The 57,671-nt window shown below is 58.7% G+C and carries 46 protein-coding genes, 2 tRNA genes and 3 rRNA genes (1 of these 51 running past the window's edge); 31 read left to right on the top strand and 20 right to left on the bottom strand.

All coding sequences use genetic code 11. The features are described 5' to 3' along the window. From WA225_RS04140 to lpxC, 12 genes are all read left to right on the top strand, one after another. Window positions 1-1,015: the 3' portion of a UDP-N-acetylmuramoyl-L-alanyl-D-glutamate--2,6-diaminopimelate ligase gene (locus WA225_RS04140; RefSeq protein WP_422606974.1), read on the top strand. It extends 449 nt beyond the left edge of the window; 1,015 of the gene's 1,464 nt are visible here — the last part of the coding sequence; its start codon lies off the left edge, out of view; it ends in the stop codon at window positions 1,013-1,015. Continuing rightward, window positions 1,008-2,375 (top strand): UDP-N-acetylmuramoyl-tripeptide--D-alanyl-D-alanine ligase, encoded by a 1,368-nt coding sequence (locus WA225_RS04135; RefSeq protein ID WP_422606973.1) that lies wholly within the window; start codon window positions 1,008-1,010, stop codon window positions 2,373-2,375. Before WA225_RS04140 ends, WA225_RS04135 begins: the two co-directional genes overlap by 8 nt. Then, window positions 2,375-3,457, top strand: a complete 1,083-nt coding sequence (gene mraY, locus WA225_RS04130; RefSeq protein WP_007917000.1) for a phospho-N-acetylmuramoyl-pentapeptide-transferase — start codon at window positions 2,375-2,377, stop codon at window positions 3,455-3,457. The genes WA225_RS04135 and mraY overlap by 1 nt, the downstream gene beginning before the upstream one ends. Window positions 3,458-3,462: 5 nt before the next feature. Further along, window positions 3,463-4,809, top strand: a complete 1,347-nt coding sequence (gene murD / locus WA225_RS04125) for a UDP-N-acetylmuramoyl-L-alanine--D-glutamate ligase (protein WP_422606972.1) — start codon at window positions 3,463-3,465, stop codon at window positions 4,807-4,809. Then, on the top strand, window positions 4,806-6,023 hold the full coding sequence (ftsW, locus tag WA225_RS04120) for a putative lipid II flippase FtsW (protein WP_007916996.1): 1,218 nt from the start codon (window positions 4,806-4,808) through the stop codon (window positions 6,021-6,023). The genes murD and ftsW overlap by 4 nt, the downstream gene beginning before the upstream one ends. Beyond that, window positions 6,013-7,083 carry an undecaprenyldiphospho-muramoylpentapeptide beta-N-acetylglucosaminyltransferase gene (gene murG / locus WA225_RS04115; protein ID WP_064392864.1) on the top strand — a complete coding sequence of 357 codons (1,071 nt, stop codon included), beginning with the start codon at window positions 6,013-6,015 and terminating at the stop codon, window positions 7,081-7,083. Before ftsW ends, murG begins: the two co-directional genes overlap by 11 nt. Continuing rightward, window positions 7,076-8,536: a UDP-N-acetylmuramate--L-alanine ligase gene (gene murC / locus WA225_RS04110; protein WP_016987574.1), complete on the top strand. Its 1,461-nt coding sequence runs from the start codon at window positions 7,076-7,078 to the stop codon at window positions 8,534-8,536. Before murG ends, murC begins: the two co-directional genes overlap by 8 nt. After that, a complete protein-coding gene (locus WA225_RS04105) occupies window positions 8,533-9,492 on the top strand; it encodes a D-alanine--D-alanine ligase (RefSeq protein WP_242206793.1) in 960 nt (319 codons plus the stop codon). The genes murC and WA225_RS04105 overlap by 4 nt, the downstream gene beginning before the upstream one ends. A 4-nt stretch (window positions 9,493-9,496) precedes the next feature. Further along, window positions 9,497-10,363 carry a cell division protein FtsQ/DivIB gene (locus tag WA225_RS04100; RefSeq protein ID WP_422606971.1) on the top strand — a complete coding sequence of 289 codons (867 nt, stop codon included), beginning with the start codon at window positions 9,497-9,499 and terminating at the stop codon, window positions 10,361-10,363. Window positions 10,364-10,378: 15 nt separating this feature from the next. Further along, window positions 10,379-11,638: a cell division protein FtsA gene (ftsA, locus tag WA225_RS04095; RefSeq protein ID WP_064120500.1), complete on the top strand. Its 1,260-nt coding sequence runs from the start codon at window positions 10,379-10,381 to the stop codon at window positions 11,636-11,638. 68 nt (window positions 11,639-11,706) lie between these two features. After that, window positions 11,707-12,903 (top strand): cell division protein FtsZ, encoded by a 1,197-nt coding sequence (ftsZ, locus tag WA225_RS04090; protein WP_007916986.1) that lies wholly within the window; start codon window positions 11,707-11,709, stop codon window positions 12,901-12,903. Window positions 12,904-13,015: 112 nt separating this feature from the next. Further along, the gene (lpxC, locus tag WA225_RS04085) at window positions 13,016-13,927 is read left to right on the top strand and encodes a UDP-3-O-acyl-N-acetylglucosamine deacetylase (RefSeq protein ID WP_007916984.1); all 912 of its coding nucleotides are present in this window, start codon (window positions 13,016-13,018) and stop codon (window positions 13,925-13,927) included. 202 nt (window positions 13,928-14,129) lie between these two features. On the opposite strand, the gene WA225_RS04080 is transcribed toward lpxC, so the two are convergent. The 7 genes from WA225_RS04080 to WA225_RS04050 all read right to left on the bottom strand — a co-directional run bounded on the left by WA225_RS04080 (window position 14,130) and on the right by WA225_RS04050 (window position 24,150). Beyond that, window positions 14,130-15,638 carry a sensor domain-containing diguanylate cyclase gene (locus WA225_RS04080; protein WP_422606970.1) on the bottom strand — a complete coding sequence of 503 codons (1,509 nt, stop codon included), beginning with the start codon at window positions 15,636-15,638 and terminating at the stop codon, window positions 14,130-14,132. Between the two features lie 154 nt (window positions 15,639-15,792). After that, window positions 15,793-17,109 (bottom strand): OprD family porin, encoded by a 1,317-nt coding sequence (locus WA225_RS04075; protein WP_422606969.1) that lies wholly within the window; start codon window positions 17,107-17,109, stop codon window positions 15,793-15,795. A 193-nt stretch (window positions 17,110-17,302) separates the two neighbouring features. Continuing rightward, a complete protein-coding gene (locus WA225_RS04070; RefSeq protein WP_422606968.1) occupies window positions 17,303-17,524 on the bottom strand; it encodes a hypothetical protein in 222 nt (73 codons plus the stop codon). Between the two features lie 327 nt (window positions 17,525-17,851). After that, a complete protein-coding gene (locus tag WA225_RS04065; RefSeq protein ID WP_422606967.1) occupies window positions 17,852-19,216 on the bottom strand; it encodes a heavy metal sensor histidine kinase in 1,365 nt (454 codons plus the stop codon). Next, window positions 19,206-19,883 (bottom strand): heavy metal response regulator transcription factor, encoded by a 678-nt coding sequence (locus WA225_RS04060; RefSeq protein ID WP_007916978.1) that lies wholly within the window; start codon window positions 19,881-19,883, stop codon window positions 19,206-19,208. The genes WA225_RS04065 and WA225_RS04060 overlap by 11 nt, the downstream gene beginning before the upstream one ends. Window positions 19,884-19,891: 8 nt before the next feature. Next, entirely contained in the window at window positions 19,892-22,993 is a 3,102-nt protein-coding gene (locus WA225_RS04055) for a multidrug efflux RND transporter permease subunit (protein WP_422606966.1), read from the bottom strand. Continuing rightward, window positions 22,990-24,150: an efflux RND transporter periplasmic adaptor subunit gene (locus WA225_RS04050; RefSeq protein WP_422606965.1), complete on the bottom strand. Its 1,161-nt coding sequence runs from the start codon at window positions 24,148-24,150 to the stop codon at window positions 22,990-22,992. Before WA225_RS04050 ends, WA225_RS04055 begins: the two co-directional genes overlap by 4 nt. 1,229 nt (window positions 24,151-25,379) lie before the next feature. Here WA225_RS04050 and WA225_RS04045 point away from each other — a divergent pair. Continuing rightward, complete coding sequence (locus WA225_RS04045) at window positions 25,380-25,685, top strand: type 1 fimbrial protein (protein WP_242206784.1); 306 nt, start codon at window positions 25,380-25,382, stop codon at window positions 25,683-25,685. Window positions 25,686-25,796: 111 nt separating this feature from the next. Beyond that, window positions 25,797-26,036: a hypothetical protein gene (locus tag WA225_RS04040; protein WP_422606964.1), complete on the top strand. Its 240-nt coding sequence runs from the start codon at window positions 25,797-25,799 to the stop codon at window positions 26,034-26,036. Window positions 26,037-26,211: 175 nt separating this feature from the next. On the opposite strand, the gene WA225_RS04035 is transcribed toward WA225_RS04040, so the two are convergent. The 5 genes from WA225_RS04035 to norR all read right to left on the bottom strand — a co-directional run bounded on the left by WA225_RS04035 (window position 26,212) and on the right by norR (window position 30,792). After that, on the bottom strand, window positions 26,212-26,961 hold the full coding sequence (locus tag WA225_RS04035) for a YkgJ family cysteine cluster protein (protein ID WP_422606963.1): 750 nt from the start codon (window positions 26,959-26,961) through the stop codon (window positions 26,212-26,214). A gap of 83 nt (window positions 26,962-27,044) precedes the next feature. Beyond that, window positions 27,045-27,371 (bottom strand): hypothetical protein, encoded by a 327-nt coding sequence (locus WA225_RS04030; RefSeq protein WP_422606962.1) that lies wholly within the window; start codon window positions 27,369-27,371, stop codon window positions 27,045-27,047. A gap of 140 nt (window positions 27,372-27,511) precedes the next feature. Next, window positions 27,512-27,970 carry a GNAT family N-acetyltransferase gene (locus WA225_RS04025; protein WP_422606961.1) on the bottom strand — a complete coding sequence of 153 codons (459 nt, stop codon included), beginning with the start codon at window positions 27,968-27,970 and terminating at the stop codon, window positions 27,512-27,514. A gap of 27 nt (window positions 27,971-27,997) precedes the next feature. After that, window positions 27,998-28,900, bottom strand: coding sequence for a chemotaxis protein CheV (locus tag WA225_RS04020; protein WP_034156080.1), 903 nt, complete (start codon window positions 28,898-28,900; stop codon window positions 27,998-28,000). Between the two features lie 332 nt (window positions 28,901-29,232). After that, on the bottom strand, window positions 29,233-30,792 hold the full coding sequence (gene norR, locus WA225_RS04015; protein ID WP_422606960.1) for a nitric oxide reductase transcriptional regulator NorR: 1,560 nt from the start codon (window positions 30,790-30,792) through the stop codon (window positions 29,233-29,235). A gap of 164 nt (window positions 30,793-30,956) precedes the next feature. Between norR and hmpA the strand changes: the two genes are divergently transcribed. The 8 genes from hmpA (at window position 30,957) to WA225_RS03975 (ending at window position 39,447) form a co-directional block, all read left to right on the top strand. Continuing rightward, window positions 30,957-32,138 (top strand): NO-inducible flavohemoprotein, encoded by a 1,182-nt coding sequence (gene hmpA / locus WA225_RS04010; RefSeq protein ID WP_422606959.1) that lies wholly within the window; start codon window positions 30,957-30,959, stop codon window positions 32,136-32,138. Window positions 32,139-32,374: 236 nt separating this feature from the next. Then, window positions 32,375-32,884 carry a disulfide bond formation protein B gene (locus WA225_RS04005; protein WP_095123228.1) on the top strand — a complete coding sequence of 170 codons (510 nt, stop codon included), beginning with the start codon at window positions 32,375-32,377 and terminating at the stop codon, window positions 32,882-32,884. Window positions 32,885-33,727: 843 nt separating this feature from the next. Continuing rightward, entirely contained in the window at window positions 33,728-34,669 is a 942-nt protein-coding gene (gene cyoA, locus WA225_RS04000) for a ubiquinol oxidase subunit II (RefSeq protein WP_007916947.1), read from the top strand. A gap of 3 nt (window positions 34,670-34,672) precedes the next feature. Next, on the top strand, window positions 34,673-36,703 hold the full coding sequence (cyoB, locus tag WA225_RS03995; protein WP_422606958.1) for a cytochrome o ubiquinol oxidase subunit I: 2,031 nt from the start codon (window positions 34,673-34,675) through the stop codon (window positions 36,701-36,703). Window positions 36,704-36,706: 3 nt separating this feature from the next. Continuing rightward, entirely contained in the window at window positions 36,707-37,330 is a 624-nt protein-coding gene (cyoC, locus tag WA225_RS03990; protein WP_422606957.1) for a cytochrome o ubiquinol oxidase subunit III, read from the top strand. Next, complete coding sequence (cyoD, locus tag WA225_RS03985; protein ID WP_129395409.1) at window positions 37,330-37,668, top strand: cytochrome o ubiquinol oxidase subunit IV; 339 nt, start codon at window positions 37,330-37,332, stop codon at window positions 37,666-37,668. The genes cyoC and cyoD overlap by 1 nt, the downstream gene beginning before the upstream one ends. Before the next feature lie 11 nt (window positions 37,669-37,679). Continuing rightward, the gene (cyoE, locus tag WA225_RS03980) at window positions 37,680-38,567 is read left to right on the top strand and encodes a heme o synthase (protein ID WP_053123579.1); all 888 of its coding nucleotides are present in this window, start codon (window positions 37,680-37,682) and stop codon (window positions 38,565-38,567) included. A 388-nt stretch (window positions 38,568-38,955) separates the two neighbouring features. Continuing rightward, on the top strand, window positions 38,956-39,447 hold the full coding sequence (locus WA225_RS03975; protein WP_311996532.1) for a RidA family protein: 492 nt from the start codon (window positions 38,956-38,958) through the stop codon (window positions 39,445-39,447). A gap of 285 nt (window positions 39,448-39,732) precedes the next feature. On the opposite strand, the gene WA225_RS03970 is transcribed toward WA225_RS03975, so the two are convergent. The 3 genes from WA225_RS03970 to WA225_RS03960 all read right to left on the bottom strand — a co-directional run bounded on the left by WA225_RS03970 (window position 39,733) and on the right by WA225_RS03960 (window position 42,771). Continuing rightward, window positions 39,733-40,434 carry a hypothetical protein gene (locus WA225_RS03970; RefSeq protein ID WP_422606956.1) on the bottom strand — a complete coding sequence of 234 codons (702 nt, stop codon included), beginning with the start codon at window positions 40,432-40,434 and terminating at the stop codon, window positions 39,733-39,735. A gap of 118 nt (window positions 40,435-40,552) precedes the next feature. Then, window positions 40,553-42,064, bottom strand: a complete 1,512-nt coding sequence (locus tag WA225_RS03965) for an ATP-binding protein (RefSeq protein WP_422606955.1) — start codon at window positions 42,062-42,064, stop codon at window positions 40,553-40,555. Further along, window positions 42,061-42,771, bottom strand: a complete 711-nt coding sequence (locus tag WA225_RS03960) for a response regulator transcription factor (protein ID WP_397484086.1) — start codon at window positions 42,769-42,771, stop codon at window positions 42,061-42,063. Before WA225_RS03960 ends, WA225_RS03965 begins: the two co-directional genes overlap by 4 nt. A gap of 152 nt (window positions 42,772-42,923) precedes the next feature. Here WA225_RS03960 and msrB point away from each other — a divergent pair, with 152 nt between their 5' ends. From msrB to msrA, 3 genes are read left to right on the top strand one after another with little or no spacing between them, the layout of a single operon-like run. After that, window positions 42,924-43,442, top strand: coding sequence for a peptide-methionine (R)-S-oxide reductase MsrB (msrB, locus tag WA225_RS03955; RefSeq protein WP_422606954.1), 519 nt, complete (start codon window positions 42,924-42,926; stop codon window positions 43,440-43,442). A gap of 43 nt (window positions 43,443-43,485) precedes the next feature. Then, a complete protein-coding gene (locus WA225_RS03950) occupies window positions 43,486-45,294 on the top strand; it encodes a cytochrome c biogenesis protein DipZ (protein ID WP_422606953.1) in 1,809 nt (602 codons plus the stop codon). 15 nt (window positions 45,295-45,309) lie between these two features. Beyond that, window positions 45,310-46,008 (top strand): peptide-methionine (S)-S-oxide reductase MsrA, encoded by a 699-nt coding sequence (gene msrA / locus WA225_RS03945; protein ID WP_422606952.1) that lies wholly within the window; start codon window positions 45,310-45,312, stop codon window positions 46,006-46,008. A gap of 10 nt (window positions 46,009-46,018) precedes the next feature. On the opposite strand, the gene WA225_RS03940 is transcribed toward msrA, so the two are convergent. Continuing rightward, window positions 46,019-46,423: a GNAT family N-acetyltransferase gene (locus tag WA225_RS03940; RefSeq protein ID WP_422606951.1), complete on the bottom strand. Its 405-nt coding sequence runs from the start codon at window positions 46,421-46,423 to the stop codon at window positions 46,019-46,021. Window positions 46,424-46,458: 35 nt separating this feature from the next. Then, the gene (locus tag WA225_RS03935; protein ID WP_422606950.1) at window positions 46,459-47,364 is read right to left on the bottom strand and encodes a LysR family transcriptional regulator; all 906 of its coding nucleotides are present in this window, start codon (window positions 47,362-47,364) and stop codon (window positions 46,459-46,461) included. Between the two features lie 102 nt (window positions 47,365-47,466). Here WA225_RS03935 and WA225_RS03930 point away from each other — a divergent pair, with 102 nt between their 5' ends. Further along, window positions 47,467-48,639, top strand: coding sequence for an aspartate aminotransferase family protein (locus WA225_RS03930; protein WP_422606949.1), 1,173 nt, complete (start codon window positions 47,467-47,469; stop codon window positions 48,637-48,639). Between the two features lie 30 nt (window positions 48,640-48,669). Here the strand turns inward: WA225_RS03930 and WA225_RS03925 are convergent, their stop codons facing one another. The 3 genes from WA225_RS03925 to WA225_RS03915 all read right to left on the bottom strand — a co-directional run bounded on the left by WA225_RS03925 (window position 48,670) and on the right by WA225_RS03915 (window position 51,967). Next, window positions 48,670-50,589: an alkaline phosphatase D family protein gene (locus WA225_RS03925; protein ID WP_422606948.1), complete on the bottom strand. Its 1,920-nt coding sequence runs from the start codon at window positions 50,587-50,589 to the stop codon at window positions 48,670-48,672. 72 nt (window positions 50,590-50,661) lie between these two features. Then, entirely contained in the window at window positions 50,662-51,390 is a 729-nt protein-coding gene (locus WA225_RS03920; RefSeq protein WP_422606947.1) for a hypothetical protein, read from the bottom strand. Between the two features lie 247 nt (window positions 51,391-51,637). Beyond that, on the bottom strand, window positions 51,638-51,967 hold the full coding sequence (locus tag WA225_RS03915; RefSeq protein ID WP_422606946.1) for a hypothetical protein: 330 nt from the start codon (window positions 51,965-51,967) through the stop codon (window positions 51,638-51,640). A gap of 491 nt (window positions 51,968-52,458) precedes the next feature. Between WA225_RS03915 and WA225_RS03910 the strand changes: the two genes are divergently transcribed. The 5 genes from WA225_RS03910 to rrf form a co-directional block, all read left to right on the top strand. Continuing rightward, window positions 52,459-53,995, top strand: a 16S ribosomal RNA gene (locus tag WA225_RS03910). A gap of 81 nt (window positions 53,996-54,076) precedes the next feature. Beyond that, window positions 54,077-54,153: transfer RNA gene (locus WA225_RS03905), tRNA-Ile, on the top strand. 31 nt (window positions 54,154-54,184) lie between these two features. Next, window positions 54,185-54,260 (top strand) — tRNA-Ala (locus WA225_RS03900). A 246-nt stretch (window positions 54,261-54,506) separates the two neighbouring features. Beyond that, window positions 54,507-57,400, top strand: a 23S ribosomal RNA gene (locus tag WA225_RS03895). 168 nt (window positions 57,401-57,568) lie between these two features. After that, window positions 57,569-57,671 (top strand): 5S ribosomal RNA (rrf, locus tag WA225_RS03890); the annotation flags it as partial.

Raw genomic sequence — 57,671 nt, 5'->3', positions numbered from 1 at the left:
CACGCCAAACCCGATCGCCGTGCAAGCGACGTTGGGCGACCTGAAAAAGGCCGGGGCCAAAGCCGTGGCCATGGAAGTCTCGTCCCACGGTCTGGATCAGGGCCGCGTGACCGCACTGGCATTCGACGTCGCGGTGATGACCAACCTGTCCCGCGATCATCTGGATTATCACGGCACCATGCAGGCGTACGCCGAGGCCAAGGCCAAGCTGTTCGCCTGGAATGATCTGAAGTGCCGCGTGGTCAACCTCGACGACGATTTCGGCCGGCAACTGGCCGCTGAAAAACGTGAGTCGCGCTTGATTACCTATAGCCTGCTCGACAGCAGCGCCTACCTGTATTGCCGCGAAGCGCAGTTCGACGACCACGGCGTACGCGCCACACTGGTGACGCCGCAAGGCGAACATCATCTGCGCAGCACACTGCTCGGCCGTTTCAACCTGAGCAACGTACTGGCGGCGGTCGGCGCCTTGCTCGGTCTGGATTACGCGCTCGACGAAATTCTCAAAGTACTGCCAAAACTCGAGGGCCCGGCCGGGCGCATGCAGCGTCTTGGCGGTGGCACGCAGCCGTTGGTGGTGGTCGATTACGCCCACACCCCGGACGCGCTGGAAAAAGTCCTGAGCGCGCTGCGCCCGCACGTCAAAGGTCAGCTGCTGTGCCTGTTCGGCTGCGGCGGCGACCGTGATCGCGGCAAGCGTCCACTGATGGCCGAAGTGGTCGAGCGTCTGGCCGATCAGGTAGTGGTCACCGACGACAACCCGCGCACCGAAGATCCAGCGGTGATTTTCGACGACATCCGCGCCGGTTTTACGGCTGTGGATAAAGTCACCTTCGTCGCCGGCCGTGGCCAGGCGATTGCGCAGCTGATCGCCGCTGCCTCGGCGGATGACGTGATTGTTCTGGCCGGTAAAGGTCACGAGGACTATCAGGAAATCAACGGTGAGCGCCACGCTTTCTCCGATCTGGTCGAGGCTGATCATGCCCTGACCGCTTGGGAGGTGGCCCATGCTTAAGGCCCTGAAACTCAGCGAACTGACCAACGCGCTCGACGCCCGTTTGATCGCCGCCGATGCCAGCTTCGACGGCGTCAGCATCGACAGCCGGGCAATCCAGCCCGGCCAACTGTTTATCGCCCTGACCGGCCCGCGTTTCGATGGTCATGACTATCTGAATGATGTCGCTGGCAAAGGCGCGGTGGCTGCGCTGGTCGAGCGTGAAGTCGCCGACAGCACGCTGCCGCAACTGCTGGTCAAGGACACCCGTCAGGCCCTCGGCCAGTTGGGCGCGCTGAACCGTGCCGCCTTCACTCAGCCAGTCGCCGCGATCACCGGTTCCAGCGGCAAGACCACCGTCAAGGAAATGCTCGCGAGCATCCTGCGCACGCGCGGACCGGTGCTGGCGACCCGTGGCAATCTGAACAACGACCTCGGCGCGCCGCTGACCCTGCTCGAACTGGCCCCGGAACACACTTCGGCGGTGATCGAACTGGGCGCCTCGCGTCTGGGCGAAATCGCTTACACCGTTGGTTTGACCAAGCCACACGTGGCGATCCTGAACAATGCCGGCACCGCGCACGTTGGTGAGTTTGGCGGTCCGGAAAAAATCGTCGAAGCCAAAGGCGAAATCATCGACGGGCTGGCGGCGGATGGCGTCGCCGTGCTCAACCTCGATGACAAGGCCTTCGGCATCTGGAAGACCCGTGCCGGCGCGCGCAAAGTGCTGACGTTCGCCCTGAGCAACACTCAGGCGGATTTCCATGCCAGCGACCTGAGCACCGATGCCCGTGGTTGCCCGGCCTTCAATCTGCACACACCTGAAGGTGTCGAGCGCGTTCAACTGAACCTGCTCGGCACGCACAACGTCGCCAATTCCATGGCCGCCGCCGCTGCCGCTCACGCCTTGGGCGTGTCGTTGTTCGGCATCGCCACCGGGCTTGGCGCCGTGCAACCGGTCAAGGGGCGCACCGTCGCGCAACTGGCGAAAAACGGTATGCGCGTGATCGATGACACTTACAACGCAAACCCCACCTCGATGTGCGCAGCCGTTGATATACTCGCCGGCTTTTCCGGCCGCACCGTCCTGGTGCTCGGAGATATCGGCGAGTTGGGCGATTGGGCGGAGCAGGGGCACCGCGACGTGGGTGAGTACGCCCGGGGCAAGGTTTCCGCGCTTTATGCCGTTGGGCCAAACATGGTTCACGCCGTAAACGCTTTCGGTGAACAGGCACATCACTTCGGCAGCCAAGCCGAACTGATTCAGGCCCTCGACGCCGAGCAGGACACAAACACCACCATTTTGATCAAGGGTTCGCGCAGTGCAGCGATGGAAAACATCGTTGCGGCTCTGTGCGGGTCCAGTCTGGAGAAACATTAATGCTGCTGCTGCTAGCGGAGTATCTGCAACAGTTCTACAAAGGCTTCGCGGTCTTTCAGTACCTGACCCTGCGCGGGATTCTCGGTGTACTGACCGCGCTGGTTTTGTCGCTGTGCTATGGCCCGTGGATGATCCGCACCCTGCAGAACCGTCAGATCGGTCAATCCGTGCGAAACGACGGTCCGCAATCGCACCTGTCCAAATCCGGTACGCCGACCATGGGCGGCGCACTGATTCTGTCGTCGATCGGCGTCAGCACGTTGCTCTGGGCTGACCTGAGCAACCGTTACGTCTGGACCGTTTTGCTGGTGACCCTGTTGTTCGGCGCCATTGGCTGGGTCGACGATTACCGCAAGGTCATCGAGAAGAACTCGCGTGGTCTGCCGAGCCGCTGGAAGTATTTCTGGCAATCGGTGTTCGGCCTCGGCGCGGCGATCTTCCTTTATATGACCGCTTCCACCCCGGTGGAAACCACGCTGATTTTGCCGATGCTCAAGGACTACAGCATTCCGCTGGGCCTCGGTTTCATCGTGCTGACCTATTTCGTGATCGTCGGTTCGAGCAACGCGGTTAACCTGACTGACGGCCTCGACGGTCTGGCGATCATGCCTACCGTGATGGTCGGTGGTGGCCTCGGCATTTTCTGCTACCTGTCGGGTAACGTGAAATTCGCGGAATACCTGCTGATCCCTTACGTGCCGGGCGCGGGCGAGCTGATCGTGTTCTGCGGTGCGCTGATCGGCGCCGGTCTGGGCTTCCTCTGGTTCAACACCTATCCGGCGCAAGTGTTCATGGGCGACGTCGGTGCACTGGCACTCGGCGCGGCACTGGGCACCATCGCGGTGATCGTCCGGCAGGAAATCGTCCTGTTCATCATGGGCGGCGTGTTCGTGATGGAAACCCTGTCAGTCGTCATTCAGGTTGCGTCCTTTAAGCTGACCGGTCGCCGTGTGTTCCGCATGGCACCGATCCACCACCATTTTGAACTCAAGGGCTGGCCCGAGCCGCGCGTGATCGTCCGTTTCTGGATCATCACCGTGATTCTCGTGCTGATCGGCCTTGCCACCCTGAAGCTGAGGTAGAACGAGTGTCTCTGATCGCTTCTGACCACTTCCGCATCGTTGTCGGCCTCGGCAAGAGCGGCATGTCCCTGGTTCGCTTCCTGGCGAACCGGGGCACGTCGTTTGCCGTGGCGGACACGCGGGAAAATCCACCGGAACTGGCCACGCTCAAGCGTGACTATCCGCACGTGGAAGTGCGTTGTGGCGAGCTGGACGTCGAATTCCTGTGCCGTGCCGACGAGCTCTACGTGAGCCCCGGCCTGGCGCTGGCGACCCCGGCCCTGCAAGCCGCTGCGGCCCGTGGCGTGAAACTGTCCGGCGACATCGAGCTGTTCGCGCGTAACGCGCAGGCGCCGATCGTGGCCATCAGCGGTTCCAACGCGAAAAGCACCGTCACCACCCTGGTCGGCGAGATGGCGGCTGCGGCGGGCAAACGCGTCGCCGTCGGCGGCAACCTCGGTACTCCGGCGCTGGACCTGCTCAGCGACGACGTCGAGCTGTACGTGATGGAACTGTCGAGTTTCCAGCTGGAAACCACCGACCAGCTCAATGCTGAAGTGGCCACCGTGCTGAACATCAGCGAAGACCACATGGATCGCTACAGCGGTCTGCCGGCGTACCATTTGGCCAAGCACCGGATCTTCCGGGGGGCGAAGCAGTTCGTGGTCAACCGTCAGGATGCGCTGAGTCGTCCGTTGATGGGCGAGGGTCAGCCATGCTGGACCTTCGGCCTGACCAAGCCGGATTTCAAGGCATTCGGTATCCGCGAAGAAGATGGCGAGAAATACCTGGCCTTCGAATTCCAGAACCTGCTGCCGGTGCGTGAGCTGAAGATTCGCGGCGCACACAACCAGTCCAACGCCCTTGCGGCGCTGGCGCTGGGTCATGCCGTGGGCCTGCCGTTCGATGCGATGCTCGCGGCGCTGCGCAACTTCGCCGGTCTCGAACACCGTTGCCAGTGGGTGCGTGATCTCGACGGCGTCGCTTACTACAACGATTCCAAAGCGACCAACGTTGGCGCCGCACTGGCCGCCATCGAAGGCTTGGGCGCGGACATCAACGGCAAGGTCATCCTGATCGCCGGCGGCGATGGCAAGGGTGCCGAATTCAACGATCTGCGTGATCCGGTGGCAGCGAATTGCCGCGCCGTGATCCTGTTGGGCCGCGACTCCGACAAGATCGGCGAAGCCATCGGTGATGCCGTGCCGCTGATTCGCGCGACCTCGCTGGTCGACGCCGTCGCGCAATGCCGCGCCGCCGCCCAACCGGGTGACGTGGTGTTGCTGTCGCCGGCCTGCGCCAGTTTCGACATGTTCAAGAATTACGAAGACCGTGGTCACCAGTTCGTCCGCGCTGTGGAGGAATTGGCATGAGCCTGCGCAATATCATCAAACCGTATCCGTCGCCGATCATCACCGGGCGCGGCATCGACCTCGACTTCCCGATGCTCGCCGGTTGCCTGGCGTTGCTCGGTCTCGGTTTGATCATGATCGCCTCGGCGTCCACTGAAGTGGCAGCCGCGCAGTCGGGCAGCCCGCTGTATTACATGATTCGCCACCTTATTTATGTGGTGCTGGGCCTGGGCGCGTGCATCGTCACCATGATGATTCCGATCGCCACCTGGCAACGTCTTGGCTGGTTGATGCTGATCGGTGCGTTCGGTTTGCTGGTGATGGTGATCATCCCGGGCATCGGGCGCGAAGTGAACGGTTCGATGCGCTGGATCGGTTTCAGCTTCTTCAACGTGCAGCCGTCGGAAATCGCCAAGGTGTTCGTGGTGATCTACCTCGCCGGTTATCTGGTGCGCCGCCAGAAAGAAGTGCGCGAGAGCTGGATGGGCTTCTTCAAGCCGTTCATCGTGCTGCTGCCGATGGCGGGTCTGTTGCTGATGGAGCCGGACTTCGGTGCCACCGTGGTGATGATGGGCGCAGCGGCGGCGATGCTGTTCCTCGGCGGAGTCGGGCTGTTCCGTTTCTCGCTGATGGTGGTGTTGGCGGTTGGGGCCGTGGTCCTGTTGATTCAGATGCAGCCGTATCGCATGGCGCGTCTGACCAACTTCGCTGACCCGTGGGCTGACCAGTTCGGCGCCGGTTATCAATTGTCGCAAGCCTTGATCGCCTTCGGTCGCGGTGAGTGGCTGGGCGTGGGTCTGGGCAACAGCGTGCAGAAGCAGTTCTACCTGCCGGAAGCGCACACCGACTTCGTGTTCTCGGTACTGGCTGAAGAGCTCGGCGCCGTTGGTTCGCTGTGCACCGTCGCACTGTTCGTGTTCGTGTGTATTCGCGGCATGTACATCGGCCTGTGGGCAGAGAAAGCCAAACAGTTCTTCGCCGCTTATGTGGCTTACGGTCTGTCGTTCCTGTGGATTGGTCAGTTCCTGATCAACATCGGGGTGAACGTCGGCCTGCTGCCAACCAAGGGTCTGACCTTGCCGTTCCTCAGTTACGGCGGCAGTTCGTTGGTGATCTGCTGCGCCTGCCTCGGCTTGTTGCTGAGGATCGAGTGGGAGAGTCGAACCCACCTGGGCAGTGAAGAGATGGAATTCCATGAGAGCGACTTCGCCGAGGAGCCGAATCATGGGCGCTAACGTATTGATCATGGCCGGCGGCACCGGCGGCCACGTGTTCCCGGCGCTGGCCTGTGCCCGCGAGTTTCAGGCGCGCGGCTACACCGTGCACTGGCTCGGCACACCACGCGGGATCGAGAACGAACTGGTCCCGGCCGCAGGGCTGGAACTGCACCGGATCAACGCTACCGGCCTGCGCGGCAAGGGCAAGCTCTCGCTGCTCAAGGCGCCGTTCATGCTGCTCAAATCGGTGTGGCAGGCACGGGCGATCATTCGTCGCTTGAAGCCGGTGTGCGTGGTTGGCTTCGGTGGTTATGTGACTGGCCCCGGTGGCCTCGCCGCAAAACTGGCCGGTGTGCCGGTGATCGTTCACGAGCAGAACGCCGTGGCCGGCACCGCCAATCGGTTGCTGGTGCCGTTCGCCGCCCGGGTGTGTGAAGCGTTCCCCGACACCTTTACTCTGTCGGACACCCGCCGTACCACCGGCAACCCGGTGCGCAGCGAGCTGTTCCTCGACACATCGCGACCTGCTCTGGCAGGGCGCAAAGCGCGTTTGCTGATCCTTGGCGGAAGCCTGGGCGCAGAACCGTTGAACAAATTGCTGCCTGAAGCCCTGGCCCAAGTCGCTGCCGACTTGCGTCCGGAAGTGTTTCATCAGGCCGGCAAAAACCACGATGAAGTGACTGCAGAGCGCTACCGCGCCGCCGGCGTCGATGCGCAGGTGCAGCCGTTCATCAAAGACATGGCCCAGGCCTATGGCTGGGCTGACCTGGTGGTGTGCCGTGCAGGTGCGTTGACCATCAGTGAGCTGGCTGCCGCCGGTCTGCCCTCGATGCTGGTGCCTTTGCCCCACGCAATCGACGATCACCAGACCCGCAACGCCGATTATTTGGCCCGCGAAGGCGCTGCCTTCCTGATGCCGCAAAGAACGACTGGTGCCGCGGACCTTGCCGCGCGCCTGACAGAGGTCTTGATGCAACCGCAACGACTCGAAGATATGGCCCAAGCGGCCCGCCGTCTGGCGAAACCCGATGCCACCCGTAGCGTGGTCGATACCTGTCTGGAGGTGGCCCATGGTTGAGAATCAGAAAGCCATGCCACAACCGGAAATGCGCCGCATCCGTCGCATCCACTTCGTCGGTATCGGCGGCGTGGGCATGTGCGGAATTGCCGAAGTGTTGTTGAACCTGGGCTATGAAGTGTCCGGTTCCGACCTGAAAGCTTCGCCGGTCACCGAACGTCTGGAATCGTTCGGCGCGCACATTTTTATCGGCCACCGTGCCGAGAACGCCGCTGCTGCCGATGTGCTGGTGGTGTCGAGCGCTGTAAACACCTCGAACCCGGAAGTGGCGAACGCGCTTGAGCGTCGTATCCCGGTGGTGCCGCGTGCCGAAATGCTCGCCGAGCTGATGCGCTATCGCCACGGCATTGCCGTCGCCGGTACCCACGGCAAAACCACCACCACCAGCCTGATCGCTTCGGTGTTCGCTGCCGGTGGTCTGGACCCGACGTTCGTTATCGGTGGTCGTCTGAATGCCGCGGGCACCAATGCCCAGCTCGGCACCAGCCGTTACCTGATCGCCGAAGCCGATGAAAGCGATGCGAGTTTCCTGCACCTGCAACCGCTGGTGGCCGTGGTCACCAACATCGACGCCGACCACATGGCGACCTACGACGGCGACTTCAACAAACTGAAGAAAACCTTCGTCGAGTTCCTGCACAACCTGCCGTTCTACGGTTTGGCGGTGATGTGCCTGGACGATCCGGTGGTGCGTGAAATTCTGCCGCTGGTGAAACGTCCGACCGTGACCTACGGCTTCAGCGAAGACGCTGACGTGCGCGCGATCAATATTCGCCAGCAGGGCATGCAGACGTTCTTCACCGTGCTGCGCCCGGACCGTGAACCGCTGGACGTGTCGGTGAACATGCCCGGCAATCACAACGTGCTCAATTCGCTGGCGACCATTTGCATCGCCACCGACGAAGGCGTCAGCGATGAAGCCATCGTTCAGGGCCTGTCGGGTTTCCAGGGTGTCGGTCGACGCTTCCAGGTCTACGGGGAACTGCCGGTGGACGGCGGCAATGTGATGCTGGTCGATGACTACGGTCACCACCCGACCGAAGTCGCCGCAGTGATCAAAGCCGTACGCGGTGGCTGGCCGGAGCGTCGTCTGGTGATGGTCTACCAGCCGCATCGCTACAGCCGCACCCGCGATCTGTACGACGACTTCGTCAATGTATTGGCCGATGCCAACGTGCTGCTGCTGATGGAAGTCTATCCGGCCGGCGAAGAGCCGATCCCGGGCGCCGACAGCCGCAAGCTGTGCAACAGCATCCGCCAGCGCGGTCAGCTCGACCCGATCTACATCGAGCGTGGCGTTGATCTGGCACCGCTGGTCAAGCCGCTGTTGCGCGCCGGCGACATCCTGCTGTGCCAGGGCGCCGGTGATATCGGCGGTCTCGCGCCGAAGCTGTTGAAAAGTGAATTGTTCGCTGGCGCCGTGGCGGCGTCGGTCGAGGGGAAGTTGAAATGACTGCTGCCTACGCCAAGCTGTTTTCCACGATCGCGCCGAAAGACTTCGGCCGCGTTGCCGTGCTCTTTGGCGGCCTGAGTGCCGAGCGTGAGGTGTCGCTGAAATCCGGTAACGCCGTGCTCGACGCCCTGCAAAGCGCTGGCGTGGACGCGTTCGGCATCGACGTTGGCGACGACATTCTGCAACGTCTGCTCAGCGAAAAGATCGACCGCGCCTTCATCATTCTTCACGGCCGTGGCGGTGAAGACGGCTCCATGCAGGGCCTGCTCGAAGTGGCGGGTATTCCGTACACCGGCAGCGGCATTCTGGCTTCGGCACTGGCGATGGACAAATTGCGCACCAAGCAGGTCTGGCACAGCCTCGGGATTCCGACGCCGCGTCATGCCGTGCTGTGCAGCGAAGCCGATTGTATTTCGGCAGCGACGGAACTGGGCTTCCCTTTGATCGTCAAACCGGCGCATGAAGGTTCAAGTATCGGGATGGCCAAAGTGAGTTCTGCGTCCGAGTTGATCGACGCATGGAAAGCGGCCAGTACCTACGATTCGCAAGTCTTGGTTGAGCAATGGATTCAAGGTCCGGAGTTCACCATCGCCACCCTGCGTGACCAGGTGTTGCCGCCAATTGCCCTGGGTACACCGCACACGTTCTACGACTACGACGCCAAGTACATCGCCAACGATACCCAGTACCGCATTCCGTGCGGGCTGGATGCCGCCAAGGAACAAGAACTCATGGATCTCACGGCCAAGGCCAGTGAGGCGCTGGGTATTGCCGGTTGGGGCCGGGCGGACGTGATGCAGGACGCCGACGGGCAGTTCTGGTTCCTCGAAGTGAACACCGCACCGGGCATGACCGATCACAGTCTGGTACCGATGGCCGCGCGTGCGGCCGGTCTGGATTTCCAGCAACTGGTTCTGGCCATTCTGGCCGCCAGTGTTGAAGACGCTAGAGGTTAAGACGATGCAAGGCGCTCAGCTCAGACATCAGCCTCCCGCACCCGGCCGCAAGCCGGTGCCGCGGGGTGCCAGCCGCATGGTGGCGAAAGAGCCGATGTCCGCGCGCCTGCCGAAAGCCAATTTCAGCTTTCTGAAAAGTCTGTTCTGGCCAGTGCTGTTGGTCGCGCTGGGCTTTGGTACGTACGAAGGCGCGCAGCGTTTGCTGCCGTACGCCGACCGGCCGATCACCAAGATCGCCGTGCAGGGCGACCTGAGCTACATCAGCCAGCAAGCGGTGCAGCAGCGGATCGCTCCGTACGTGGCGTCGAGCTTCTTCACCATCGACTTGGCCGGCATGCGCACCGAGCTTGAGCAGATGCCGTGGATCGCCCACGCCGAAGTACGTCGGGTGTGGCCGGACCAGGTGGTGATCCGCCTCGAAGAGCAACTGCCGGTGGCGCGTTGGGGTGACGAGTCGTTGCTCAATAACCAGGGCCAGGCGTTTACGCCCAAGGAGCTGGCGAACTACGAACATCTGCCACAGCTGTTCGGCCCACAACGGGCCCAGCAGCAAGTGATGCAGCAGTATCAGGTGCTGAGCCAGATGCTGCGGCCGTTGGGCTTCTCGATTGCACGCCTGGAATTGCGTGAACGCGGGAGTTGGTTCCTGACCACCGGTGCCGGCAGTTCCGGCCCCGGCATCGAGTTGCTGCTGGGACGCGGCAACCTGGTGGAAAAGATGCGCCGCTTTATCGCCATCTATGACAAGACGCTTAAAGACCAGATTACGAACATTGCGCGCATCGATCTGCGCTACGCCAACGGCCTCGCTGTTGGCTGGCGGGAACCAGTAGCGCCGACGACAGCCCAACCCGCTGTCGCAAAGAATTAAGAAGAGGCAGGACCCATGGCAAACGTGCAAAGCGGCAAAATGATCGTCGGTCTCGATATCGGCACCTCCAAAGTGGTGGCGCTGGTCGGCGAGGTCTCCGACGACGGCACGCTGGAAATCGTCGGGATCGGTACCCATCCGTCCCGTGGCCTGAAGAAGGGCGTGGTGGTCAACATCGAGTCCACCGTGCAATCGATCCAGCGCGCGATCGAAGAAGCCCAACTGATGGCGGGCTGCCGCATTCACTCGGCGTTCGTCGGCGTGGCCGGCAATCACATCCGCAGCCTGAACTCCCACGGCATCGTCGCGATCCGCGATCGTGAAGTCAGCTCGGCTGACCTTGAGCGCGTGCTCGACGCTGCTCAGGCTGTGGCGATCCCGGCTGACCAGCGTGTGCTGCACACCCTGCCGCAGGATTACGTGATCGATAACCAGGAAGGCGTTCGCGAGCCACTGGGCATGTCCGGCGTGCGTCTGGAAGCCAAGGTTCACGTGGTCACCTGCGCCGTCAACGCCGCACAGAACATTGAAAAATGCGTGCGTCGCTGCGGTCTGGAAATCGACGACATCATTCTCGAGCAACTGGCTTCGGCCTACTCGGTGCTGACCGACGACGAGAAAGAGCTGGGCGTGTGCCTGGTCGACATCGGCGGCGGCACCACCGACATCGCGATCTTCACCGAAGGCGCGATCCGTCACACCGCAGTGATCCCGATTGCCGGTGACCAGGTGACCAACGACATCGCCATGGCGTTGCGCACCCCGACCCAGTACGCCGAAGAAATCAAGATTCGCTACGCCTGCGCCCTGGCGAAACTGGCCGGCGCCGGTGAAACCATCAAGGTGCCAAGCGTTGGCGACCGTCCACCGCGCGAACTGTCGCGTCAGGCCCTGGCCGAAGTAGTCGAGCCGCGTTACGACGAGCTGTTCACGCTGATTCAGGCCGAGCTGCGTCGCAGCGGCTACGAAGACCTGATCCCGGCCGGCATCGTCCTCACCGGTGGTACTTCGAAGATGGAAGGCGCCACTGAACTGGCCGAAGAAATCTTCCACATGCCGGTACGCCTCGGTGTGCCGCACGGTGTGAAAGGCCTGGATGACGTGGTGCGCAACCCGATTTATTCCACTGGCGTTGGCTTGTTGATGTACGGCCTGCAAAAGCAGTCCGACGGGGTTTCGTTCTCCGGCATCGGCAGTCGCGACAGCTACAGCAACGAGGAGCCACAGGCGCCGTTGCTGGACCGATTGAAGAAGTGGGTTCAAGGCAACTTCTAAAGCTTTACCGCAACACCGCAACAAAAAAGCAGTAGGCGAAAAAACTAGAGAATGTAAGGAGAGGGAAAATGTTCGAACTCGTAGACAACATCCCCGCAAGCCCGGTAATCAAAGTTATCGGTGTTGGCGGTGGCGGCGGCAACGCTGTCAATCACATGGTCAAGAGCAACATCGAAGGCGTTGAATTCATCTGCGCCAACACTGATGCTCAAGCGCTGAAAAACATCGGCGCGCGCACCATTCTGCAACTGGGCACCGGCGTGACCAAAGGTCTGGGCGCTGGCGCCAACCCTGAAGTAGGTCGTCAGGCCGCTCTCGAAGACCGTGAGCGCATTGCCGAAGTCCTGCAGGGCACCAACATGGTGTTCATCACCACTGGCATGGGCGGCGGTACCGGTACCGGTGCTGCGCCGATCATCGCCGAAGTGGCCAAGGAAATGGGCATTCTGACCGTTGCAGTCGTAACGCGTCCGTTCCCGTTCGAAGGCCGCAAGCGTATGCAGATCGCCGATGAAGGCATCCGCATGCTCTCCGAAAGCGTCGACTCGTTGATCACCATTCCCAACGAGAAGCTGCTGACCATCCTCGGTAAAGACGCCAGCCTCCTGTCGGCTTTCGCCAAGGCAGACGATGTACTGGCCGGTGCCGTTCGCGGTATCTCCGACATCATCAAGCGTCCGGGCATGATCAACGTCGACTTCGCCGACGTACGTACCGTGATGAGCGAAATGGGCATGGCGATGATGGGCACTGGCTGCGCCAGCGGTCCGAACCGTGCACGTGAAGCCACTGAAGCGGCGATCCGCAACCCGCTGCTGGAAGACGTGAACCTGCAAGGCGCACGCGGCATCCTGGTGAACATCACTGCCGGTCCTGACCTGTCCCTGGGTGAGTACTCCGACGTGGGTAGCATCATCGAGGCCTTCGCTTCCGAGCACGCGATGGTCAAGGTCGGTACCGTTATCGATCCGGACATGCGCGACGAGCTGCATGTAACTGTGGTTGCCACTGGTCTGGGCGCGAAAATCGAGAAGCCTGTCAAGGTCATCGACAACACCGTTCACACCTCCATGGCTTCCGCCCAGGTGCAACAACCGGCTGCGGCCCGTCAGGAAGCGCCAGCGGTCAACTACCGTGATCTGGACCGTCCGACCGTCATGCGCAACCAGGCTCAGGCCGGTGCTGCGGCTGCCGCGAAGATGAATCCGCAAGATGATCTGGACTACCTGGACATCCCGGCTTTCCTGCGTCGTCAGGCCGATTGATGGAATGTATCAGGGCTATGAAGGTGATTGGTGTTCAGCAAAGGCATGGTCTGCTATCATCGCCAGCCTTTGTTGATACCAGTTCGCAATTTGCGCTGAAGCGGCCCAAGCCATGATTAAACAACGCACACTGAAAAATATTATCCGTGCCACAGGTGTAGGCCTGCACTCCGGTGAGAAGGTCTATCTGACCCTCAAGCCTGCGCCTGTCGACACTGGCATTGTGTTTTGTCGCGCTGACCTCGACCCTGTGGTGCAGATTCCTGCCCGCGCGGAAAACGTCGGTGAAACCACTATGTCGACGACGCTGATTAACGGCGACGTGAAAGTGGACACGGTAGAGCACTTGCTCTCGGCCATGGCTGGCCTGGGCATCGATAACGCCTACGTCGAGCTCTCCGCGTCCGAAGTCCCGATCATGGATGGCAGCGCTGGACCTTTCGTATTCCTGATTCAATCGGCAGGCCTGGAAGAACAGGACGCCGCCAAGAAATTCATCCGCATCCTGCGTGAAGTGACAGTGGAAGACGGCGACAAGCGCGCCACTTTCGTCCCTTTCGAAGGGTTCAAGGTGAGCTTCGAGATCGATTTCGATCACCCGGTATTCCGGGACCGCACCCAAAGTGCAAGCGTGGATTTTTCCAGCACTTCGTTCGTAAAAGAAGTCAGCCGCGCCCGCACCTTTGGTTTCATGAGTGATATCGAGTACCTGCGCAAGCACAACCTCGCACTCGGCGGCAGCGTTGAAAACGCAATCGTGGTCGATGCTGATGGCGTGTTGAACGAAGACGGCCTTCGCTATGAAGACGAATTCGTGAAGCACAAGATCCTCGATGCCATTGGCGACCTGTACCTGCTGGGTAACAGCCTGATTGGTGAGTTCAAAGGCTTCAAGTCCGGTCATGCACTGAACAACCAGCTGTTGCGCAAGTTGATTGAGCAAACAGATGCTTGGGAAGTAGTGACGTTCGAAGACGCCAGTACCGCACCCATCTCTTACATGCGCCCGGTTGCGGCGGTGTAAGTAAAAAACCTCTCTAGTTTTTTGAAGGCCATCCTCGGATGGCCTTTTTTTATGCCTGTGGTTTCTCTAGTGCCTGATCCGGCCCTATCGCTGGCAAGCCAGCTCCCACAGTTTCCGGGGTGAGACACAGGATTCCAATCCACCAAATATACCTGTGGGAGCTGGCTTGCCAGCGATAGGGCCAGTCCAGGCAACACACTTATCAGGCAGCCACCACCACCCGATTGCGCCCCCTTTCCTTGGCCTGATACAACGCCTTGTCCGCCACAAACAGCAACTGCTCAAGGGTCATTTCACTCGCCGCTGTCCACGTCGCAATGCCAATACTCACCGTCATTGGCCGCTCAGCCCCGTCGACCAACGGTAACTGTTCCACCGCCAGACGAATGTGCTCGGCAATCTGCTGCGCACCGTGGCTATCAGTCTCGGCGAGAATCACCGAGAACTCCTCGCCGCCATAACGCGCGACCAGATCCGCCGGTCGCCGGACATTTTCAGTGATGACACGGGCCAGCGTCTTCAGTGCCTGATCCCCAGCCTGATGCCCATGCCGGTCATTGAATGCCTTGAAGTGATCGGCATCGATCATCATCACCGACATCGGCTTGCCCGAGCGCTGGGCGCGGAACCACTCGTGACGCAATGCTTGATCGAGCATCCGACGATTGGCTACACCGGTCAGCGCATCAGTGGCGGCCAGTTGCGCCAGTTCCCGTTCGGCCCGTTGGCGCAAACGCAATTCGCGCGCCAGCAGCCAGGTCAGCCACAACAACCCCGCGCACAGTACCCCCGTGGCGCCGCTGATCAACATCGCGGTGCGCCGCCAAGTGCCGAACACTTCATCGCTGGACAGCGCGACCATCACCGTCAGCGGCAGATTGCCGACCCGTGAGTAGGTATAGAGACGCTGTTGATGATCGATGCTCGAAACACTGTTGAAACTGCCATTGCCGTCCTTGTCGCGCAGGATCCTGATCACATTAGGCCGGTTGCCGAAGCTCTTGCCGATGGAGTCGCTTTGCAGGTAGGGCTTCTGCGCCAGCAGAACACCGTCATTGTCGATAATGTTCAGCGTGCTGCCCTTGCCGATGTCGAGGCTGTTGAACAATTGGTCGAAGTAGTCGAGTTTCATCGACGCCACGGCCACACCGGCAAACTCGCCGGTTTGCGTGGAGATCCGTCGACTGAAGCTGATCCGCCACTGGTTGGCCTCATCGCAGTCGCAACGGGTCTTGAACGGGCGGCTGATAAACATGCCGGTGTCGCGGTTGAACGCGTGGGCGAGGAAGTAATCGCGGTCGGCGAAGTTGCCCGGTTTTGGCTCGACCCGCGAAGAGTCGGCAATCACATTTCCGTGCTGGTCGAGCAGCAGAATGTCGCCCTTGAAGCGTGCCGTGGTGGAGCGGTCGAACAGCGCCAGATGACGGATCTGCGGTGAGACAGTTTGCAGATCATCGCGTTGGGCGGCAGCGATCAGGCCCTGCAAGGTCAGGTCGTACAGCTCAACCGTGCGCAGCACATCGGCGTCGATCAGTTGCGCGATGGTGGTAGCGCTGCGGGTGGCCGATTCCTGAGCATTGGCGTGCTCACGAATCAGCAGGAACGTGACGATGCACAAAATCGCGATCACGGTCAGCGAACTGCCGCAGATCAGCAGCAGCTCGGGGCGTCCGGTCTTGCCCGCAACGGGTGGGGTACGGCTCGCGATCATGATTGGGTTGTCGGTTGGGAGAGTCTTATAAGCGTAGTTGCACAACACCACCGAAGCGCTTGACACAAAATACCTGTGGGAGCGAGCTCGCTCCCACAGGTTGGGTCATTGCTTGAGCTATCGGAGTCAGTCTGCAGTCAGCTTAGCGCCGATCTTAGAAAACGTTGATCGGGTAGTCGATGATGACGCGGTACTCATCTGTATCCGAATCGATCACACCGTAGCCGTTGCCGCCGCGGTTGGTTGCCCATTGCAGGTGCACTGCCAGATCTTTGGCCTGACCGCTCTGCACCACGTACTTCAAGTCGAGGTCGCGCTCCCAGTGTTTGGCGTTGCGGCCATCGGCGCTGTACCAGTTGGAATAGCCTTTGCTGTCGGGGTCGACCTTGGTCAAGTCTACTGTTCCGCGCGAGTAGGAGACCGACGAGGTCAGTCCCGGCATGCCGACACCGGCGAAGTCATAAGCGTATTTGAGCTTCCACGAGCGCTCGTTCGGGCCGTTGAAATCGGAGTACTGCTGGGAGTTGTCGAGGTAAACGCTGTCGCCCTGGCTGATGTAATCGAAAGGCGTGTTGCCGTTGACTCGCTGATACGCGGCGGTAACGCTGTGGCTACCCACGCCGACGGTGAAGTGCAAGCTGTAGGTGTTGTTGTCGATGTTGCCGAGCAGCGCATCGCCGGTGTCTTGCGTGTGATAGAAATGCAGGCCCGGGTTGAGGCTGACCAGATCGTTCAACTGCCAGGTGTAGTCGAGGTCGTAGTAGTACTGGTTCCAGATGTCCTTGAGCTCAGAGGCATACAGGCTGCTGGTCAGGCCCTCGACACCGCTCCACGCCACGCCGGCCCAGTTCAGGTGCTGACTCTCATCACCATCAGCCAGTGTTCCATACGAAGTGCCAATGCGTGTGTGACCGCTTTGGTTGTACGGTTTGGTGAAACTGGCCTGGCCACCTTCGATCAACCAGCCGTCGAAGCTGTGGTTGCTCAGGCTCACACCACGGAAAGTCTGCGGCAGCATGCGCGTTTCACCGCCAGCGATGACCGGGTTGGTGAGGAACAGGTCACCGGCCTTCAATTCGGTATCGAACGCACGCATTTTCAGCGTGCCGCCCGCCGTGGAAAACGCCCCCGGCGCTTTGCCGCCATTCTCTCGGACCGGCAAGATGCTCGACCCGTCCGTGCCGCCGCCACCGTCGAGCTTCAGCCCGAGCATGGCGTGAGCATCGATGCCGAAACCGAGCGTGCCTTCGGTGTAACCCGACTGGAAGACCCCGAGAAACCCTTGGCCCCACTCAATGTTGTCGTCCGCTTTCTGCAAGCGGTTGCGATTCATGTAGTAGTTGCGGGCGTTGAGGTTGAGGCTCGAACCTTCGACGAAACCTTCTTTCGCAGGTTCTTCAGCGTGAGCGGCGGGGGCAATCGTTGCGGCAATTGCAATGAACAACGGGGTGAAGCGGACTGGGTAACGCACGTGCAATGGAGCTCCTTGGGTCAACTGGCGCCTCTATATCTTGAGGCGCTCGATGTTTCTTGTTGTTACAGACGAACCAAACGGCTTTCAGACCACAACGAAAAAAGGCCGCTGAAGGCAGCGGCCTGGAATGACGACGGTTGAACGGGAAGAGCCAAACAACCGCGTCGAGGGAAACGGTGCGGTGCGCGACTCAGCTGTCTTTTTCCAGCGATTGAGCCTGGGAAGTTGCAGCCTGAGGGGCCTGCGTGGCGTCTTTGGCCTTGGCCATCATTTCTGCCTGATGCTGGTCATACGCCTGAGCGCGGGCAGAATTCTGCGCCACGAACGCGTGGGATTCTTCAGCCATCGCCATCGGCGACAGGATCAATGAGGACAAAACGAAAACGCTGGCAATACCCATACTGTTGGACATCTTGAAAACCTTCTCGCTTGGCGAGTGCTGTTTGGTGCGGGCAAAGATAAGGTTGCCGGGCGTTGGGAAACAGCGTGATTTTCATAAATGACTGTTGCGCAGGAGGTAAAAGTCGAAGATCGCGGTGCGGCCAAGAGCAACCCCCTCACCCCAGCCCTCTCCCCCAGGGGGGCGAGGGGGAAAGGGAGCAGATCGGGGGCTTCCGATCGTTCCCACGCTCTGCGTGGGAATGCCTCATCGGACGCTCCGCGTTCGGCTTTGGAAGGGACGCGGAGCGTCCCGGGCTGCATTCCCACGCGGAGCGTGGGAATGATCAGTGGAGGAGGATCAGACCGGCAAATAAATCCCGAAGGTATTCATCCCCCGATCACTGCGCACAAACACATCCCCGCCATGCATCAGAGCAATCGCCTTGACGATCGCCAGTCCCAACCCATGGTTATTGCCGCTGTTACTGCGCGATGCATCGACCCGATAAAAGCGCTCGAACAAGCGTGGCAAATGCTCGCTGGCAATTGGCGAACCGGGGTTGGCCACACCGATACTCACCTGATGCTCTTCAACCTCAATGCGCACCTCTATCACCTGACCCGCCCCGGTGTGCTGCACCGCGTTGCTCAGCAAATTGATCAACGCCCGGCGCAAATGCGCGACCTCGATCTGCACCAACGCATCACCGCTGACATGCACTTCAACCTGCGCGTCTTCAAGGATGAAATCCAGATATTCCAATGTCGTCGCCACCTCGTCCGCGAGCGAAGTGGACGTGAGTTTGGTCGCCTTGTTGCCCTGATCGGCACTGGCGAGAAACAGCATGTCATTGATGATCGAGCGCAGCCGCTCCAGCTCTTCGAGATTGGATTGCAGCACTTCGAAATAGTGTTCGGCAGAGCGCCCACGGGTCAGCGCCACTTGGGTCTGGCCGATCAGATTGGTCAGCGGCGAACGCAGCTCGTGGGCGACGTCGGCGTTGAACGATTCCAGCCGCGAGTAGGCCTGCTCGACCCGTTCCAGCGTCGAGTTGAACGAATCGACAAATTGCTCAAGTTCCGGTGGCAGCGGTGACAAACGCAAGCGCCCGGCCCGCAGCGGTGGTGCCAGGCGTTGCGCTTCGTGGGACAGTTTGATCAGTGGCTTGAGGCCGATCCGCGCCACCCAATAACCCAGCGCCGACGCCATCAGCACACCAACAATCGCCAGTCCGATCAGTGCGATCAGCAGATTGTGCTGAGTCTCATGAAACGTCTCGGTATCAATGCCGATCATGAAGCGCAGCGGTGGGCGCTGATCCTTGGCCGGCAACTCGGTGAGCAACACTTTCAGCGGATAAGGATGGTCGGGCAACTGCAGGTCATGCATGCCCAGCGGGCCTTGGGCGAACGCGCGAATCGTCGCATCTGGCTGACCGTATTCATAACCCGGATCGCCGCTGACCACCCAGAAACGAATGCGTTTGTCCTCTTCGCCAAGCAGTTTCAACTTGGCGTTGATCTTCACCCAGTGCTCCGGAGTACCGAAGCGATTGAGCGCCGATTCGAGCACGCTGTAACGCGCATCCAGCTCGGCTTCCGGGAGCAATCCCAGGCCTTTGTCGACCTGTTGATACAACGCGCCGCCGATCAACAGAAACACCACTAACGCCACCAGCGTGAACATCCCGCTCAAGCGCAGCGCGATCGAGTTACTGGACACCACGGCTCTCCAGCACATAACCCATGCCGCGAATGGTGTGCAGCAGTTTCTCGTCGAACGGCCCGTCGAGCTTGGCGCGCAGGCGTTTGATCGCCACTTCGACGACGTTGGCGTCACTGTCGAAATTGATGTCCCAGACCATCTCGGCGATGGCGGTTTTCGAAAGGATTTCACCTTGCCGGCGAGCCAGCACGCTGAGCAGCGAAAACTCTTTGGCGGTCAGATCAAGCCGCGTGCCGGCGCGGGTCGCCTTGCGGCTGATCAAATCTATCCACAGGTCGGCGATGCTAACTTGCACCGGTTCATGGCCGCCACTGCGTCGGGTCAGCGCTTGCAGGCGCGCGACGAGTTCAAGGAAGGAAAACGGTTTGCCGAGGTAATCGTCGGCACCGTCGCGCAGGCCTTTGATGCGGTCTTCGACGCGCTCGCGGGCGGTGAGCATGATCACCGGGGTCTGCTTGCGCGCACGCAATGCGCGCAGTACGCCGAAGCCATCGAGGCCCGGCAACATGACGTCGAGGACGATCACCGCGTAGTCGCTTTCCAGCGCCAGATGCAGGCCTTCGACGCCGTCGCGAGCCAGATCCACGGTGTATCCCTGTTCCGTCAGACCGCGGTGCAGATAGTCCGCGGTTTTTTCCTCGTCTTCGATAATCAGAACGCGCATGACCCGCCTCAGTCTGTGGTTGCTAGCGCTGGTAAAGGCGCGGGCTTAGGCCGATGGAACAGCCGCTCAAGCCACAAGTATATGACTGGAGTGGTAAACAACGTCAGCATCTGGCTGACCAGCAAACCGCCGACTACGGCGATGCCCAGCGGCTGGCGCAGTTCGGCGCCGGTGCCGTAGCCGAGCATCAGCGGCAGGGCGCCGAGCAGGGCGGCGAGGGTGGTCATGATGATCGGCCGGAACCGCGTGATGCACGCCTCGAAAATCGCCTCCTGTGGCGACAAGCCTCGATGGCGCTGCGCTTCGAGCGCGAAGTCGATCATCAGGATGCCGTTCTTCTTGACGATACCGATCAGCAACACCAGGCCGATCAACGCCATGATCGAAAAGTCCTGGCCGCAGATCCACAGCATGATCACCGCACCCAAACCTGCCGCCGGCAATGTCGAAATGATCGTCAGCGGATGCACGAAGCTTTCATAAAGCACACCGAGAATGATGTACACCGCCACCAGCGCCGCGAGAATCAGCCATGGCTGACTGGCCAGCGAACTCTGGAACGCCTGCGCCGCGCCCTGGAAATTGCCACTGATCGCCGTCGGCATGCCGATCTCGGCCTTGGCCTGATTGAGCAGAATCACCGCGTCGCCCAACGCCACGCCGGGCGCGAGGTTGAACGACAGGTTGGCGGCGGGGAACATGCCGTCATGGGCAATCGACAACGGGCCGATGGTCGGCGCATCGAATTTGGCCAGCGCCGACAGCGGCACCATCTCGCCACTCAGCGGCGAGCGCAGGTAGAAATAATTCAGGCTTTCCGCTTTGCCGCGCTGCTTGGTATCCAGTTCCAGAATCACGTTGTACTGGTTGACCTGAGTCTGGAATTCGTTGATCTGGCGTTGGCCGAAGGCGTCGTACAGCGCCTCGTCGACGTCGCTCGCGGTCAGGCCGAAACGGGCCGCGGCGCTGCGGTCGATGCTGATGTGGGTGATGCTGCCGCCCAGTTGCAGGTCGTTGGAAATGTCGCGGAACGCCGGGTTGCTGCGCAGTTTTTCGGTGAGGCGCTGCGTCCATGTGGCGAGGGTCGCGCCGTCATTACTCTTGAGCACGTATTGATATTGCGCGCGGCTCGGGCCGGAACTGAGGTTGATGTCCTGGCCGGCGCGCAGGTACAGCACGATGCCGGGGACTTTCATCAGTTGCGGACGGATGCGGTCGATAAACTGGCTGGCGCTGACGTCACGGTCGCCGCGTTTCTTCAAAGCGATCCAGAAGCGGCCGTTGGCGATGGTCTGGTTGCTGCCGGACACGCCGACCGAGTGGGAAAACGCCTGCACGGCCGGATCGGCGGCGACGATTTCGGCCATCGCCAGGTGTTTTTTCACCATGTCGCCGTAGGAGATATCCGCAGCCGCTTCGGTGGTGCCGAGGACGAAACCGGTGTCCTGCACCGGGAAGAAACCTTTGGGGATAAAGATGTAACCACCGATGGCCATGGCCAGCGATAAACCGAACACGCCGATCATCAATTTCTGATGGGCGAGGGCGCGACGCAGGCCTTTCTCGTACCAGCCGAGCAAGCGTTCGCTGAAGCCCGGTTTGGCGTGGGCGTGATGCACCGGTTTGCGCATGAACAGCGCCGCCAGCGTCGGCGCCAGAGTCAGCGAGACCACCACGGAAATCATGATGGTCGAGGTCGCAGTCAGGGCGAATTCCTTGAACAGTCGCCCGACCACACCGCCCATGAACAGCAGCGGAATAAACGCCGCCACCAGCGAGAAACTGATCGAGACCACGGTGAAACCGATCTCGCCTGCACCCTTGATGGCCGCTTCGCGCATGTCGTCGCCGGCCTCCAGATGCCGGTGGATGTTCTCCACCACGACGATGGCATCGTCGACCACAAACCCCACGGCCACCACGATCGCCACCAGCGTCAGGTTGTTCAGGCTGAAACCGAGGATATACATCAGGGCGAAACTGGCGATCAGCGATACGCCGAGCACCGCCGAGACAATCAGGGTCGCCGACAACTGACGCAGGAACAGCGCCATCACCGCGACTACCAACATGATCGCAATCAACAGGGTGATCTCGACTTCATGCAGGGATGCGCGAATGGTCTGGGTACGGTCGATCAGGGTTTTCACTTGCACCGAGGCCGGCAACATCGCTTCGAGGCCGGGCAGGGCGGCTTGAATGCGGTCGACGGTTTCGACGATGTTGGCGCCGGGCTGGCGCGAGATCACCAGGTTCACCCCGGGTTGATCACCGGCCCACGCTTGCACGTAGGCATCTTCCGAACCGTTGACGACTTTGGCGACATCGCGCAGGTGAACCGGCGCGCCATCCTTGTAGGAAACGATGAGTTGGCTGTAGTCCTCGGGGTGGAACAACTGGTCGTTGGTCGACAGCGTCGAAATGCTCGATTCGCCGTACAGCGCACCTTTGGCCAGGTTGAGGCTGGTCTGCTGGATCGCCAGACGAATGTCGGCGAGGGTCAGGCCGATCGCCGCGAGTTTGTCCGCCGAGGCTTGCACGCGAATCGCCGGACGTTGCTGACCGGTGATGTTGATTTGTCCTACGCCGTCGATCTGACTGATCTGACGCGAGAGCAGGGTTTCCACCAGATCGCTGAGTTCGGTGCCGGGCATTTGCGTCGAGCTGACACTGAGGATCAGCACCGGGCTGTCGGCCGGGTTGACCTTCTTCCAGGTTGGCAGCGTCGGCATGTCCTTGGGCAGTTTGCCGGCGGCGGTGTTGATCGCCGCTTGGACTTCTTGCGCAGCAGTGTCGATGCTTTTATCGAGGGTGAATTGCAGGGTCAGCAGGCTTGAGCCCAGTGCGCTGCTCGACGTCATCTGGGTCATGCCGGGGATGGCGCTGAATTGCACCTCCAGCGGCGTGGCCACGGACGAGGCCATGGTGTCGGGGCTGGCGCCGGGCAACTGCGCGGAGACCTGGATTGTAGGGAACTCCGCTTCCGGCAGTGGGGCGATTGGCAGGCGCGGGAAGGCAATGGCGCCGACCAGCACCAGGGCGATGGTCAGCAGAATGGTTGCGACCGGGTGATCGATGCACCACGTGGAGACGCCTTTGTGCGCCTTCATGGTTTCGGCTCCGCTTGCACCACCTGCGCCGGTTCGGTCATGACTTGCACCGTGGAACCCGGTTTAAGGCGTGATTGGCCGTCGGTGACCAGTACATCGCCGGCCTTCACGCCTTTGATGATGTCCTGGCCGCTGCCTTGGTAAACCATCTGCACTTGCACGGCTTCAACCTTGTCGCCATTGACTCGGTAAACGAAGTGTTGGTCGAGACCACGTTGTACGACGGTGGGCGGAACCACCAGCGCATCTTTGTCGAGGGCTGTCTGAATTTTTACCGTGACCAGGAAGCCGGGCCAGAGCTTCTGGCTGGCGTTGTCGAATTCGGCCTTGGCGCGGATGGTGCCGGTGTTGGCGTTGATCTGGTTGTCGATCAGGGTCAGGTGACCTTCGCCGAGCAGGTTGCCGGTTTCGCCATCGGTGTCGGCGCCGATGTAGGCCTTGACCTGGGCGCGTTGCGGATCGCTGATCAGGCCTTGCAGGGTCGGCAGCATTTGCTGCGGCAGCGAAAACTCGACGGCGATCGGGTCGATCTGGGTGACGGTGAACAGGCCGGCGGTGTCGGTCATGCGCAGGAAGTTGCCTTCGTCGACGGTACGAATACCGACGCGACCGGTAACCGGGGAGCGGATCTGCGTGTAGGAAAGTTGTACTTGTGCCGCATCAATAGAGGCCTGGTTGCCTTGGGCGGTGGCCTTCAACTGGTTGACCAAGGCTTGTTGCTGGTCGTAGGTCTGTTTCGAGATGCCGTCGTCGACGGTGAGCAACTTGTAGCGCTTGAGGTTGACCAGGGCGACTTGCAGTTGCGCCTGGCTTTCGCCCAGTTGGGCGCGGGCCTGGTCGAGGCTGGCGCGGATGGAGCGGTCGTCGATGGTGGCTAGCAGGTCGCCTGCTTTGACGAGTTGGCCTTCTTTGACGAGGATTCTGGTGAGGATGCCGTCTATTTGTGGGCGCACTACGACGCTGTGTAATGAGAGTACGGAGCCGATGCCACTGGTGTAGCGGGGGACGTCTTTTTCGCTGACCGCTATGACTCGCACGGGGATTGCTGTGGGGGTGGCGAGTTTGGTGGGGGCGGGTTTCAGGGCGTACCACAGACCTGCGCCTGCGAGGACGATCAATAGGGTGGCGAGCAGGGCTTTGTTCTTTTGGATTCGCATGCGGGGTGGGCGCCGGACGGATTTTGGGCAGGGTTAGGGTCTTTATAAACTTGTTTGGGGGTCAGGAGGGTGACGGCTAGCTGTCGGCGCTGTCAGTTTTCTCTGTGTATATCCGTTGCTGCGGGTGTGGCTGATTACGGTTCCGCCCTTACGGCGGGTCACTTTTTCCAGACGCCGAAAAAGTAACCAAAAAGGCTTGCTCCTACGTGCGGCCCGCTCGCTGGGGCTCGGGGTTCCTTCGCTGCGGGATCGATCCGGGCGCAGCGCCTACGGTTTGCTGCGCTGCACCTCCTCTCGCTGTGTTTGGCTGCGCCAAACGGTCGCTACGCTCCCACGCCCGGATCAATCCCTCCACTCAGCCTTCCGACGTCGCCCGTGGATCAAGATCAAGATCAAGAGCAGGCGAGCTGACACTCGGCCTATTGAGTGGTGAAGAGCGGGTGTTCGGCTTTGGTTAGGTGTTGGATTTGCCCCTCACCCCAGCCCTCTCCCGAGGGAGAGGGAGCCGATTTGTGTGTTTTTCAAAGTCTGAGTTCAACGCGGTATTGCACGTCGGCGTATCTCTTCCAGTCCACGCGGTCAGTTCCCTCTCCCTACGGGCGGTCCGACGTTTCGGGAGGGCTAGGGTGAGGGGCTTTTGATCTGTTTCATAATCTGAGTTCAACACGGTATCGCACGTCGACGTAGCTATCCCAAACAACTCGGTCAGTCCCCTCTCCCTCCGGGAGAGGGCTAGGGTGAGGGTTGGCTTTTGGCTGTTTAAATTTGTGTCAAATAACCAGAACCTTCCCACAAGGTTTTCAGGTTGTCCGTCGGACGCGCGCTCTCTAGTCTCTGGTTGTCGCCGAAAACTCGGTGATCGGGTGTGAGAACCCTGAAAAATTAGTGATTCAGTCCATCAGTCCGCATAATTGCCGGCGGCTTGTCCGCTGCTTGCAAGTGCTTCATGGCGGCTATGTGCGGGCAGACTTCGGTCTGGCCGGTTTCCTATTTTTCCGGTTTCTCACCCCGCACATAGCTGCCACCCACTTCGCCGCGTGAGAAACGGACGTCTGATTGGGCACCGCGTCTCTAACGGCCATTTTTTGTTAAGCAGTCCCAAAAAGGGACCGATCAGTCCCAATCAGGGACTTATTTGCCCACTAAGCTTCTCAAGATCCGTCCCAGCACGCGGATAAACATTGTGTAGCCCGGGTTCTCTGGGCCGCTCATCCCGGGAGTGTCTTGAAATGAAGCTGAAAACCGCTCTGCCGTCTGTGCTTCTCTTGCTTCCACTCGCAGCCTTCGCTGCGCCTGCCAGTCAATCCGGCGAGATCCGCTTCACCGGGCAAATCGTTGACTCGGGCTGTCAGGTCGGACCGGTCGGGGCGTTTGCGTCTCGTGAGTCTCGCCAGATTGAAATCAAGCCCGGCGTGAAAGTCGATGTCGACACTGAGCGCAACGCCTGCAGTCATCAGGCGCTGCCGATTTCCATGCGCTACGAAGCGCTGAAGACCTCGACCGACAAAGGCATCGTCATCATCAGTTACCTGTAAACCGTTCGGCGTGCGCTGCAAATCTTCAGGTGCCGAGCCATGGCGCACAGGTATACTGCGCGCCTTCGCGGCTCACTGATCGGGCCCGACTTTTTGCTTTCCGGAGCTTTTATGACTTCCCCGACCCTGCCGCCGGTTGACGACGCCGTGAGCGATGTCTCGGCTGAACTGGCCGATACCAGCGACAACAAAGCCGATATCCCGGCGTTCAAATTTCCTTTCAAACCGGGCGAACTGGCTTCTGCCAAAGGCTCGAACCAGCCGTGGTACAAAAACGGCGCCAAGAACGGCCACACCAAGACCCCGGGCATGGCGCCGCCGGGCACCCGTCGTTCGATGGGCAAGCGCTGAGTTTTAATCCCGCCTGCGCTCAACGCGGCGATTGATACTGCCTGTGCCGGCCCTTTCGCTGGCAAGCCAGCTCCCAAAGGGTTCTCTGTCGTACACAAATTATGTGAACGCCCGAGATACCTCTGGGAGCTGGCTTGCCAGCGATGAGGCCCGGGCGGACGCTAAAGAATCTGGATCAAGCCGCACGCAGCGAAATGAACGCATACGTCTGCGCTGGTTCAGTCACCACCTGTGCCCCGGCTGCCAACACTTGCCCGGCCACATCATCCCCGGACACATGAAACGCCCACTCACTCGGCGCAGTCGTCAGTGGCTGCGCGCGCACCTGATTGATCACGGCCGCAAACGCATCCATATTCGGCAAATACGCGGTAAACCCGTCACCCTTCAGCGCCGTGGTGCGAATCCCGAGCATCGCGCAGATCGCCTCCTTGATGCCGATGTCATCACGATCCGCCTGGCGAGAGCGTTGAATCAACTCCACCAGTTCCTGATCAACCAACTCGCCCCCGGCAATCAACACCGGTCCCTGTTGCCACGACTCCGGTGGACAATCCTTGGCGTCGGGGTTAAGCGGGATATGCGGATTGATTTCTGCCGGATAAATGCGGCACACCAATGGCCGCCGCTCGTAGATCCGGCACAGCTTGTCCTCGTCAAGATTCCGACAGGGGCCGACGTTGTACGCGGCGAAGGTGATTGCCACATGGGCGTCTGTCGCGCCGCTGCGAACGACCGCTGAGCGACGTTCGGCGTGTTCCCGCTGCTGCGCCGGCAAACCCAGGCCATTACCAAGAAAAGCCTCGACCAGCACGATCACCTGACCGCCATCCGCCGCCCACATGCGGGCTTCGGCCAGAGTCAACGGGACATGGTGGTCGGTGCAGCATTTGCCGCAGCCTACGCAGGAAAACGTCGTATTCATTGAGCGATCTGTCTTCAATCAGGGTGTTAAACGGTGGCGGAAAACCACCGCACAGAACTGGATCGAAGCAAGTTATGCGCCATTCACTGGGTTTTAACGGGCGGGCGGATCGAGTCCCACTCCGTGACGAAGGCGGTTTTCGACTGTTTGTTGTACAGACACAGTTCGGTGCCTTGCTGACCTTTCATGTGTTTTTGCGGGTATTGGCCTTGCAGCAGAACGGCGGTGTAGCCGACGCGGTCGTCGAATTGGGCGGGGGTGCCGACCGGTTTGGCGTTTTTCAGGCCGCTGGCCTTGGTGCAACTGGCGAGCACGGTTTTGTCGTAGGCAGCCCAGGCGTCGGGGCTGGAGGCGTGGGCTTGAGAGGCGAGGGCGGTGAGGCAGAGCAGGCTTGCAGTGATGGCTTTCATGGTGGGCATCCTTGGTCGTGGGTGGCCAAGGTTGGAGTGTGCTTGAGGGGGAAAGTTGTCTTTGAGGCCGCCATCGCTGGCAAGCCAGCTCCCACAGGTTTTGTGAACGCCGCCAATCTCTGTAGGGCGATAACGGACTTTCAGTCCGGCACCAGCTCGCGGCGGACCACATACATCCCGGCACTTTCATACAAGCGCTGCGCCCGCAGGTTGTCTTCCAGCACTTTCAAATCGACAAAACCTTCGCGCCGTTGCTGAAACACCTTGAATGCATTGAGCAGCAGTGTGCGGCCCAGCCCCCGTCCCTGAGCGCGCGGATGCACCACCAGATTCTTGATGTAGGCACTGGTCCAGCACTGCGCCACGCCAATCACGCCGTCGGCATCGTGGGCGATGACACACAGCGTCGGATCGTATTCGGGATCGGACTCAAACCGCCGCTGCCAGTCTTCCAGCGGCGGTACGCGACCACCGCCATCGCGGTATCCGAGTTGCATCAACTGATGCACCGCTGGCGCCAGTTCTGCGCGGTAGACGCAGCATTCGATGCCTGACGGCCATTGCGCCTGCGGCACGACTTCACTCAAGTCGCGCCGCATCAAAAGACAATATCTTTCAGCCAAGACTCAGTGCCCTTGGGCGGCGACGTGTTTGGCCGCTTCGATCAGGCAGTGGGTCAGTTCCGGCGAGGAGAACTTGGTCAGCACGCCGTTCGCCCCGGCCAGCCGCGCTTTCTCGCTGTTCATCGCGCTGTCGAGCGAGGTGTGCAGCAGCACGTACAAGTGGGCGAAGTCCGGCGTCTCGCGCAGGGTGCGGGTGAAGGCGTAGCCGTCCATTTCGGACATTTCGATGTCGGAGACGATCAGGTTGATCTGCTGCGCGGTGCCTTGCAGGTCGAGCAGGCAGTCGATGGCTTCCTTGGCGCTACGTGCGGTGTGGCATTGCAGGCCGAGGTTGCGCAGGGTGTGCACCGATTGCTGCAGCGCCACCTGGCTGTCGTCGACCACCAGAATCCGCGCGTTGCCGAGTACGTCGGCGTCTTCCATGCTCAGGTCGGTCGGGGCCATTTCGATCTGCGCCGGGGCGATGCTGTGGATAACCTTTTCGATGTCCAGCACCTGCACCAGCGTGCCGTCCACCGAGGTCACGCCGGTGATGTAGGCGCGCGAGCCACCGGAGCCGAATGGCGGCGGTTTGATGTCGGTGGTCAGGCAGTGAACGATTTTGCTCACCGCTTGTACGTGCAGGCCCTGCTTCGAACGGCTGACGTCGGTGACGATCAGGCAGCCACCGTTCGGGTCTTCCAGCGGCCGCTCGCCGATGGCACGGCTGAGGTCGATGACCGACAGCGAGGCGCCGCGCAGGGTGGCGATGCCTTTGACGTGCGGGTGCGACTCCGGCAGTTTGGTCAGCGGCGGGCAGGGGATGATTTCACTGACTTTCAGCAGGTTGATCGCCATCAACTTGCCGCTGCGCAAGGTAAACAGCAGAAGCGAAAGTGAGTCTGCGCGGGCTTTGGTGGAGGACATATGAACCTTCTGTGGAAAGGTGGTGGGCGAGGGTGTAAATCGCCAGAAACTATTGATGCCGGGTTATCGGCGTTAAAGGTGTGGGCTTTAGGTTAGTTGTCGGGTGGCGTTTCGATCAAAAGCCAAAGCCAAAGCCCCTCATCGGAACGCCGCCCGCCCAGCCCTCTCCCGGAGGGAGAGGGGGCCGACCGAGTTGTTCGATGTTATGCATCGACCTGAGAAACCGAGTTGATTATGGATTCGGCAAAGCAGGGTCACGTCGGCGGAACTCTTCAATATCCCCCAATCAGTCCCCTCTCCCTCCGGGAGAGGGCTAGGGTGAGGGTGTGCTTTTAGCTCTTCATGCCCAGACGTTTAGCCATGCGCCCCAGATTCGCCCGATCCAGCCCCAACTCCCGCGCCGCGCTCGCCCAATTATCCTGATTGCGTTCCAGCGCCGCACTGATCAACCGCCGCTGATACTGCTCGGTCGCACTGCGCAAATCCCCGCTGACCAGCGGCATCTCAGCCACCGCACCGGCAACCGCCTCAACCGAGTTATCCACAACCTCGCGCGGCAAATCCAGATCCGCCGCACTCAAACTGAGAATCTTCGGCCGCACCTTGCAGTTGCCCAGAGCCTTCAACGCACTGCGGCCGATCAAGTGTTCCAGCTCACGCACATTGCCCGGCCACGTGTAGGCGAGCAGCGCTTCCTGAGCGTCGCTGTTCAGGCGCAGGCTGTTGAGGCCCATGCGCGAGCGGTTCTGCTCGAGGAAGAAACCACTGAGCAACAACACATCGCGGCCGCGATCACGCAGCGCCGGTACGCGCAAAGGGTAGACGCTGAGGCGATGGTAGAAGTCAGCGCGATAGCGACCGCTGCGCACCTCTTCGGCGAGGTCGCGGTTAGTCGCGGCAATCAGGCGCACATCGACCTGATGCTCCTTGTCCGACCCCAACCGTTGCAACTGGCCGCTTTGCAAAACGCGGAGCAATTTCGCCTGCACGGTCAGCGACAACTCGCCGACCTCATCGAGAAACAGCGTGCCGCCATTGGCCAGTTCGAACTTGCCGCGACGGTCGCTGGTGGCGCCGGTGAAGGCGCCGCGCACGTGGCCGAACAATTCGCTTTCGACCAGGGTGTCGGGGAGGGCGGCGCAGTTGAGGCTGATGATCGGTTGGTCGGCCCTTGGCGAGGCGGCGTGAATCGCTTGCGCGACCAGCTCTTTGCCAACCCCGGTTTCGCCGGTGATCAACACGGTCAGATCACTGCCGCCGACCAGTTTGATTTCCTCGACCAGTTTTTTCAGTGCCTTGCTCTGACCGATCATTTCGCGGTTCTGCTGACCGCTGGCCTGGCGATACACCTCGGCGCGCTGGTGTTCGTCTTCAGCGCGATTGGCCAGGCGTTGAATGCGTTCGGCAGCGTTGACCGTGGCTGAGGCGAGGCTGGCGAAAGCTTGCAGGGCGTCGAGCTCGATCGGCTCGAAACGTTCAGGATCGAGGGCGTCGAGGGTAATCAGGCCCCAGAGTTTTTCATCGACAAACAAAGGACAGCCGAGGCAATCGTGGACTTCGAGGTGTTCGTCGAGGCCATCGACCAGACCGTCATATGGATCGGGCAAGTCGCTGTCGGCGGCGAAGCGCGTGGGTCCGGCGCCGCTCAGCAAAATTTCAAAGCGCGGATGCTCGCTGACTTTAAAGCGTCGGCCGAGGGTGTCAGTGCTCAAACCGTCCACCGCCAGCGGCACCAGCGCTTCGCCGTCGAGGCGCAACAACGCCGCCGCATCGCAGGGCAGCAGGGCGCGCATGGCTTCGAGCAGGCGTCGGTAACGTTCGCCTTCCGGAAGTTCGCGGGACAGGTCGGAGACTAGAGGAAGCAGCGCAGTGAGCAGGGATTTGGCGGTCATGGGCTCGTAGTCAAAGAGACAAGATGTAGTCGGGATGACTATAAAGGTCGTTGAGTCTTTATGACTACTTAGTTTTCAACCTATTGATTTATATAGATAAAAAAGTTGGCATGGAATCTGATAAGCCTAAGGTAACTTTTCAACGAAGCTCAGGAGTCAACCTTATGCTTAGCGTCCAGGATCGTGCCATCGTCAAGTCCACCGTGCCTCTGCTGGAAAGCGGCGGTGAAGCGCTGATCACTCACTTCTATCGCATGATGCTCTCTGAATACCCGGAAGTCCGGCCGCTGTTTAACCAGGCGCATCAGGCCAGCGGTGACCAGCCGCGCGCGCTGGCCAACGGCGTGTTGATGTATGCCCGGCACATCGATCAGCTCGACCAGTTGGGCGATCTGGTGGCGAAGATCATCAACAAGCACGTCGCCTTGCAGATCCTCCCGGAGCATTACCCGATTGTCGGCACTTGCTTGCTGCGCGCCATCTGCGAAGTGCTCGGCGAAGAGATCGCCACGCCGCAAGTGATGAGCGCCTGGGGCGCGGCATACGGGCAATTGGCGGACATTCTGATCGGCGCCGAAACCGCCATTTACGACGAAAAAGAACAGGCCGTCGGTGGCTGGCGCGGGGCGCGGGAGTTCATCGTCGCGGCCAAGGTCGAGGAGAGCGCAGAAATCATTTCGTTCTACTTCGAACCGGCAGATAAAGGCCCTATCCTCTCGGCCGAGCCGGGTCAGTACATCGGCATGAAACTGATCCTCGACGGTGAAGAAATCCGCCGCAACTACTCGTTGTCGGCATTGGCCAACAACGGTCAGTACCGCATTAGCGTCAAGCGCGAACCGGGTGGCCGTGCGTCCAATCACTTGCACGATCAACTGCATGTCGGCGCGAGCATTCAACTGTTCCCGCCATCGGGTGAGTTCACCTTGACCGCGAGCGACAAGCCGTTGGTGCTGATCAGCGGCGGTGTCGGCATCACGCCGACTCTGGCGATGCTGGAAGCGGCGCTGGAAACCGAGCGGCCGGTGCACTTTATCCACTGCGCGCGCAACGGCAGCGTGCATGCGTTCCGTGACTGGATTGATGACTTGGCTGAGCGTCACCCGCAACTCAAGCGCTTCTACTGCTACGCCGAAGATGACGGCGTGAGCCCGGCGGCGGACCAGGTCGGGATGTTGAGTCAGGACTTGTTGGGTGAATGGCTGCCGCAGCAGCGTGATATCGACGCTTACTTCCTTGGGCCGAAGGGTTTCATGGGCGCGATCAAGCGGCATCTGAAAGCGTTGGGTGTGCCGGAGAAGCAGAGCCGTTATGAGTTCTTCGGGCCGGCTTCAGCTTTGGAATGATCTAAGACCGAGTCGCCACCTTCGCGAGCAAGCTCGCTCCCACAGGATTTGTGTTTGACGCAAATTCAAAGTGGGAGCGAGCTTGCTCGCGAAGGCCGTTATGGGTCCTGAATTTGTGAACCGAGTTTAAGAGGTTAATCGTTTCTTAACCGCTTTATCGTTTATTCCCCCGGTGTAGACTTGCGACAACCTTCAGCCGCGAGCCGGTTGAACCATGGACATATAAAGGAAACGCGATGAGCGAGGAAACGATTCGATTGGGACGTGAGCGGCGCTTTCTGGTGCTGTTGGGCATCATCTGCCTGGCACTGATCGGTGGTGCGCTGTACATGCAGATCGTGCTTGGCGAGGCGCCATGCCCGCTGTGCATTCTGCAGCGCTATGCGTTGCTGCTGATCGCGTTGTTTGCGTTCATCGGCGCGGCCATGCGCACCCGTCGCAGCATCACCGTGTTTGAAGTACTGGTGGTGATTTGCGCGCTTGCCGGGGCGGCGGTGGCCGGGCATCACGTGTACACCCAGTTCTATCCGGCGGTGAGCTGTGGCATCGATGTGCTGCAGCCGATTGTCGATGATCTGCCGCTGGCGAAGATCTTCCCGCTGGGCTTCCAGGTCGACGGTTTCTGCTCGACGCCGTACCCGCCGATCCTCGGTCTGTCGCTGGCGCAATGGGCGCTCGTGGCGTTCGTGCTGGTGGTGATCCTGGTGCCGCTGCTGACCTCGCGTAACCGAAAAGCACTGCGCTGAATCAACTATTCGGCTGACTGGCCGATACAGAAAGCGCCCCGATTTGCGGATCAGCAAATCGGGGCGTTTTGCATTTTCAGAGTGTTGGTGAAAACACCGTGACGAACGGCAAGTGAGGGTGTGACAGGTGTGCGACATGTTGTCACACACGGCGTGTCCCAGGCCTCGTGAGCGGCACGGATTGCTGCGCTGTTACAAAAAAGGATTGGTCTGTTTCGGCGTTTTTCGGCTTTAGCACGAGAGTGCCAGAGCAGGCAGTTTTAACAAGCGCTGGCATATGGCCAAAAGCCTTGGGTTATCGGGCTTTGCGCTACATCAGTGATAGGAAAAAGCCTTCAGAGCTGTCTGAACTGAGGCAGGTACACCTACAATTTTTGGTGTTTTTGTTGAGAATCGATTTCGATAACATGCGGCACTTTTGCAAAAATGGCGATGGATTGTTGCTCGAATCGATAAAAATTATTTCGGGATAAGACATGGTGTATAGGGCGCTACCTATCTACAATCGCCCGCACTGAATTCCCGGCACTGTTCAGCCTTTATTAAGGAACGCTTTTTATTAAGGCGCTGCGCAGAAAGTCGGGTGTCGAGCGAGTCGCAAGGCTTTCAAGACACCCAGGTGTCGGTGCCTTCCAACTTTCCGCACCAAATGGAATTGGTCTGTAACAAGGCCTTTGACCACGAATTCGAATAAGAACTGACCGCTGTCCCAGGTTTTGTCGAGCGTCTGACGCGCGACGGGCGGCCCTTATTCAATCCAAAGAAAATGCCAACCCTTGGCAGGGTGAAGTGTTGGCGATCAAAACCCAACTGCATTGCGCAAGCTGCTTTAGAGGTCGTGAGATGAGTAAAAACAGGTACCCCAGATTACTAGGCCTAGTGCCGCTGCTCGGCACGTTGTTGCTGGGAGGCTGCAACATGACCTTGCTCAATCCAACGGGCCAGGTCGGCCTGGAACAGCGCAACCTGATCATCACCGCGACCCTGCTGATGCTGTTGGTCGTTGTGCCGGTCATCGTCATGACCTTCCTGTTCGCCTGGAAGTACCGCGCGTCGAACAAGAACGCCGTCTACACCCCGAAATGGTCGCACTCGACCAAAATCGAAGTGGCAGTCTGGACCATCCCGGTTCTGATCATCATTGCCCTGGGTTACATCACCTACATTTCGACCCACGAACTGGACCCGTATCGTCCGATCCAGTCCGACGTCAAGCCTGTGACCATCGAAGTGGTCGCGCTGGACTGGAAGTGGCTGTTCATCTACCCGGAACAAGGCATTGCCACGGTCAACAAGATCGTGTTCCCGGCGCACACGCCAATCAACTTCAAGATCACCTCTGACGCTGTGATGAACTCGTTCTTCATCCCGGGTCTGGGCGGCCAGATCTACGCGATGGCGGGTATGCAGACCAAGCTGCACCTGATCGCTGACCGTAACGCTGAAATGGACGGTATCTCCGCCAACTACAGCGGCGCGGGTTTCACCGGTATGAAATTCAAGGCTATCTCCACCACTCAGGAAGATTTCGACGCCTGGGTAAGTGAAGTCAAGAAGTCACCTAAACAGCTTGATCAAGCTGAATACGCGGCCCTTGCCAAACCGAGCCAGAACAACCCAGTCGAGCTCTACTCCTCGGTCACGCCGAACCAGTTCCAGATCATCGTCGACAAGTACGAAGGTATGAAGCCGGGCAAGCCGCTGAAGCACGAGAAGAAAGAGAAAGAAGTGGCGGCCACGGAAATTGACTCGAGTTCGCATTCAGCTGCCGGGGCAGAGGAGTAAACGATGTTTGGTAAATTAAGTTGGGAAGCGATCCCGTTCCACGAACCGATTGTGATGATTACCATCTCCATGATCGCGCTCGGTGGTCTGGCGTTGTTCGCTGCAATCACCTACTTCAAGAAGTGGACGTACTTGTGGACCGAGTGGTTGACCTCGGTTGACCACAAGAAAATCGGCGTGATGTACATCATCGTCGCCATGGTCATGCTGCTGCGCGGTTTTGCCGACGCCATCATGATGCGTACCCAGTTGGCCATGGCCACCGAGGGTTCGCCTGGCTACCTGCCACCTGAACACTATGACCAGATCTTCACCGCTCACGGTGTGATCATGATCATCTTCATGGCGATGCCATTCTTCACCGGCCTGATGAACCTTGCAGTGCCGCTGCAGATCGGCGCACGTGACGTTGCGTTCCCGTTCCTGAACTCCCTGAGCTTCTGGCTGCTGGTATCCGGCGTAGTACTGATCAACCTGTCGCTGGGCGTCGGCGAATTCGCCAAGACCGGTTGGGTTGCCTATCCACCACTGTCGGGTCTGCAATACAGCCCTGGCGTGGGCATGGACTACTACATCTGGGCGCTACAGTTATCCGGGTTAGGTACGACGCTAACGGGGGTCAACTTCCTCGCGACCGTGCTGAAAATGCGTACCCCTGGCATGAAACTGATGGACATGCCGATCTTCACCTGGACCTGCACCTGGGCAAACGTTCTGATCGTGGCTTCGTTCCCGATCCTGACCGCTACCCTGGCACTGCTGACCCTTGACCGTTACATGGATTTCCACATTTTCACCAATGAACTTGGTGGCAATCCAATGATGTACGTCAACCTGTTCTGGGCGTGGGGCCACCCTGAGGTTTACATCCTGATCCTGCCGGCATTCGGCATCTTCTCGGAAGTGATCTCGGCCTTCACCGGCAAAAAACTGTTCGGCCACCACTCGATGATCTACGCCTCGGGCGCGATCTCGGTACTGGGCTTCATGGTTTGGCTGCACCACTTCTTCACCATGGGTTCGGGTGCAAGCGTCAACGCCTTCTTCGGTCTGGCGACGATGCTGATTTCCATCCCGACGGGTGTGAAGCTATTTAACTGGCTGTTCACCATCTACCAGGGCCGTCTGCGCTTCACCAGCCAGGTTCTGTGGACCCTGGGCTTCATGGTGACTTTCGCCATCGGCGGCATGACCGGCGTACTGCTGGCCATCCCGGGTGCTGACTTCGTTCTGCACAACAGCCTGTTCGTGATCGCGCACTTCCACAACGTGATCATCGGCGGTGCGGTATTCGGTTACATCGCTGGTTTCGCGTTCTACTTCCCGAAAGCGTTCGGCTTCAAGCTGCACGAAGGCTGGGGTAAAGCAGCGTTCTGGTTCTGGATCTCGGGCTTCTTCGTCGCGTTCATGCCGCTCTATGCACTGGGCTTCATGGGCATGACCCGTCGTCTGAACGCCACCACCAACCCTGAGTGGGTACCGTACCTGTACGTTGCCATGTTCGGTGCGGTGATGATCGCGGTGGGTATTGCCTGCCAGCTGATCCAGCTCTATGTGAGTGTGCGTGACCGTAACAAGCCAGAGAACGTTTGCGATCACGGTGACCCGTGGAATGCACACACTCTGGAATGGTCGACCTCGTCGCCACCTCCGTTCTACAACTTTGCTGTGCTGCCTAAGGCTGACTGCATCGACCCGTTCACTGAAGCCAAGGAAAACGGTACTGCGTACCAGCAACCGGCCAAGTACGAGCCGATCCACATGCCGAACAACACCGCCACTGGCGTGGTGATGGGCGCACTGTTGACCGTCTTCGGTTTTGCGATGATCTGGCACATCTGGTGGTTGGCGATCGCCAGCCTGGCCGGCACCGTCATCTACTTCGTGATCCACGCTGCACGTGACGACCAGGGCTATATGGTTCCGGTTGAAACGATCGAGCGTATCGAAGCCGAGCAGCACAAGCGTCTGGTTGCGGCAGGGAAAATCCCGGCCGGTGCCACCCGTGTTGAAACCTCGTTGGAACAGGCTTAAACCATGTCGAACTTAGTGACCAATGTTGGACACGCCCATGGTGACCATGGGCACGATGACCATCACCACGATTCGGGCGAGATGACCGTATACGGTTTCTGGCTCTACCTGATGACCGACTGCATTCTGTTTGCGTCGATCTTCGCGGTGTACGCAGTACTGGTAAACAACGTAGCCGGTGGCCCAGCGGGCCACGACATCTTCGAACTGCCATACGTGCTGGGCGAAACCGCTCTGCTGTTGTTCAGTTCGATCACCTACGGCTTCGCCATGCTGGCGTTGTACAAAGGCAAGAAGCAGCAGGTTCTGGGTTGGTTGTTCATGACCTTCCTGCTGGGCGCAGGCTTTATCGCCATGGAGATCAACGAGTTCCACCTGCTGATCTCCGAGGGCTTCGGTCCTAGCCGTTCGGGCTTCCTGTCCGCGTTCTTCACCCTGGTCGGTACCCACGGTCTGCACGTTTCGGCGGGTCTGATCTGGATGGGCATCATGATGTACCAAGTGCAGAAAAACGGCCTGACGGCGACCAACAAGACCCGTCTGAGCTGCCTGAGCCTGTTCTGGCACTTCCTGGACGTGGTGTGGATCTGCGTATTCACCGTTGTTTACCTGATGGGGACTCTGTAATGGCTAATGCACACTCCCATGACAGCCACGACGACGCCAGCCACGGCAGCGTCAAGTCCTACGCGATCGGCTTCATCCTGTCGGTGATCCTGACAGCTATTCCGTTTGCACTGGTCATGTACCCGTCGCTGCCAAAGTCGATCACCTTGATGATCGTCCTGGCATTCGCCGTGATCCAGGTGGTTGTCCACCTGGTGTACTTCCTGCACCTGGATCGCTCGGCTGCGCAACGTAACAACGTGATTGCCTTCGTGTTCGCCGCGATCGTGATCGTGCTGCTGGTTGGCCTGTCGCTGTGGATCATGTTCAGCATCCACACCTACATGATGGCGAAGTGAGGTAAGACCCGATGTCGCTCAAGCACTTTATCCAAATCACCAAACCGGGGATCATTTTCGGTAACGTGCTTTCTGTGGCAGGCGGGTTCTTCCTGGCCTCGAAAGGGCATGTTGATCTGGCGGTGTTTCTCGCTGCCATGATCGGTACATCCCTGGTCGTCGCCTCCGGTTGCGTGTTCAACAACTGCATCGACCGCGACATCGACCTGAAGATGGAACGCACCAAAAACCGCGTGCTGGTACAGGGCTTGATCTCCCTGAAACTGGCACTGGTTTACGCGACCATCCTTGGTGTTCTCGGCGTTGCCTTGTTGTACAAGGTGGCCAACCCGTTGGCTGCCCTGTTCGCGGTAATCGGCTTTGTTATCTACGTCGGTTTCTACAGCCTGTACCTCAAGCGCAAGTCGGTTCACGGCACGCTGGTGGGCAGTCTGTCGGGCGCCATGCCGCCAGTGATCGGTTACGTTGCCGTAACCAACAGCTTCGACATGGCCGCGCTGACGTTGCTGGTGATGTTCAGCCTGTGGCAGATGCCGCATTCCTACGCCATCGCGATCTTCCGCTTCAACGATTACCTGGCTGCATCGATTCCGGTGTTGCCAGTGAAGCGCGGAATTCAAGTGGCCAAGAAGCACATCCTGCTCTACATCCTGGCGTTCCTCGTGGCGACCTTGATGCTGACCTTCAGCGGTTACGCCGGCATGAGCTACCTCGCCGTCGCCGCGGCCATGGGCATGTACTGGTTGTACATGGCCTGGACCGGCTACAAAGCAGTGGATGACACAGTCTGGGCACGCAAGCTGTTCGTGTTCTCGATCTTCACCATCACTGCGTTGAGCGTCATGATGTCCCTGGACTTCAAGGTGCCGGCAGAGCTGCTGCTGACGTACGCGCCGTAAGCCTCAAAGGCTTGAAGAAAAACCCCGCACATTGAGAGATGTGCGGGGTTTTTTGTTGCCTGGCGTAAAGCCCCTCATCGGAACGCCGCCCGCCCAGCCCTCTCCCAGAGGGAGAGGGGGTCGACCGAGTTGTCTTGAATCCGCCGTCGACCTGAAGAATCTTGGCGATTCTGGATTCGGTAGAGCGCTTTCAGGTCGGTGTATCTCGTCAATATCCCGCAATCAGTTCCCTCTCCCTCTGGGAGAGGGCTAGGGTGAGGGTTGCGAGTGGAGTTCAAAACCCCTAGATTTGGATCCAACCCCGACAGTGATAGCACCAAGCCATTTTTTCGGTGTTTTACTGCCGTGATTCGAGCTTCTTCATGCACTGATCATAAGGCTGGGCGAAATGACTGAGAGGATGACCTGCGACGAGCGTTTTATTGCCTTGGCCCAAGAGCTGAACTACGACATTTATGGTGAGAACACCGCTGGCGGCAATTATGCGCCGCTGATCCGTCATCATGATGAGCTGTACATCAGCGGCATGGTGCCGCGCACTAACGGCAAGATTCAGTACCCCGGTCGGGTTGGGCTGGAACTGAACCTCAAGGATGCGCAAGCCGCCGCGAGTATCAGTGCAATGCGTTGTCTGGCGCTGATCGTCGATGCGGTGGGTTCGCTGGACAAGATCAAGGCGTTGTTGCGGGTCACTGTTTACGTGAAGTCGACGCCGGACTTCGTTGACCTGAGTGAAGTGGCCAACGGTGCCTCGGACGTGTTCAGTCATGTGCTTGGTGATGCCGGTCGGCACACGCGCAGCACAGTCGGTGTGTATCAGTTGCCGAAGAATGCGGCGATTGAGGTCGACATGATTGTGGCGTTGCATCCTTCGGCTTGAGGGTTGTTTGGCGGCTTGCCCTCACCCTAGCCCTCTCCCTCGGGAGAGGGGACTGACCGAGGTGTCTTGCGCTAAACATCGACCTGAGAGATCGAGGCGATTGTGGATTCGGCACAGCACTTTCATTTCGGTGCATCTCTTGAATATCTCCCGATCGGCTCCCTCTCCCTCGGGAGAGGGCTGGGGTGAGGGGCCTCGGTTTAGGCCATCTCACCCATCCCAAGCCGAAAACCAAAAAGCCCCGCACTGAATCCCAGTGCGGGGCTTTTTCGTCAGCGCTGAAAATTACTGCGCGGCGATACTAAAGCCATCAAACGCAGTCTGCTGTTGCAGCGCGGTGATGATGTTCTTGCGGTTCACCGCCTGCTCGGTGCCGGCGTTGTCGACGAAGACTTCGCTTTCCAGTTCCGCTTCCTCGCCTTCACCAACGAAGGTGAAACCGAGGAACTCCAGCGCTGCACGGTCAACGTTCAGGCGCGAACGCGGCGTGCGCAGTGGCAGGGTCACGCTGCTGCCGTCTTTGCTGATGGTGAAGATTTCGACTTCTTTCTTCTTCGCAGCCTTGCTCTTGCCGCCGCTCGGATTGCTGATCGCCTGATGGGTCTGGTTCAGCACTTTCAGCGCCAGGCCGTAAACGATTTCCTGGAACGCCGGATCATCCTTGAAGCTGGACAGAATGCGGCCAATCGAAAACTTGCTGCTGAGGTCTTCAAGGGCGGCGAGGTCGGCAGCCTCGGCATCTTTCAGCGCCTTGAGTTCGCCCATCAGCTCGTAGGCCTTGTCGTCATCGAAGCTGTCGTGAGCCTGACGGATCGCCGCACGCAACTCGCGGATCTGGTCGCTTTCGCGGGTCGACTGGAATGCATCCAGGACCATCTCGCTGATGATTTTGGCTTGTGGCAGGTGTTGTGAAAGATTGATGGAGTTTTCGTATTCCGCTTTGGACGATTCGGTGACTACGGATTCAGCGGTGTTGAAATCGGACATTGAAATTTCACTACTTTTTAACTTGGGTTGAGATGAGAAAACCCGAGGGCTTTTTCAGGCCGACTAATTTAGGGGAGCGGGGCGGCGTTGTCACGGATCAACGGGCCGGCGGTCTCAACTATTTGCCAGGGCTGTGCAAATTCATTGAACGCATCATCCACTGTTCGGCGTTTTGCTGATCTGTTGATAGCGAGAAGCGGAACGTCGCGCCGCGCCCGCTCATGTCCAGTAACTGGATGTCGCGTCCGTGTAATTGCAGGATACGGTGCACGATACGCAGGCCCAGTCCCCCGTCCCGCCTTGCGCCACCGATATTGAACGGGCGCAGGAACAACCCTTCGCGCAACTCGGGAGCGATGCCGGGGCCGGTATCACTGACCGTCACATCGACCAAGGCCCCGTGATGTTTAAGATCGAATTCGATTTCGCCGCCTTGGGGGGTATGGCGCAATGCGTTGTCCACCAGGTTGGTCAGCACGCGTTCGATCAACCCGAGGTCGGCGCAGACCGTCGGCAGATTGGGGACGAAATGGGCTTTGAGTTCGACCTGCCGCGCCTCCGCCGTCAGTTCGAATTTCTGGAAGATGTCCTGCACCAAGTCGATCAGAGAGAAACGTTCCAGTATCGGTTGCACAAAACCGTGCTCAAGGCGTACCAGTTCCAGCAGTGATTGCGCCAGGCCGCCGACCTTGCGGCTTTGATCCAGGGCGATGCCGAGATAGCGTCGGCGTTCCTCGGCCGACAGCGTGGCGTCCTTCAGTTGCAGGGTTTCCAGATACCCATGTAACGAAGCCAGCGGCGTGCGCAAGTCGTGGGAAATATTCGCCACCAATTCGCGGCGCTCCTGATCCTGACGGGTCAGCGAGCGCCATTGTTCACCGAGGCGGTTCTGCATCTGCCGGAAGGCCGCGTCGAGGACTGCTATTTCATCCGGGTCGGCTGATTTATCCACAGGTGCCGGGACGGGTTGCGGCGCGCCATCGATGTCAAAACGGCTGACCGTTTCGGTGAGTCGCCGCAATGGCCGGGTGATCAGGTTGAATGCCGTCAGACCGGCGATCAGGCACAGCAACGCGACCAGTCCAATCGACAACAATGCGGTGTTGAGCGCAGCGCTGGTGGCACCGCGCTCGGCATAACGATCATGGGCTTCGCTGAGCAGCACCACATACAGATAACCGGCGGCTTTGCCGTTGACCTGCAGTGGGGCGGCACTGAACACCTTGCGGCCGTCGACACTGCGCGGGTCATCGCCGAGGATCGGCAGCGGCTGGTCATTGAGCAGTTGGCGGATCGGCGCCAGATCGACCTGTTGCCGACGCAGGCGGCCTTCGGGGGCGGCATTGCCGACGATGCGCCCCTCGGTGTCGAGCAGATACACCTCGACACTCGGGTTGACCAACATCAACTGGCTGAACAATTCACGCACCGCACCGGGCATCAGACCGTTGCTGTCCATCAGCACCGTGTCGTGGGCGATGTGTTGTGCCAGATCCCGTGACAAGCCCTGCACCACTTCCAGTTCATGCATCTGGCTGGAACGTACTTGCAGCCATGCCGATGTGCCGCAGCACACCAACAGCAGCACGGCGAAAACTACGGACAGGCGCTGCGTCAGGGTCAGTTTCATGGCTGCTCGGTACCGAATTTATAGCCGCGACCCCACACGGTGAGTATGCGAGAGGGCTGGGCCGGGTCTTTTTCGATCTTCGCCCGCAGGCGATTGATGTGGGTGTTGACCGTGTGTTCGTAACCTTCGTGGCTGTAACCCCAGACCGCGTTGAGCAGATCCATGCGCGAGAACACTTTGCCCGGCTGGCGGGCGAAAAAATACAGCAGGTCGAACTCCCGTGGCGTGAGGTCCAGACGCTGAGCGTCGAGGCTGACTTCGCGGGTGATCGGGTCGATGGTCAACCCGTCGAGACTCAAGCTACCGGCGTCCATTTTCAGATTGCGCGCCATGGCATCGACCCGGCGCAACAGCGCTTTGACCCGCGCCACCAGTTCCAGCATCGAAAACGGCTTGGCGAGGTAATCATCGGCGCCGAGTTCCAGGCCCAGAATGCGGTGCAATTCACTGGAGCGCGCGCTGGTGATGATGATCGGCGTGTAGCGCGCCATGGCGCGGGCGCGACGGCAGATTTCCAGGCCGTCGACCCCGGGCAGCATGAGGTCGAGGATCAGTGCATCCCAATGCCCTTGCTGTAGCAGGCGCATGCCTTCGTCACCGTCGGCACTGTGTGTCACCTCGAATTGTTCATCGCGCAAATGCAGGCAAATCAGATCGGCGATGTGTTGGTCATCCTCGACCACGAGGATGCGTTTGGTCTGTTCCATGAAGCTCAATCCTTCGGCGCAGTGAAGCGCATTGTGCGGGTTTTCCTGCGGGTGAGTTATCACGAATTCGTTAACTTCCCGTGAGGATTTGGCGATCAATCCAAGCCTAGGCTGTGTTCCATGAAAGGCATCTGCAATTTTCGGAGACGGCCATGTTTTCACGGCGACAGATTTTGTTAGCGGGCGGCGGGCTGGGGGTTGCAGCCCTGGTGGCGGGTGTATTGCCAAAATTGTCGACTGCCACGGCAGTGATCGGCGAGGCACACGCGGACGAGGCGTTCGAAGTGACGCACAGCGACAGTGAATGGCACTCGATCCTCAGCGACGAGCAGTATCAGATCCTGCGTGAGGAAGGCACCGAACGGGCCTATACCAGCGCGCTCAATAACGAACATCGCACTGGCACATTTGCCTGCGCCGGCTGTGATCTGGCGCTGTTTTCATCCGCGACCAAATTCGACAGCCGCACCGGTTGGCCGAGTTTCTGGGCACCGCTGGAACACGCGGTGGCAACGCGTCAGGACCGTTCGTTCGGCATGTCCCGCGACGAAGTTCACTGTCGCCGTTGCGGCGGCCATCTGGGCCATGTTTTCGACGACGGCCCGAAGCCGACCGGGTTGCGTTATTGCATGAACGGCCTGGCGATGACCTTCAAAGCCGTGGCGGCTTGAGTCATGACCCGCTCGCGATCTTCACTTCAGACAGGACGAATTTATGTGGCTCTTGGTGCTCGCTTATCTCGGTGGTGTGCTGACGATCGTCAGTCCGTGCATCCTGCCGGTTCTGCCTTTTGTCTTCGCTCGAACCGGTCAGCCGTTTATCAAAAGTGGCTTGCCGCTGCTGGCGGGGATGGCGGTGACCTTCGCGCTCGTCGCCTCGTTGGCGGCGGTGGGCGGCGGTTGGGTGGTGCAAGTCAATCAGTACGGGCGCTGGCTCGCGTTGCTGTTCGTTGCACTGTTCGGGCTGACCTTGCTGCTGCCGCGTGTGGCCGAGCGTCTGACCCGGCCGCTGGTGTCGGCCGGCAGTCGTCTGTCAGAGGCCGCCGGGCAGGACAATCGACCGCGTCCCGGCGCTTCGTTTCTGATCGGGGTAGCCACCGGGCTGCTCTGGGCGCCGTGCGCGGGGCCGATTCTCGGGCTGATTCTGACCGGCGCCGCCCTGCAAGGCGCAAGCATCGCCACCACGCTGTTGTTGCTCGCCTACGCGGCGGGTGCCGCCACCTCGCTGGCCGCGGCGCTGTTGCTGGGCGGTAAGGTGTTTGCGCTGATGAAGCGTTCGATTGGCACTGGTGAATGGATTCGTCGTGGTCTGGGCGTATTGATGTTGGCCGGCGTCGTGGCCATTTCGCTGGGACTCGATACCGGGGTTCTCGCACGGTTATCGACGGCGTCTACCGGTGGTCTGGAGCAGGCACTGGTCGGCAAGCTGTCAGGCAAATCTGCCAAGGCAAGCGGCACGATGATGGCGCAGATTCCTGCCGAGGAAGGCGCAGCGAACGGCAGCATGATGGCCGCTGGTGGTGCAATGAAAATGGCCGCGAAGGCTCCGGGCACTTTACCGGTCGAAGGTCAGTTGCCGCCGCTTGATGGCGCCGTCCAATGGCTCAACTCAGCGCCGCTGGATGCCCAGGCGTTGAAAGGCAAAGTGGTGTTGGTGGATTTCTGGACCTACTCCTGCATCAACTGCTTGCGCACGTTGCCGTATGTCAAAGCCTGGGCCGAAAAGTATCGTGATCAAGGTCTCGTGGTAATCGGTGTGCACGCACCGGAGTTCGCCTTCGAGCGTGATGTGGGCAACGTCACCAAAGCCATGAAGGAACTGGGTATCAACTACCCGGTCGCCATCGATAACGACTACAGGATCTGGCGTGCTTTCAACAACGAATATTGGCCAGCGCATTACTTTGCTGACGCCCAGGGACGCATTCGTTACCACCATTTTGGCGAAGGGGACTACGCCGAGTCGGAACGCGTCATCCAACAACTGCTGCGTGAGGCCGGCGCCAAAACCGTCGCTGATGGTTTGATCAATGCCGATGCCAAGGGTGTGCAACTGGCGCCGGACATGAACGAGGTGCTGTCGCCGGAAACCTATGTCGGTTATCAGCGCGCGGAACATTTCGTACCGGAAATCAGCCTGGTGCCTGACAAGGTCGCGGCCTACAACCCACCGGCCAATCTGGGCCTGAATGACTGGAGCCTCGGCGGTCAATGGTCGGTGGGTGCCGAGCGTGCCACGGCCAGTGCGCCGGCCAGTCGCATCGTTTATCGCTTCCATGCCCGCGACTTGCATCTGGTGCTCGGTCCGCCAGCGGACGGCAAACCCGTGCGCTTCAAGGTGATGATCGATGGCCAGGTTCCGGGCGATGCCCATGGCGTCGATGTCGCGCCTGACGGCACGGGCCATGTGACTGAACAACGCCTGTATCAGTTGGTGCGGCAAAACGACGGCGTGCAGGACCGAACCTTCACCATCGAATTTCTCGACCCGGGCGTATCGGCGTACGCCTTTACCTTCGGCTGATCAGGAGTCCTTGAAATGAAAATCACATGGCGTCGTATGTTGTTGGGTGTCGCAGTTGCAGGCGTCATTGGCCAGGTTTCGGCGTTCTCCTTTGGAGGCGAGGATGCTGTGCTGATTCCGCCCCCGACCCTTGATGAAGTGACCCAGGCGCACAGCGAAACCGCAGTGTTCGCCGGTGGTTGCTTCTGGGGTGTGCAGGGTGTTTTCCAGCACGTCAAAGGCGTGCAGAAAGCCGTCTCGGGTTACGCCGGCGGCGCGGCCAACTCGGCCGAATATGAACGAGTCAGCGAGGGCGATACTGGCCACGCCGAGTCAGTTCAGGTCACCTTCGATCCGACTCAGGTCAGCTACGGCAGCCTGTTGCAGATCTACTTTTCGGTAGCGCACAACCCAACTGAGCTTAATCGCCAAGGCCCGGACAGCGGCACTCAGTATCGTTCGGCACTGTTCCCGGTCAACGCCGATCAGCAGAAGGTCGCGCAGGCCTACATCGCCCAACTGGATGCGGCTCATGCCTACAGCAAACCCATCGTCACCAAACTGGAAAGCTATAACGGCTTTTATCCGGCAGAGGACTACCACCAGGATTTCCTGACCGAGCACCCGAGCTATCCGTACATCGTGATCAACGACATGCCGAAAGTGGCGAATCTGAAGCAGATGTTCGCGCAGCGTTATCAGGAAAAACCGGTGTTGGTGAAAAACGGGACTTGATCAAGGCTCGTTATTTGAGCCTCGGTCGCTCCATGGCAATCACTGACGTCTCGAAACCCAGGCTGGCAAAAAATGCCTCGGCGCCTTCTCGCCCGGCACGTAGCATCCAGGTGATGTCGGGGTTATCGCCCATGACATGTTTAACCAGTTTGCGGCCAATGCCTGTGCGGCGATGTTGGCTGTCGACCACGACCATCGAAAGATAGCCGTTGGACCAACCATCGCTGATGCCCCGGGCGAAGCCGACGATCCGGGTGCCGTGCAGGGCAATTGCCGTGCGTTGAGAGTGCTTGATAAGTTGCGCGAAATGCTCGCTGGAACCGGTTCGGTGACCCCAGCCGTTTTGGCCGAGGAACAGTCGCACCCACTCAACTTCGTCAGGCTGCAGGTCGCGTACGGTCAGGTTTGTGTTCATTAATGATTCGACTCCTTGTCAGCAGTTGTTCGCCATCAGGATCTGCCCCACGTCTGCATCGCAAACTCGACGAAGCGACGCAACTTCGGCAAGCGATAGCGATCCGGCGCATAAAGCAAATGCAGGGGACGGCTGGGCGGTTGGTAGTCGGGAACGACGGTCACCAGTTTGCCGTCGCGCAGATCCTGTTCCACCAGCGCATCGGGCAACATCACGATACCCATGCCGGTGCGTGCGGCCTGGTGCAAACCGGCGGAAGTGTTCATCAGCATCGGTCCGCTGACGTCGACGAGTATTTCCCCGTCCGGGCCGCTGAGGCGCCAGCGCTTTTCCACCGATTGCCAATCGTCGCCGGCAGGATAGGCAAACGACAGGCAGTCGTGTTGTTGCAGTTCTTCAGGTGTAAGCGGCATGCCACGACGGGCGACGTATTGCGGGGAGGCGCACATGGTCAGTGTGTAGTCGATCAGGGGGCGGGCGATCAGGTTTGATTCCTCGAAATGGCCCAGTCTGAACGCTACGTCGAGCCCGCTTTCCAGCAAATCCGGGCGGCTGTTGGTCAGCACTACATCCATTTTCACCTGAGGGTATTGCAGGGAAAACTCGCTGAGTGCCGGCGCCAGGCGTTCTACGCCAAAGGTCAGTGGCGCGGTGATGCGTAGCAGGCCGCGCGGTTCATCGAGTGCTTGTTCGGCCAGACGTTCGGAGTCGGCCACCAGTCCCAAGACATCCAGGCAGCGTTGGTAATAAACGCTGCCGAATTCGGTCAGTCGTTGGCGTCGGGTGGTGCGCTGCAACAGTTGCACACCCAATCGATGTTCGAGCGCGCGCAGGTGATTGCCCACCATGGTCGTCGACATGTCGCACTGCAACGCCGCCGCCGTCATGCTTCCGGCTTCGACGACTTTGACGTAAACGCTCATCGACTGGAACAGGTCCATTATCAAGCCCTGCTTTTAAATGAATGAAGTTTTCCCGAGTTTATCCAGTTTCGGTGGCTAACCATACTGCCAGCACACCGACCTTCACTGGAGTTTGAAGTCATGACCGCCGCCCTGATGAACACTTACCAACCGCTGGCCCTGAGTTTCACCAAAGGCCTCGGCACCCGCCTGTGGGATCAGGCCGGTCGCGAGTATCTGGATGCGGTTGCCGGTGTGGCGGTGACCAATGTCGGCCACTCGCACCCGCGGATCGTTTCGGCGATCAGTGAGCAGGCCGGATTGCTGCTGCACACGTCCAATCTGTACAGCATTGACTGGCAGCAACAGCTGGCCAAGCGGCTGACCGAGTTATCGGGGATGGCGAGTGCGTTCTTCAATAACTCTGGCGCCGAGGCCAATGAAACCGCGCTGAAGCTTGCGCGTTTGTACGGCTGGCGCAAGTGTATCGAACAGCCGCTGGTGGTGGTCATGGCCAACGCGTTCCATGGCCGTACGCTCGGTACCCTGTCGGCCAGCGATGGTCCGGCGGTACGCCTGGGATTCAACGAATTACCAGGCGATTTCCTCAAAGTGCCGTTCGGTGATCTTGCCGCACTGGAACAAGTACAGCACAAGCACGGCGAGCGAATCGTGGCGATTCTGGTCGAGCCGATCCAGGGCGAAAGTGGTGTGCAACTGGCGCCGGCCGGTTACCTCAAGGCCCTGCGTGAGTTGTGCGATCGTCATGCATGGCTCTTGATGCTCGATGAAATCCAGACCGGCATCGGTCGCACCGGCCGCTGGTTCGCGTTTCAACATGAAGGCATCGTGCCGGATGTCATGACATTGGCAAAAGGACTGGGCAATGGCGTGCCGATTGGTGCTTGTCTGGCGCGCGGACGGGCGGCTGATCTGTTCACGCCGGGCAGTCATGGCAGCACTTTCGGTGGCAATCCGCTGGCCTGCCGGGTGGCTTGCACCGTGTTGGATATCATCGAAGAACAGGGATTGTTGGAAAACGCCCGGGTTCAGGGTGAGCGTCTGTTGGTTCGTCTGCGTGCAGAGCTGGCGGACAATCCCAATGTGCTGGCGATTCGTGGCCAGGGCCTGATGATCGGTATCGAGCTGAAACAACCGGTGCGTGATCTGACCCTGATCGCGGCGCGGGATCATGGGCTGTTGATCAACGTCACGCGGGGCAAGACGATACGGTTGCTGCCACCGCTGACGATTGATGAGCGGGAGGTGGAGATGATTGTCAGAGGTGTGGGGCGAGCACTGATCGCGCATTGATGGCTGGCTCGCACATGTGCGGTGTAGGCCTTAGTCCGGATAATCCGCCAGATCCGGCGCGAGCATCCGTGTCTTCGCCTTGCCATTCGAGTTGTGCTGAATGATCTCCCGCGGCTGCCCCTGCTGATTGAAAAACACCTGGCCGATCCCCGCCGAATTCCACAAGCGTTCACCTGCCTCCGCGTGTTCAGGCGTATACGGCACGATGCGCATGCGGCGGCGTTTGGTAAACCAGTTCAACGGTGAGCGTGGCGAGTAGAGCCAGCGATTGAGGCGGTCGAACCACTCCAGCAGGGCTTTCGGGAATTCGTTCTTGATCCCGCTGCTGGTGATTTGCCAGATCCGCGGACCGGCCTTTCGGTGTCGGATAAGCACTTCGTAGACGAAGGAATAATGCACGTCGCCCGACAGAACTACGTAGTTACCCGGTGTGCGCGAGTGGCGGAAAATGTTCAGGATCACCTGTGCGGCGCCGCGATGGGCCATCCAGTTTTCCGCATCGACCAGTAGCGGAAAACCGCACCAACTGAATACCTTTTGCACGGTTTCAATCAGCTTCACGCCGAAGATCGGCGCCGGCGAAACGATGATGGCTGACGGGTGATCAAGCAACTCCTGTTGCAGTTCGCTCAGGGCTTCCCAATCAAGCAGGCCTGAAGGTTGTTTGAGTGCCATTTCACTGCGCCAACGCCGAGTGCGGGTGTCGATGACCACCAGCGCCGGGCTTGTCGGCAACACGAAATGCCAGTGCTGAAAGCGCAGCAATTCGTCGATCAGATCATCCTGCACCGGACTGTCGAGATAACGGTCATTGCCGCTGGCGCTCAGGCGTCGGGTTTTCTCCAGGACATCCTTGAATGCCTCGGGATTGTTACCCCAGCCTTGGCACAACATATAGGCGATCAAAGCGTTGCCGATGATGCGCTTGGAGAACGGATGGCCGTAGGCCGTTTCCTCCCATTGCGCGGACAGATTCCAGTCATCGGTGATGTCGTGATCGTCGAAAATCATCAGGCTCGGCAGATGCGCCAGTGCGCGGGCAACTTTGTTCAAGCCGCCCTTGAAGGCATCGATGCGAATCTGTTCGAGGGTATAGCGCTTGAGGCGTTCAGGCGTCAGTTCGGGGGCTTGCGGAGCAATCAGCGTCCAGGCCGTCGGCGACCATACCAGCAGGTACATCGCCATGACTTCGGCAAAGGTCACCAGATGATTGTCCGCGCTGCTGCTGGTGAAAATCGGCTTACGCGCGCCGCCGAAAAATCGCTCACGCAATGTTTCGTTGCTCTCCAGTGCCGGTAATAAATCCGCACGGTGGTAGTAGCTGGCCGGGTGTTCGTAGAGTTTGGCGCTGTCGCTGACCACGGCGCCTTCGAGGTGTTCGTCGAACAGGCCAAGGCGTGCGATCAGGGCATGAATGGCCCGCAACATCGGCCCGGCAACGTCGTCGGCGTAGACCTGATCGCCGCTCATCATTAATAGGGCGGGGCGTTGTTGCGGATCGGTTTCGCTCGCTAACAGTTGGTCGACACAGAGCAAGCCGTCTGCTGCCGGGTGATGGGGTTTGCGACAGGAGCCATGAAGCAACTGCTCGATTCGCGAACACACGACGAAGTTCGGGCGGGTGGCGTTGTCATACAGCAGATGCGGTGCCCAGTCGGCGATCCGCAGTTGGCCGTCAATTAACAGGTCGTAGTCGATGCAGGTATCGAAAGGCAGGGCGCTGTCGAGGGTGACATCGATGAGGTGAACGAACGCCCGAGTGCCTACGGGAATGACCGTGCATTTCTCAGCGTCGAGAGGAATGTTTCCTACGCCTTGCAAGTACAACGTCAGCGATAGATGTTGCGTTGCGACCAGCCACAGGACCAAGCGCTTCGGCTCCAGCCGTCGAAGTAACGGGCCGGCCAAAACCGCAGGCAGCGTAGTCAGGTCATCAAAAGTGGGAGACATCCGGGGTCAAAGCTCAAGGCGCACAGGCCGGCGATGATAGCGCAGCCGGCGCCTTGAACCCTTAAGCGAGGCTTAAGAGTCAGTTTTCTGCAGTTTCAGGTTCAGCAGACGCCACTCGGCGGATGCCGATTGTTCCTGCACAGAGCAATTGAAGCGGTAGCTGACATCGTCGCCGTTCATGTTTCGTGCGGTGAGGGTGTTACTGAAGGTGTAAACCTGATCCTTGAAGCGTTGGGTGGTGATCGTCTTGCTGTCCGCAAATCGTGCCGAAGCCGGGAAGCGCAGGGCGCTGGTGACAAACGGGCTGCACATGACGTAGGCGAGCATCGACTTGTCGCTGTCTGCATCGTGCCCCAGTTTTTTGCTTAGCGCAGTCAGGGCTTTGCGTCCCTGCTCATCACTCTGGTCGAGCACGGATTTTTCCGACATCGACTTCGGTGCCCGGTTGGCATAGTTCGGCAGCAATGCAGAGTCGGGAGGGGAGGGCGTGTTGTCCGGTTCGATAGCGGCAAAGCTCGGGGCGTTTTCGAGTGAGGCGGCCGGCGCTGATTCGGACTCTGGCAACAATGAAGTAGGCTCGGCGCTCTGTGTCGCCACCTCTTCTGTCTGCGCTCGTTCGGATCGATCTGTTGATGGGAACAATGACAGCATGATCGACAGCACCACCAGGCCGACAATAAAGCCACCCGCTGCGCCCACGATGTTGCCGTAGAAAATATGCCAGCTACCGCGGTTTTTCACCACCCAGCGCCACATCAAACCCCAGACCGCAATAAATGCCAGAAAACACAGAAACTCCATTCGACCCTTTCCTTACCTTCAAAAACCTCAAAGCAACGCTATATATAGAAGAGCGTTGACGACGGACTGCAAGATAGCAAAACAGGCGCGCCGCGCCACTGTCTTCATTCCGGTAAAGGACTGGGTATGGCCTCTGGCATTTCGGCCTCGCACCTGTTCCTGTAAACGCGCAAGTGAGCCTCGGAGATTGTTCTTCAATCGGAGCAGGGTTGATGATGGATTTCGACTGTTGTAATGGCTCGGCCGATCACAAGATGTCTTTCAAATAACCCTTGAGTGCGCGGAGCGGCGGATCCAGCTGCTCCATCGACCGCGCCTGACTGAAATCAGCAGACAATTTTTGCAGCTCGCGCCCTAGCGGTTTTTCGATACCGCCCAAGGCATCCATTGCCAATCCGAGGCATTGGTTCACTTTGAACTGAATGCTCTCGACATCCCCGTGCCGCACCAGCAACTCGAACACGTCTTTCTGATAGTCCCCCATGACCAGGTCATCGCGCAAAAGCGGGCTTAGGCCTTCTTCCTCATAAGCCAGTTTGAGGGAGAAAAGGGCGACTGTTTCCAGTGACGTTTCCATGGGTGGGTCCTTGAGTTTCTGTTGAGGTGCATTTTTACACAGTCCGGGCCAGTAGCTGCGTCCTGGCTCCTGCTATATATGCAGCCGCAGCGCGTGGAGATTTGCAGGGCAGTAACCTTTGGGAGAGGTAAGGGAAAAGAATTTCAGAAAGGGGGTTGACCGAGGTTTTGGATACTGTATTATTCGCCTCCCGCTAACGAGCAGTTCGAAGCTGCTCATTAGTTTAAGTGTTTGAATTTGTTGAAAAAATCAAAAACTTTAGGGGTTGCAAATTGAAAAGATGCGCTGTAAGATGCGCACCTCGGTTGAGACGAAAGGTCTTAACCAACCGCTCTTTAACAACTGAATCAAGCAATTCGTGTGGGTGCTTGTGGAGTCAGACTGATAGTCAACAAGATTATCAGCATCACAAGTTACTCCGCGAGAAATCAAAGATGTAACCAACGATTGCTGAGCCAAGTTTAGGGTTTCTTAAAAACCCAAAGATGTTTGAACTGAAGAGTTTGATCATGGCTCAGATTGAACGCTGGCGGCAGGCCTAACACATGCAAGTCGAGCGGATGAGAGGAGCTTGCTCCTGGATTCAGCGGCGGACGGGTGAGTAATGCCTAGGAATCTGCCTGGTAGTGGGGGACAACGTTTCGAAAGGAACGCTAATACCGCATACGTCCTACGGGAGAAAGCAGGGGACCTTCGGGCCTTGCGCTATCAGATGAGCCTAGGTCGGATTAGCTAGTTGGTGAGGTAATGGCTCACCAAGGCGACGATCCGTAACTGGTCTGAGAGGATGATCAGTCACACTGGAACTGAGACACGGTCCAGACTCCTACGGGAGGCAGCAGTGGGGAATATTGGACAATGGGCGAAAGCCTGATCCAGCCATGCCGCGTGTGTGAAGAAGGTCTTCGGATTGTAAAGCACTTTAAGTTGGGAGGAAGGGTTGTAGATTAATACTCTGCGATTTTGACGTTACCGACAGAATAAGCACCGGCTAACTCTGTGCCAGCAGCCGCGGTAATACAGAGGGTGCAAGCGTTAATCGGAATTACTGGGCGTAAAGCGCGCGTAGGTGGTTCGTTAAGTTGGATGTGAAATCCCCGGGCTCAACCTGGGAACTGCATTCAAAACTGTCGAGCTAGAGTATGGTAGAGGGTGGTGGAATTTCCTGTGTAGCGGTGAAATGCGTAGATATAGGAAGGAACACCAGTGGCGAAGGCGACCACCTGGACTGATACTGACACTGAGGTGCGAAAGCGTGGGGAGCAAACAGGATTAGATACCCTGGTAGTCCACGCCGTAAACGATGTCAACTAGCCGTTGGGAGCCTTGAGCTCTTAGTGGCGCAGCTAACGCATTAAGTTGACCGCCTGGGGAGTACGGCCGCAAGGTTAAAACTCAAATGAATTGACGGGGGCCCGCACAAGCGGTGGAGCATGTGGTTTAATTCGAAGCAACGCGAAGAACCTTACCAGGCCTTGACATCCAATGAACTTTCCAGAGATGGATTGGTGCCTTCGGGAACATTGAGACAGGTGCTGCATGGCTGTCGTCAGCTCGTGTCGTGAGATGTTGGGTTAAGTCCCGTAACGAGCGCAACCCTTGTCCTTAGTTACCAGCACGTAATGGTGGGCACTCTAAGGAGACTGCCGGTGACAAACCGGAGGAAGGTGGGGATGACGTCAAGTCATCATGGCCCTTACGGCCTGGGCTACACACGTGCTACAATGGTCGGTACAAAGGGTTGCCAAGCCGCGAGGTGGAGCTAATCCCATAAAACCGATCGTAGTCCGGATCGCAGTCTGCAACTCGACTGCGTGAAGTCGGAATCGCTAGTAATCGTGAATCAGAATGTCACGGTGAATACGTTCCCGGGCCTTGTACACACCGCCCGTCACACCATGGGAGTGGGTTGCACCAGAAGTAGCTAGTCTAACCTTCGGGAGGACGGTTACCACGGTGTGATTCATGACTGGGGTGAAGTCGTAACAAGGTAGCCGTAGGGGAACCTGCGGCTGGATCACCTCCTTAATCGACGACATCAGCTGCTCCATAAGTTCCCACACGAATTGCTTGATTCATTGAAGAAGACGATAGAAGCAGCCCGAAATTGGGTCTGTAGCTCAGTTGGTTAGAGCGCACCCCTGATAAGGGTGAGGTCGGCAGTTCGAATCTGCCCAGACCCACCAATTTTTGTGTGGGAAACGCCTGTAGAAATACGGGGCCATAGCTCAGCTGGGAGAGCGCCTGCCTTGCACGCAGGAGGTCAACGGTTCGATCCCGTTTGGCTCCACCACCACTGCTTCTGAAGTATGAAAGCTTAGAAATGAGCATTCCACCGTTGGGTGATGAATGTTGATTTCTAGTCTTTGATTAGATCGTTCTTTAAAAATTTGGGTATGTGATAGAAAGATAGACTGAACGTTACTTTCACTGGTAACGGATCAGGCTAAGGTAAAATTTGTGAGTTCTCTTAATTGAGAAATTCGAATTTTCGGCGAATGTCGTCTTCACAGTATAACCAGATTGCTTGGGGTTATATGGTCAAGTGAAGAAGCGCATACGGTGGATGCCTTGGCAGTCAGAGGCGATGAAAGACGTGGTAGCCTGCGAAAAGCTTCGGGGAGTCGGCAAACAGACTTTGATCCGGAGATGTCTGAATGGGGGAACCCAGCCATCATAAGATGGTTATCTTGTACTGAATACATAGGTGCAAGAGGCGAACCAGGGGAACTGAAACATCTAAGTACCCTGAGGAAAAGAAATCAACCGAGATTCCCTTAGTAGTGGCGAGCGAACGGGGACTAGCCCTTAAGTGGCTTTGAGATTAGCGGAACGCTCTGGAAAGTGCGGCCATAGTGGGTGATAGCCCTGTACGCGAAAATCTCTTAGTCATGAAATCGAGTAGGACGGAGCACGAGAAACTTTGTCTGAATATGGGGGGACCATCCTCCAAGGCTAAATACTACTGACTGACCGATAGTGAACTAGTACCGTGAGGGAAAGGCGAAAAGAACCCCGGAGAGGGGAGTGAAATAGATCCTGAAACCGTATGCGTACAAGCAGTGGGAGCCCACTTTGTTGGGTGACTGCGTACCTTTTGTATAATGGGTCAGCGACTTATTTTCAGTGGCGAGCTTAACCGAATAGGGGAGGCGTAGCGAAAGCGAGTCTTAATAGGGCGTCTAGTCGCTGGGAATAGACCCGAAACCGGGCGATCTATCCATGGGCAGGTTGAAGGTTGGGTAACACTAACTGGAGGACCGAACCGACTACCGTTGAAAAGTTAGCGGATGACCTGTGGATCGGAGTGAAAGGCTAATCAAGCTCGGAGATAGCTGGTTCTCCTCGAAAGCTATTTAGGTAGCGCCTCATGTATCACTGTAGGGGGTAGAGCACTGTTTCGGCTAGGGGGTCATCCCGACTTACCAAACCGATGCAAACTCCGAATACCTACAAGTGCCGAGCATGGGAGACACACGGCGGGTGCTAACGTCCGTCGTGAAAAGGGAAACAACCCAGACCGTCAGCTAAGGTCCCAAAGTTATGGTTAAGTGGGAAACGATGTGGGAAGGCTTAGACAGCTAGGAGGTTGGCTTAGAAGCAGCCACCCTTTAAAGAAAGCGTAATAGCTCACTAGTCGAGTCGGCCTGCGCGGAAGATGTAACGGGGCTCAAACCATACACCGAAGCTACGGGTATCATCTTCGGATGATGCGGTAGAGGAGCGTTCTGTAAGCCTGTGAAGGTGAGTTGAGAAGCTTGCTGGAGGTATCAGAAGTGCGAATGCTGACATGAGTAACGACAATGGGTGTGAAAAACACCCACGCCGAAAGACCAAGGTTTCCTGCGCAACGTTAATCGACGCAGGGTTAGTCGGTCCCTAAGGCGAGGCTGAAAAGCGTAGTCGATGGAAAACAGGTTAATATTCCTGTACTTCTGGTTATTGCGATGGAGGGACGGAGAAGGCTAGGCCAGCTTGGCGTTGGTTGTCCAAGTTTAAGGTGGTAGGCTGAGATCTTAGGTAAATCCGGGATCTTAAGGCCGAGAGCTGATGACGAGTGTTCTTTTAGAACACGAAGTGGTTGATGCCATGCTTCCAAGAAAAGCTTCTAAGCTTCAGGTAACCAGGAACCGTACCCCAAACCGACACAGGTGGTTGGGTAGAGAATACCAAGGCGCTTGAGAGAACTCGGGTGAAGGAACTAGGCAAAATGGCACCGTAACTTCGGGAGAAGGTGCGCCGGTGAGGGTGAAGGACTTGCTCCGTAAGCTCATGCCGGTCGAAGATACCAGGCCGCTGCGACTGTTTATTAAAAACACAGCACTCTGCAAACACGAAAGTGGACGTATAGGGTGTGACGCCTGCCCGGTGCCGGAAGGTTAATTGATGGGGTTAGCTAACGCGAAGCTCTTGATCGAAGCCCCGGTAAACGGCGGCCGTAACTATAACGGTCCTAAGGTAGCGAAATTCCTTGTCGGGTAAGTTCCGACCTGCACGAATGGCGTAACGATGGCGGCGCTGTCTCCACCCGAGACTCAGTGAAATTGAAATCGCTGTGAAGATGCAGTGTATCCGCGGCTAGACGGAAAGACCCCGTGAACCTTTACTATAGCTTTGCACTGGACTTTGAATTTGCTTGTGTAGGATAGGTGGGAGGCTTTGAAGCGTGGACGCCAGTTCGCGTGGAGCCATCCTTGAAATACCACCCTGGCAACTTTGAGGTTCTAACTCAGGTCCGTTATCCGGATCGAGGACAGTGTATGGTGGGTAGTTTGACTGGGGCGGTCTCCTCCTAAAGAGTAACGGAGGAGTACGAAGGTGCGCTCAGACCGGTCGGAAATCGGTCGTAGAGTATAAAGGCAAAAGCGCGCTTGACTGCGAGACAGACACGTCGAGCAGGTACGAAAGTAGGTCTTAGTGATCCGGTGGTTCTGTATGGAAGGGCCATCGCTCAACGGATAAAAGGTACTCCGGGGATAACAGGCTGATACCGCCCAAGAGTTCATATCGACGGCGGTGTTTGGCACCTCGATGTCGGCTCATCACATCCTGGGGCTGAAGCCGGTCCCAAGGGTATGGCTGTTCGCCATTTAAAGTGGTACGCGAGCTGGGTTTAGAACGTCGTGAGACAGTTCGGTCCCTATCTGCCGTGGACGTTTGAGATTTGAGAGGGGCTGCTCCTAGTACGAGAGGACCGGAGTGGACGAACCTCTGGTGTTCCGGTTGTCACGCCAGTGGCATTGCCGGGTAGCTATGTTCGGGAAAGATAACCGCTGAAAGCATCTAAGCGGGAAACTTGCCTCAAGATGAGATCTCACTGGAACCTTGAGTTCCCTGAAGGGCCGTCGAAGACTACGACGTTGATAGGTTGGGTGTGTAAGCGCTGTGAGGCGTTGAGCTAACCAATACTAATTGCCCGTGAGGCTTGACCATATAACACCCAAGCAATTTGCATGCTCCGAGCTGAAAAGCGAGAGAGACCAGATTGGGTGTGTGAAGACGAAACGAACCGAAAGTTCGAAAGATTCATAACGCACCTAGCTGTCACATACCCAATTTGCTGAAGCGAGGCCATCTGGCCACGACTCAGTACCCGAATTTCTTGACGACCATAGAGCGTTGGAACCACCTGATCCCATCCCGAACTCAGCAGTGAAACGATGCATCGCCGATGGTAGTGTGGGGTTTCCCCATGTGAGAGTAG

Origin of the sequence: Pseudomonas sp. (assembly GCF_049300855.1) — a bacterium.
Classification (GTDB): domain Bacteria; phylum Pseudomonadota; class Gammaproteobacteria; order Pseudomonadales; family Pseudomonadaceae; genus Aquipseudomonas.
Note: the sequence above shows the minus strand (reverse complement) of the source record. Positions and strands in the feature narration are given on the sequence as shown.

Bases quoted from the DNA above. Each gene is read 5' to 3' on its own strand.
- WA225_RS04135 (WP_422606973.1), top strand. From the start codon at position 1,008: ATGCTTAAGGCCCTGAAACTCAGCGAACTGACCAACGCGCTCGACGCC.
- mraY (WP_007917000.1), top strand. From the start codon at position 2,375: ATGCTGCTGCTGCTAGCGGAGTATCTGCAACAGTTCTACAAAGGCTTC.
- ftsW (WP_007916996.1), top strand. From the start codon at position 4,806: ATGAGCCTGCGCAATATCATCAAACCGTATCCGTCGCCGATCATCACC.
- murG (WP_064392864.1), top strand. From the start codon at position 6,013: ATGGGCGCTAACGTATTGATCATGGCCGGCGGCACCGGCGGCCACGTG.
- murC (WP_016987574.1), top strand. From the start codon at position 7,076: ATGGTTGAGAATCAGAAAGCCATGCCACAACCGGAAATGCGCCGCATC.
- WA225_RS04105 (WP_242206793.1), top strand. From the start codon at position 8,533: ATGACTGCTGCCTACGCCAAGCTGTTTTCCACGATCGCGCCGAAAGAC.
- WA225_RS04100 (WP_422606971.1), top strand. From the start codon at position 9,497: ATGCAAGGCGCTCAGCTCAGACATCAGCCTCCCGCACCCGGCCGCAAG.
- ftsA (WP_064120500.1), top strand. From the start codon at position 10,379: ATGGCAAACGTGCAAAGCGGCAAAATGATCGTCGGTCTCGATATCGGC.
- ftsZ (WP_007916986.1), top strand. From the start codon at position 11,707: ATGTTCGAACTCGTAGACAACATCCCCGCAAGCCCGGTAATCAAAGTT.
- lpxC (WP_007916984.1), top strand. From the start codon at position 13,016: ATGATTAAACAACGCACACTGAAAAATATTATCCGTGCCACAGGTGTA.
- WA225_RS04080 (WP_422606970.1), bottom strand. From the start codon at position 15,638: ATGATCGCGAGCCGTACCCCACCCGTTGCGGGCAAGACCGGACGCCCC.
- WA225_RS04070 (WP_422606968.1), bottom strand. From the start codon at position 17,524: ATGTCCAACAGTATGGGTATTGCCAGCGTTTTCGTTTTGTCCTCATTG.
- WA225_RS04060 (WP_007916978.1), bottom strand. From the start codon at position 19,883: ATGCGCGTTCTGATTATCGAAGACGAGGAAAAAACCGCGGACTATCTG.
- WA225_RS04055 (WP_422606966.1), bottom strand. From the start codon at position 22,993: ATGAAGGCGCACAAAGGCGTCTCCACGTGGTGCATCGATCACCCGGTC.
- WA225_RS04050 (WP_422606965.1), bottom strand. From the start codon at position 24,150: ATGCGAATCCAAAAGAACAAAGCCCTGCTCGCCACCCTATTGATCGTC.
- WA225_RS04045 (WP_242206784.1), top strand. From the start codon at position 25,380: ATGAAGCTGAAAACCGCTCTGCCGTCTGTGCTTCTCTTGCTTCCACTC.
- WA225_RS04040 (WP_422606964.1), top strand. From the start codon at position 25,797: ATGACTTCCCCGACCCTGCCGCCGGTTGACGACGCCGTGAGCGATGTC.
- WA225_RS04035 (WP_422606963.1), bottom strand. From the start codon at position 26,961: ATGAATACGACGTTTTCCTGCGTAGGCTGCGGCAAATGCTGCACCGAC.
- WA225_RS04030 (WP_422606962.1), bottom strand. From the start codon at position 27,371: ATGAAAGCCATCACTGCAAGCCTGCTCTGCCTCACCGCCCTCGCCTCT.
- WA225_RS04025 (WP_422606961.1), bottom strand. From the start codon at position 27,970: ATGCGGCGCGACTTGAGTGAAGTCGTGCCGCAGGCGCAATGGCCGTCA.
- WA225_RS04020 (WP_034156080.1), bottom strand. From the start codon at position 28,900: ATGTCCTCCACCAAAGCCCGCGCAGACTCACTTTCGCTTCTGCTGTTT.
- norR (WP_422606960.1), bottom strand. From the start codon at position 30,792: ATGACCGCCAAATCCCTGCTCACTGCGCTGCTTCCTCTAGTCTCCGAC.
- hmpA (WP_422606959.1), top strand. From the start codon at position 30,957: ATGCTTAGCGTCCAGGATCGTGCCATCGTCAAGTCCACCGTGCCTCTG.
- WA225_RS04005 (WP_095123228.1), top strand. From the start codon at position 32,375: ATGAGCGAGGAAACGATTCGATTGGGACGTGAGCGGCGCTTTCTGGTG.
- cyoA (WP_007916947.1), top strand. From the start codon at position 33,728: ATGAGTAAAAACAGGTACCCCAGATTACTAGGCCTAGTGCCGCTGCTC.
- cyoB (WP_422606958.1), top strand. From the start codon at position 34,673: ATGTTTGGTAAATTAAGTTGGGAAGCGATCCCGTTCCACGAACCGATT.
- cyoC (WP_422606957.1), top strand. From the start codon at position 36,707: ATGTCGAACTTAGTGACCAATGTTGGACACGCCCATGGTGACCATGGG.
- cyoD (WP_129395409.1), top strand. From the start codon at position 37,330: ATGGCTAATGCACACTCCCATGACAGCCACGACGACGCCAGCCACGGC.
- cyoE (WP_053123579.1), top strand. From the start codon at position 37,680: ATGTCGCTCAAGCACTTTATCCAAATCACCAAACCGGGGATCATTTTC.
- WA225_RS03975 (WP_311996532.1), top strand. From the start codon at position 38,956: ATGACTGAGAGGATGACCTGCGACGAGCGTTTTATTGCCTTGGCCCAA.
- WA225_RS03970 (WP_422606956.1), bottom strand. From the start codon at position 40,434: ATGTCCGATTTCAACACCGCTGAATCCGTAGTCACCGAATCGTCCAAA.
- WA225_RS03965 (WP_422606955.1), bottom strand. From the start codon at position 42,064: ATGAAACTGACCCTGACGCAGCGCCTGTCCGTAGTTTTCGCCGTGCTG.
- WA225_RS03960 (WP_397484086.1), bottom strand. From the start codon at position 42,771: ATGGAACAGACCAAACGCATCCTCGTGGTCGAGGATGACCAACACATC.
- msrB (WP_422606954.1), top strand. From the start codon at position 42,924: ATGTTTTCACGGCGACAGATTTTGTTAGCGGGCGGCGGGCTGGGGGTT.
- WA225_RS03950 (WP_422606953.1), top strand. From the start codon at position 43,486: ATGTGGCTCTTGGTGCTCGCTTATCTCGGTGGTGTGCTGACGATCGTC.
- msrA (WP_422606952.1), top strand. From the start codon at position 45,310: ATGAAAATCACATGGCGTCGTATGTTGTTGGGTGTCGCAGTTGCAGGC.
- WA225_RS03940 (WP_422606951.1), bottom strand. From the start codon at position 46,423: ATGAACACAAACCTGACCGTACGCGACCTGCAGCCTGACGAAGTTGAG.
- WA225_RS03935 (WP_422606950.1), bottom strand. From the start codon at position 47,364: ATGGACCTGTTCCAGTCGATGAGCGTTTACGTCAAAGTCGTCGAAGCC.
- WA225_RS03930 (WP_422606949.1), top strand. From the start codon at position 47,467: ATGACCGCCGCCCTGATGAACACTTACCAACCGCTGGCCCTGAGTTTC.
- WA225_RS03925 (WP_422606948.1), bottom strand. From the start codon at position 50,589: ATGTCTCCCACTTTTGATGACCTGACTACGCTGCCTGCGGTTTTGGCC.
- WA225_RS03920 (WP_422606947.1), bottom strand. From the start codon at position 51,390: ATGGAGTTTCTGTGTTTTCTGGCATTTATTGCGGTCTGGGGTTTGATG.
- WA225_RS03915 (WP_422606946.1), bottom strand. From the start codon at position 51,967: ATGGAAACGTCACTGGAAACAGTCGCCCTTTTCTCCCTCAAACTGGCT.